Below are 57,671 nucleotides of genomic sequence, written 5' to 3' on the forward strand. Positions count from 1 at the left end.
GGCGTGAACGTGTTTCCGACTCAGATCGAGGAAAAATTACTGGCGATCCCCGCCCTGTCCGTCCACTACCAGCTCGTGCTGACACGCGACGGCCGGATGGACAATATGGAAATCCAGGTCGAGGCGCTGCCAGACGCCAGCCATCCGGCACGCGAGGCCGCGACTGCGGAACTGACAAAATCCGTCAAGGACACGATCGGAATTTCGGCTGCAGTCACCGTGCTTGATCCCGGAACCATCGAGCGTTCGGTCGGCAAAGCCAAGCGCGTCATCGACCGACGACCAAAGGAATAACCTTCGATATGGCCCGTACCCGCGCCAGCGATTATGACGAAAAGCGTCAGGCGATCCTCAATCGCTCCGCCGAACTTTTTTCCGAATACGGCTACGACCGTGCGTCGATGAGCAGGATCGCCGCGGCCTGCGGCGTCTCGAAAGCAAACCTGTATCATTACTACAAGGACAAGGAAGGCCTGCTGTTCGACGTCATCCGTTTCCATCTCAGGGAATTGCTCGATGTCGTCGAGGAAGCCAATCAGGTGAAGCTTCCGCCGGAAGAGAAATTGCGCGAACTCGTCGGCGCGCTCCTCGAATCCTATCGCGATGCGGATTCGCAGCACAATGTGCAGATCAGCAGCATGAGGTTTCTGCCGCCAAAGCGTCAGGCCGAGTTGAAGGGCATGGAACGCCAGATCGTCGAGACGTTCTCGAACGCAGTTGTTGGCGTTGCCCCGCATCTCAAAGATACGCGGATGCTCAAGCCAGTCACGATGTCCCTGTTCGGTATGGTCAACTGGCATTACCTCTGGTTCAAGAGCACCGGATCCGTCACTCGCGCGGACTACGCTGATCTCGTCACAAGACTTGTCGTCGACGGAACGCGCAACGTCCTTGCGCAAACTCCAAAGATATCGAAGCGCGCCACAGCAGTCGTGTAACAGTGCCTCAAGGCACGCAACCCAAAAGTGACGTCATGAAACTGGACAGCTTCGTTAGCGGGCAATGGATATCTCCGGGCCGAGATTCGATCGAGGTCCGCAGCGCCGTTACCGGCGATGTCGTCGCGCACGCCACCAGCGGCGGAATCGACATGCGCGAGACATTGGCCCATGCGCGCAATGTCGGCGGCAAGAATCTACGCCGCATGACCTTCCACCAGCGCGCGGACATGCTGAAGAAGCTCGCTCAATATCTCACCGAACGAAAAGACCAGCTCTACAAGCTGTCATTCCAGACCGGCGCGACGCGAACCGACAACCTGATCGATGTCGACGGTGGAATCGGAACGCTGTTCGTGTATGCCAGCAAAGGCAGACGCGAACTGCCGAATTCGGCCTTCATGCTGGACGGTACAGTTGAATCGCTGGCAAAGGGCGGCACCTTCGCCGGACAGCACATTTTGACGTCGCTGCAGGGGGTCGCCCTACACATCAATGCGTTCAATTTTCCCTGCTGGGGCATGCTGGAAAAACTTGCGCCCGCGCTGCTCGCGGGCGTTCCGGTCGTCACCAAGCCCGCGACTGTCACATCTTATGTCGCGCACGCCCTGGCGCGCATGATCGCGGAATCAAACATTCTGCCGGAGGGAGCATTCCAGTTTATTGTTGGCACGACGGACGACCTGTTCGATCATCTCACGTGCCAGGATGTCGTTTCGTTCACGGGCTCGGCCGCCACTTCCGAGATGCTGCAACGTCATCCTGTCATCGCCAGGGAGGCTGTCCGGTTTGTCGCCGAGCGCGATTCGCTCAATGCCGCCATCCTGGCGCCCGATGCGAAGCCGGGAACGCCGGAATTCGATTTGTTCATCAAGGAGGTCGCCAAGGAAATGACGGTGAAGGCGGGCCAGAAATGCACGGCGATTCGCCGCGCACTCGCGCCTTCAGCGCACGTCGACACCTTCATAGCGGCATTGCGCGAACGCCTGGCGAAAGTTCAGGTCGGCAATCCCGAACTTGAAACCGTGCGCATGGGGCCGGTCGTCGGCCTCAAGCAGCGGCGCGACGTTCTCTCCAACGTCGAAAAGCTGAAGACGGAAGCGCAGATTGTCGTGGGCGATCCGGATAATTTCCAGATCGAGGGTGCGGATAGAGCGCGCGGCGCTTTCCTGCCGCCGTTGCTGCTGCATTGCGCCGATCCGAAGAACGCGAAGGGCGTGCACGAAATCGAGGCCTTCGGGCCGGTCTGCACGGTGATGGGATACGATGGTTTGGACCAGGCCATCACGCTAGCCAATCGCGGCGGCGGCAGTCTTGTCGCGTCGGTCTACACGCACGATCCGCGCACCGCGTCTGAAATGGTTTTTGGCATCGGCACATTCCACGGACGCCTTGTTTTTATCGATCGGGACTGCGGCAAGGAGCAGACCGGACACGGCTCGCCAATGCCCCAAATGACACACGGCGGCCCCGGCCGCGCCGGTGGCGGCGAGGAACTCGGCGGCGTGAGAAGTCTCGGTCACTACATGCAGCGCACGGCACTGCAGGGGTCACCCGCGATGCTCGCCGGCATCACGGGAAGCTGGACCAGGGGCGCGCCTGTCATCGAGAAGGACCGACACCCATTTCGTTACCATTTCGAAGACCTCGGCATCGGTCAGACGTTCCTTTCCAAACCGCGCACGGTCACACTCGAGGACATCGAACATTTCGCGCACTTCACCGGCGATACGTTCTACGCGCATATGGATGAAGAAGCGACGAAAGGTCACCCGTTCTTTCCGGGCCGCGTCGCACACGGCTATCTGCTGCTATCATTCGCCGCCGGCCTCTTCGTCGATCCCGACCCCGGTCCGGTGCTGGCCAACTACGGGCTCGACAATCTGAGATTTGTGAAGCCGATCCAGCCGGGCGAAGCAATCAAGGTGCGGCTGACCGCCAAAGAGAAGTCACCGCGCAACAAGCAGTACGGCGAAGTACGCTGGGATGTCGAGATCACGACCGACAAGGGCGAAACCGCGGCAACCTATGAGCTGCTCACCATGAACGCTGTCCGGCCCTCGGCGTAAGTACTTAAAGGAAACGATGATGATCTTGGTCACGATAATGTATCCCGCCGACGCGCAAACCACTTTCGATATCGACTATTATCTGAACAAACATATCCCGCTGGTGAAGGAGCGCTGAAGTGCGCATGGCTTGAAAAGCGCGCAGGTTCTGCGTGGCACATCGAAAGCCGACGGAAGCGCGCCAGACTACCAGATGATGGCGCTCCTGACCTTCGGTTCAATCGAGGATTTCAAAGGCGCCGGAAAAGCGCATGGTCGCGAAATCTTCGCCGATATCGCCAACTTCACCAATGCGAAGGCCAGCGTTCAGATCAACGACATTGTCGCCTGACCGGTCGTTTCTGATTTCTTTCCGGGTTGATCATGCACGGCCGCCTGCGGATGCGCGGGCGAAGCCGGTCATATCTGGTCGTAATCAACGACGAGGCGATCCGAGATCGGATGCGCCTGGCATGTCAAGACGAATCCTGCCTTCAACTCCCACGGCTCAAGTGAATAGTTGACGTCCATCTCGGTCACGCCCTCGACGACCTTGGCACGACAAGTGCTGCACATGCCGCCCTTGCAGGCGTAAGGCAAATCCATGCCGGCACGTAACGCAGCGTCAAGAATCGCCTCGCCTTCCGCAATCGGCACGTCCTTGCGCTTTCCATCGACAATCAGAGACGCGATCGCCTTGGGCGGCGCGCTCGGCGCGATGACCGCTTTCGGACGCGGTTTGCCACCAAGTCCGGAAACAAAACGCTCGACGTGAACGCGCTCCGCGGGAATGCCAAGCTCAGCGCAGGTCGCTGCGATTTCCTCGCTCATCGCCACCGGACCGCAGATGAATACGTGATCGATGGCCTCCGCAGGCACCATTGACCGCAACAGCACCGCGGCCTTTTCGCGATCCAGCCTGCCGTGAAGGATCGGCAGATCCTGCTCTTCTTGCGACAGGACGTGGAGCACCGAGAATCGCCCCATGAAGCGATCCTTCAGCTCCTCCAGCGCCTGGCGGAACAAGACACCCGACGTCGCGCGGTTTCCGTAGAACAGAAAGAAACGGCTCTTCGGTTCACGTGCCAGGATACCGCGAATGATCGACATGATCGGCGTGATACCCGAGCCGGCCGCGAATCCGACGTGAATGCGTGCTTCGTCCGGCGCATGCGCGACACCGAAGCGGCCGGTCGGCGTCATCACATCCAGTGTGTCACCGGATTTGATCTCATCGAGCGCCCAACTCGAAAATGCACCGCCGTCGACCTTCTTCACGGCGATGCGCAATTCGCGGTCGTCCGGACTGGAACAGATGGAGTAGGATCGGCGTACTTCTTCGCCTTCGATCGTCGTGCGAAGCGTCAAATATTGCCCGGGTGCAAACGCATAATCGTCCGCCAACTCGTCAGGAATCGCAAACGTCAGCGAAATCGCGTCCGACGTCTCGCGGTGCAAATCATCGACGGCCAGCCGGTGAAATTTCGGTGTGTGCGACATCATACGCCCTAATGGCATTTGAAGTAATCGAACGGCTCACGGCATGCCGTGCAGCGCCACAGCGCCTTGCAGGAGGTCGAGCCGAATTCCGAGATCACCTCGGTCGCAACCGATCCGCATCGCGGGCACGCCACCTGCTGTTCGCCAAACAAAGCGCGGCGGCCACCGCCCGAAATCGGCGGCGCGATGCCATAATCCTTCAGTTTTTGCCGTCCTTCATCACTCATCCAGTCCGTCGTCCAGGCCGGCGACAACACAGTTCTGATCCTGAAATTGCGAATGCCTTCGCGCTCCAGCGCCAATTCGATTTCCAGCGCGATCATGTTCATCGCCGGGCAGCCCGAATAAGTCGGCGTAATCGCAACCTCGACCCGCCCGTCGCTCACGGTCACATCCCGCAGCACACCGAGATCGGCGATGGTCAACACTGGGATTTCGGGATCGACAACTTGCGCAGCCGCGTCCCACGCCGCGCGGCGCAGATCGCAGGGACTGGCAAGCGCCGTTACCATGTCGCGCCCGGAAAGCTTCGCTGCAGCGATTGCAACTCGCTCAACAGATGTCCGAGATGTTCGCTGTGATGGCCGGACCGCCCGCCCTTCTGCATCCACGTGGTCGCCGGGCCTTTCAGCGTGGCGGTATGCAGTACGCTCGACACCGTTTTCATCCATCCCGCCCGCAGGCTTTCCGGGTCGACCGCCACGCCGTCAGCGATCAATGCCTTGTCGCTTTCGTCACTATGAAACAGCTCGCCCGTGAACGGCCAGAGATCGTCGATTGCCGCTTGCGCTCGGTGATGGCTCTCTTCGGTGCCATCGCCGAGACGGATCACCCATTCCGACGAATGCCGCAGATGATACGCGCTTTCTTTCTCGGATTTTGAGGCAATAGACGCGATCGTCTTGTCCTTGGATGCCGTCATCGCGCACCAATAGAGATCGGCGAACGCCGAGTAGAGAAATTGCCGAACAATGGTCCGCGCGAAATCGCCGTTCGGCTGCTCGACCAGCAGCAGATTGCGATACTGCCGCACGTCACGCAGGTAGGCGAATTTATCCTCGTCGTTATCTGCGCCCTCAACCTTCGCGGCATACGTATAAAGCTCTCGCGCCTGGCCGATCAGATCGAGCCCGATATTCGCGAGCGCCATATCTTCTTCCATCATCGGCGCGTGGCCGCACCATTCCGAAAGCCGATGGCCGAGGATCAACGCGTCGTCCGCGCGGCGCAGCGCGTAAAGCACCAACGGACTTTCTTTGACGGAAATCGATGCGGCGCTCATGGCTTCACCAATCACATATGCCCGACTTCGTCCGGAACGTCGTAGAACGTCGGATGACGATAGATCTTCGACATCGCCGGCTCAAACATCATGCCCTTTTCAGCCGGATCGGATGCAACGATGGAATCCGACGGAACCACCCAGATCGACAGCCCCTCGCCTCGACGTGTGTAGATGTCGCGCGCGGCCTGCAGCGCCAGTGTCGCATCGGTCGCGTGCAACGAACCGACATGCTTGTGCGCCAGACCGTTGCGGCTGCGGATAAACACTTCCCAAAGCTGAATATTTTGAGTGCTCATCGGGTCTCCTTTATGTCCAGCTATTCGGCAGCCTGCGCCGCAGCGGCACGGCGCGACCGCTGCTTCTGCGCGTAAGCGACCGCCGCGTCGCGCACCCACGCGCCATCGTCATGAGCCTTGCGGCGCGCCGCCATGCGGTCGCGATTGCAGGGACCGTTCCCGGACAGAACGTCCTTGAATTCCTGCCAGTCGATGGCGCCGTAGTCCCAATGCTGCGTCTGCTCGTTCCACTTCAGATCAGCGTCGGGAATTTTCAGGCCGAGATATTGCGCCTGCGGAACGGTCGCATCAATAAACTTCTGGCGAAGCTCATCGTTGGAGAAGCGCTTGATTTTCCATCGCGTCGACTGATCGCCATGCGAACTCTGCTGGTCGGGAGGACCGAACATCATCAGACAAGGCCACCACCAGCGATCCAGCGCATTCTGCGCCATCGCCTTTTGCTCCACGGAGCCGCGCGAGAGCGTCACCATGATCTCGTAGCCCTGACGTTGATGGAATGACTCTTCCTTGCAGACGCGGATCATCGCGCGCGCGTAAGGCCCGTACGAGCAGCGGCACAACGGAATCTGATTCATGATGGCCGCGCCGTCGACCAGCCATCCGATTGCGCCAATGTCCGCCCAGGTCAGAGTCGGATAGTTGAAGATCGAGGAATATTTCGCCTTGCCACTGAGCATTTGATCGACGAGTTCTTCGCGCGACGAGCCGAGCGTCTCTGCCGCAGCGTAGAGATAAAGCCCGTGACCACATTCATCCTGGACCTTGGCCAATAAAGCTGCCTTGCGGCGCAGCGTCGGCGCGCGGGTCAGCCAGTTGCCTTCGGGAAGCATGCCGACGATTTCGGAGTGCGCATGTTGCGAAATCTGGCGTGTCAGGGTCTTGCGATACGCGGCTGGCATCCAGTCGTTGGCTTCGATTTTCTCCTCGGCGGCGACACGTTTTTCGAAGGCAGCGACCTTCGCGGCGTCCTCGACGACACGATCTTCAGCCTGGGATGCATTAAGCGCTTGCGTATACATCGGAATATTTCCCTGCTGCGCTATGGGGCCGACAAGTCAGCCCGCCTCCTCGAACCGCCGCGCCCGTGTTGTCCGGGCTTTCCGACCGCCCAAATATATATCAAAATATCCAATCTGCAAGATTTTTTTGTAACATATTAACCCCTGAACCGGCGCTGCAGTTCCGGCCCCGGTTCGGGGAGTTTCCCGGTTGCGCTTTCGCCATGCTGGTCGAGCCATTTTTCAGACATAGGCAGGAGCCCCCGATAGATCCGTGCGCAAAGATCACGGGCATCATTGGCCGGCCAGTTCGTCGGCAGTAACGGCTCCGGCAATAATGGGTCGCGCAAAAGCACCCGCCGATAATGATGAATCATCAGGATTCGCGCGAGAATCGCATCCGCGGGCTGGATTTCTTCGGTCTGCTCTACCCAGTTTTCCAGTGGAGCAAATGTCTTGAGAAACTCCTGATAAAACGCCGCCGTTCGCTCCAATGGCCAGCTTGCCGTCACGAGACGATGCGCCATATCGCGCGTTGCCGACACATCGACACGGATCGCGCCTTCCGGAACCGGCGGCGCCTTGATGCCCGATGGCGCGATCCATGTGCCGGGAATCGGGCTGCCCCATCCAGCCTCGGACAACGCCGCGCGAGACAGCTCACGATCCGCGCCGTTGGCGATCAACAGCAACCCGAACGTCCCTTCCCAAGCCGCGGGCCGCGGATTGTAGACGTGCTCGACTGCGGCCTCGAAACGTTCGCGGCCACTTTTCGCAAGGCGGTAGAAGCTCTTTCGTCCGACCTTGTCGCGATCAAGCCAACCATCTGCCGCAAGCCGCGAAACAGAGGTGCGCACGACGCCACCGTCAATCCCTATCATGTCGAGAAATTGCAGCAGCGTGCCAAGCCAGATCGTACCTCCCCGCGGTACGATGGCGTCGCCGTAAAACGTAATGATCAACGAACCCGTCCGCGACGGCTCTCTTTTAAAAAGCCTGAGGAGCGCTGGAAGCGGACTGGATTTCTTCATTTCTGGCGGAATTCCTCGCGATCCTTTCAGGAATACTGTCGCTGCGGCACGACCGCAACACTGAAAAATTGTATTGAGCAAGGTCGCGCGTTTTTCTTGAGCTGGCGCCTTTCTGCTCCTCACTGCGCATCTCGGCTTGATCGGCTAGTTTCTGACGAAAATCGGACGCGGCGAAGTTGCCATCGATGCCTGGTGCCTGACTGGAAACAAATGCCTGACGCTGTCGATGCTGTCAGGATGGAACGGCCTTGCAAAGTAAAAGCCCTGCACCTGCCTGATCGTCGTCGAGGCTCGCAGATAGGCCAACTCCTCGAAGGTCTCAACGCCCTCCGCGACGATGTTCATATTCAGAGAGCGCCCGAGGGAGTTGATGGCCCGCAAGATGCTCTGATTTCGCGGACGCTCGTGGATGCGTGAAATAAGCGAACGATCGACCTTGATTTCATCCGCCATCATATCGGCCAACACGCTAAGCGACGAGTAACCCGTTCCAAAGTCATCGATTGAGACCTGCACGCCAAGCTCATGCAGCAGCGGAATGATCTGCGCCTGGAAGCCGCCCTTCTTGATAAAGGACTCTTCCGTCATCTCCACGATGATACGATGGGCAATGCCGCTGTTCCTCAGGGCGCGCGAGAACGACGTCATGAAGTTCATATCGTTGGCAAGTTTTGCTGCCACGTTAGTGCTGACTTTCGTGCTCGACCCGAACACGGCGTCGAGCCGAACAATCGATTCGATGACCGTTGCAAGAACGAAGTGCGTGACCTCATTGATCAACCCGAGTTCAACCGCCTGCCGGATGAACTCTTCGGTCGGATGATTGTGGTCTCTGTCGCTCCGCCATCGCACCAGCGCTTCAAAGCCCACGACCTGTTGACTGCCGATCTCGACCTTGGGCTGGAATTCGCAGTACAACTTTCGATCCCGAATGGCGCTGCGGATTTGTTCCGGCACGCCGTTCAGCAATTCCACGTCTTGCCAGGTGACGAAGCGATCTCGCCCGGTTGCCTTGGCCGTGTACAAGGCGCTGTCGGCTCGCTTGACCAGATCGGCGACCGCACATTGGGCGTCGAGTGATGCAATGCCGATGCTGACCGTAACGGCCTCGCCGTTCGGCAGCCACCGCGTATCGGACACGGCCTGCCGGAGACGCTCGGCGAGGCTCTGTACGGCTTGCTCATCGAACCCGTCGATGGCGATGCAGAATTCCTCGCCACCATAACGTCCGATCAAGCCGCACCCGCCGCATACACGTTTGATGACGGCGGCGAGACCGACCAGCACCTTGTCGCCTGCGGCGTGACCGAAACGATCGTTGACGGTCTTGAAATGATCCGCGTCCAGCATCAGGAGAGACATGGGTTTCCGGATGCTGCGCGCGTTCGCGACCATTAGCTCCGAACGCAACCGGATCTTCAAAGGCGGAGCGATCGAGTTCGACGGGGCCATCATCGACTGCATCATTCGAAACGTGTCTGCGACGGGCGCTGCCCTCGACGTCGAGAGCCCGGTTGGCATTCCTGAGCAGTTTACGCTCTTCGTAAATGCCGACCAGACACAAAGGCGTTGCCGGATCGTATGGCGCAAGGACAAGCGCATCGGCGTCAGATTTTACTGCCGGCACAACGGGCACATGATCGACTAACGTCGGTCCAACACCCGGCCGGGGTTGAACGCGCGCTACTTCCTGGAAAAGCCTCGTTGCGAAGGGAATTGCGTCAGCGCATTTATTCCGAGACGCTCGGCTCGATATAGTCCTGGTGCAATGTGATTGGCGTTTTACGCCCATCGAACAAGACACGAAAGCTGCGGTTCAGCCGGCCGCTACCAACAACCGTACCTTCCTTGTCGGCAAAATGCCGATTTCGCGATCTACCCAGTTTGCTCATTTTAATTCGGGCGCCGATGAAAATGCGCGAAGCTTGGCGACCATCATTTCGAAGGGCGTCCACGGCAATGCCGGGCACCGCAATTGATGGCTCGTCCCAGCCCTTCCTTAAGCGTCCTTCCATAGGCGGGGCCTCGCTTCCATTCGATGATCGAATTTGCCTTATTCAACGCCGATTCGCTAATGGCCTCAAGAATGGAGGATGAAATTACTGGCGTGCAGACTTGCGACGGCAACGTTCTTCAAGAGCACGCTGTCCGTGGCGTCGATGGTGACAAGCGTATCGTTTCCGACCTGCGTCTCGGTCGGCGGCGCGGATGTCGAAGTGCCAGAAAATTGACGAAGATCGAGGGTGTCAAGCGAGGCATTGAAATCCGTAATCGTGTGCTGAACCGCCGTGGGCCCGCCCGTCGGCTTGAACACGAATTGATCTATTCCGCCGCCTCCCGTCAAAACGTCCGAACCGCCGCCGGAGAAGATGACGTCGTTTCCGGTCGTCCCCTTCAGATTGTTGTTCGAGTTTTCGTTGAAGACGAAATTGACCGTCTCGGTCGCCCCGAAATTGTCGACGGCCGTCAACGTCACCATGTCCTGGCTCGGCGGCGTGGCACCAGGATTGTAAGTAATGCCGCTTGCCAGGACGGCATTGACCGCCGACAACGAACCCGAGGTCGACGCCGGCGAAATGCTGGATCCCTCGGCAGCCTCAGCGGTTGTCGCCGTGAGGGTGATCGAAGTAACACCGGGATCCGAATCCGAGATCTGCAGTCCCGAGACCGTCGTGGTCCCACCGTTGTTGGTGGTCGATAAATTGTTGGTCAGGATGAAGGGCGCCTGGTGGTTCCAGGTAATATCGGTGCCACCGCTGCCGTCGGGACCAACAGTAAATTCGCTGGGATTGTAGTTGCCGGTCAACGCAAACGAACCGGTTCCGTAGTTGACCTGGAGGCCGCCGGAATTGGTGACGGTTACGCCTGACGAAATTCCGACGAGATCGATTGTGTCGCCCGGGGCAAAGCCGGTAACGGTCCCCGTGAAAGGCGAATGCACGACATCGTCAAGCACGAGCGTTCCCGTAGTCGACATACCCGTGGCAAATTGAACATGTGCGTCTGAGGCGCCCGCGAATTCCATCGTCCCGCTGACAATCATCACGGCGCCGCCGCCCGTGACCGGCCCCGCTATTGTCAGATTTCCCGTCTCGACTTGGATCGTCCCGACGTTTGTCGTCCCGGAAAGTCCGGTAATCGACGAGGTACCATTGCTCTCGATCAGACCCGTGTTGGTCAGCGTACTGGTACCGGTAAACGTGTTGGTCCCGTCGATCGACCATTCGGCTCCGGTCTCGTTGGTGAATGTCGCGTCGTAGGCTACGACGTCACCGATCAAGTGCCCGCCATTATTAATCGCAGCCGTACCGACCCCGGTAGTCGACGCCTCAATCGCGCCAACACCGCCCGTAATCACATCGCCCGACGACGTGCTGATGGATATGTCGCCCGCACCGGTGCTGAGCGCGAAAATTCCGTAATCCGTCGTCCCGGTGATCGTTACTCCGGAAACGACGTTGACCGCGACATCCCCCGTGCCGCCACTGTCTTGAGTTGCACGTATGCCGTCGGTCTCGCCGATCACAGTGGTGTTGGCGGCATCGTTGACGGTGACGTCGCCTTGTCCAAAGTTGAAGGCATTGATTCCGGGGCCGCCGGCTGCATCGACATTGGCGGAGTTGTTGATGATGACAGTGCCATTGACGTTCAGATTGGCTGTCGCGCTTGTCCCTCCGAAGAAGCCGGCTACGATTCCGGAAGGAGCTGATCCGCTATTGGTCAAGATGGTTCCGGCGTTGATGGAACCGGCGGCTGTCACCATGACCGTCGCATCAGCCGAGACCGAAATTGCGGTCGCTTCGTTGACGGCGTCTATGCCGGCGCTGCCGGAATTGATCGTATCCCCGGCCGTCGTTACAGCGATGTTACCGGTGCCGAAGGCGAAAGCCCCAATGCCGTATGCTGCCTGATTATTCGGCTGAGCTGTCGTCGCGCTCTGCGTTGCAGTGATACTCGACCCTGATGCAACCTGAACGGTAACGTTTCCGTTGCCATAGTTGAACGCTTTTATTCCGTCCCCCGCAGCAGCCGAGATGCCGGCCCCTCCCGCCAAGTCGACCAACACGTTCCCGGCCACATTGGGATTGAACGTGCTGGAATTGGTGCTTGGGTTGAAGCCGGCCTCGATTCCGGCAGGGGCGAACCCGCCATTGTCTTCATTGACGCCTGAATCGATCGTACCCTGCGCGACGACCGTGATTGAACTGGTGATATTTTCGGGGTTGGCCGTTGAATTCGCCTGATTGATGGCCTGGATACCCGAACTCCCGGAATGGATGGTCGTCCCGGACGCCACGGTAACGTTGATGTTTCCCGCCTCAAAAGCGGAGGCGCCAATTCCATATTGGGCGTTACCTTCCCCGGTGGTACCGGCAGCCGTCGCCGTGACGTTGCCACCCACACCGGTCCCGCCGACACCGTCCGTTACCGAGATATTGCCAACACCGTCGTTGAAGGCAAAAATTCCATATCCGCCGCCGGCCGTGATGTTGGCGCCGTTGTTGATGGTGACATTGCCGAATACGGCTGTCGTCGGCCCCGATCCTCCGTTAAAGCCGGCTTTGATACCTCCCGGTTCATTGCCTGCACTCGGCGGCGTGGCGCCGGAGTTGATGGTGCCGTCGGTAGAAACCGAAATCGAGCTGTTGGCCGACTGCGCGATGGACGATGCATGGTCCTGGGCGTTGATGCCGGAGCTGCCGGAATTCAAGACGTTTCCGGGCGACGTATTGACGATGACATTGCCCCCGGAAGAAACAGCCGAGATCGCGATTCCCGGATTTGTCGTCGTCCCTGCGCCTGTTCCTGTGATCGTTGCTACGCCATTTGTATCGATGCTGATCGGTCCAGTGCCGGTGGTGCTGGCGTTGATCCCGTTGACCGCACCCGACACACTGCCGCTGTCGACGATGATGGTAGCACCGGTGCCGGAAACGATGCTCGTGTTGATTCCGTTCCCGCCGGCGGACGTGATCGAGCCTGCGTTGACGAGCGCGATGTTGGCGTTGGCCGCGGACGTGGTCGTCAGATTGACGCCATTGGCCGTGCCCGAAAGCCCCGAAATCGAGGAGCCCTGGGTGATCTCCACGGTGAGGAAGTGGCCGGCCGTAGGGTCGCTTGACGACGCCGCGAAACCAGGACCACCCGATCCGGAGATCGTCGCGTTCGAAAGGACATAGAATTGTTGCGATGACAGCACCGGCTCGGTGAGCGGGCCGGACGAGCCGCTGATGGTTGGCGCACCGCTCGGGACAAGCTGAATTTCGTTCGAGGAAAGCAAGCTGAATTGTGCGCCGGCAGCGAAATTGGAAAGCTGAATATTCTCTGAAGTACTGTTTGACAGAGTAATTTGGAGGAAAGTTTCAGTAACGCCACTGACAACTTGCGTGATGACGCTAGCACTTTGAATCGACACGCCATTCGGAAGCGAAAGCTGGATAGTATCGCCGATCTGCATGTTGGCGATCAGGCCAGCAAACGCAGAGGGATCGTCGAGCATCAGAAGTCCATTGCCGTCGAAAAACGAAACAGCTTGTCCCGCCGCAAAAGCGTTCGTCAGTTCCAGGGTTGAAAAATCGCCGATGGTGAAGGTACCGCTGGCCCCGTTGAAACCCGAGACAGCTCCCCCGATATAGGTGTACGAGTCCGCAGACAGATTCACCGCGCCCGAGTTGTTGAATGCAAGCGTTCCGGATGCTCCAAAGACGCTTGTTCCGCTCGCGTTGATGGTACCGGCATTGTTGACGGCATTGGTGCCGCCCCCGAAGAAGTTCCCTCCGTTGACGTTCCAGATACCGCCGCTGTTATTGTTGAAGGTCCCATTCGCCAGGCCGATATTGCCCTTGATCGTGCCGGAATTATTGATGGTCAGGCTGCCATTATAATCCGCCACCGCCAGATTCTGTTCGCTGGTGGAGAATTGATCGGCGGTGACCGTGCCGGAATTCGCGAATGACGCGGCCTTCGTACTTTCGTTGTTGATCTGGATAACCGGCCTGGAGACTGAACCGAGCCCGTCGACCGAGCCTGTGTTTGTGACTGTGATCAGACCGTTGGTGCCGGCACCTGCTGCCGTGCCCGTTCCGGCGGAAATCCCGACGCCGGTCGCAACCGTGATCGCTCCGTGATTGGTGACCGCAGCATTGCCGCCGCCTTGCGCAAAAGCTGACACGCCCTGCGCCGTCGCGGTGATGATCGAGGAAGCTTCGAGCGTGGCCGTTACATTTCCGGTGCCCCAATTGTAGAGCCCAACGCCCGCGCCCAGGGCCGTATGAATCGTCGCACTGCTGTCGACGCTGACGTTGCCTTGCACATTCGAGGCGAACGTTCCCGAGTTGCCGCCGTTGTAACCGGCCCAGATTCCGCCCGGTTCTCCGCCCGTCGTAGCCAATCCCGAGTTGATCGTTCCGAGAGCAGTGATGCCAATCGTGCTCGTCGCTGCGGCCGAGATGTTGATGGCGTTGTTGTTGGCTTGAATGCCTGTCGAGCCCGAGTTGATGGTGTCGCTTGTCGCGGCGGTCGAGATCGAGATATCGCCGACGCCGAAGACGCTCGCCAGAATTCCGAATCGATCCGGCGTCGTGACCGTCGTGCCTGCAAGATCGGCGACGGTGATATTGCCGTTGCCGTAGTTATAGGTGCGGATTCCGTCACCGGCGGCCGCATTGATATTTGCGGAATTATTGACGAACACATTGCCAAAAACAGCAGGATTCGGTGAACCGCCGTTCGCGGTGGTGCCGTTATAGCCTGCGATAATTCCTGCCGGTGGAAAGTACGAACTGGTCAGGGTCGTGCCTGAATTGATGGTGCCGGCGGCTGTGACCGTAATCGAACTCGTGGTGAGGCCACCGACCTGCGGGACCGACGTCGCGTCGTTGAAGGCGCTGATGCCGGCACTGCCTGACGTGATGATATCGCCTGATGCGGTCGTGACGGAGACGCTTCCCGTGCCAAAAGACGCCGCGGAAATTCCAATCAGCTGGCTGCCGGTGATGGAGATGCCCGAAGCCGTCATGACCGTGACGTTGCCATTTCCGTCGGTAAAGGCGCGGATGCCGTTGTTACCGCCGCTGATATTTCCGGTCTGAGCGACGATTATGTTGCTGCTATTCGCGGGGTTCAGGATCTCGGCGAGAATTCCGCTGTTGCCGGTGCCAGTGCCGGTGACGTTGCCGGAGCCATTGATCGATATGCTTCCGGAGGCCGAGCTATTCTCTTCCGCGAATATGCCTTGGCCGGATTGGCCAATTATGGGTCCCGATCCCGTCACCGTGATGTTGCCGGTACCGTTCTGAACGACCGAGATGCCGATCTTCCCGCCGGTGACGGCGCCGGCCGGCGTGATCGAGACGTTGCCGCCGGAGGCGGTCACGTCGATGGCATCGGCCAATGTCGAGGTGACGCTTCCATTGCCGGTGATCGTAACCGCGGCGCCGCTGGACACAGCAGAAACGGCGGCAGACTGGGTGCTCGAGACCGTGGAATCGAGCTGGAGCGTGCCGCTGGTCCCGCCGAAACTGACATTGGTGCCGCCGCTCACTGCGGCAAGTTCGATCGTCGCATTCTGAATGATCAACGAACTGCCGGCCAGATTGGTCAGCGTGCCCATAAGCTGCAGGGTACCCTGCTGCACATTGATCGATCCGCTGTTGTTGAAGGCGACATTGACGACGGTCTTGCCGTTGCCGGTCTTCTGCCAGGTACCGAGGTTGGTGACCGTCCCCGCCGTCCCGCTGGTGCTCTGGATCACGAGCGCATTGCCGCCGCCGGTGATCGTTGCATCCGTGAACGTCGCCCCGACATCGAGGGTCAGCGACGAGCCATTGTTCAGGTTGATGATGTCGTTGAAGTTGTTGCCTGCTCCCGTCGTCGAGCTCGTGCCCTGAAGGTCCAGCGTTCGTGCACTCAACGTCAGCGTCGTGCCGCCGGCAAAGGTCGCGCCGGACTGCGCCTTGGTCTCCGACCCGGCCCCGCTGCCGGTCTCGGTGCTGTTGCCGGAGAAGCTCGTCGCACCCGTCACCGTCAACAGCCCGCTGCCCGTCAGCGTGCCGCCCGATTCCGTCAGGCTCGTCGCTGTCGTGCCGGCCGTGGAGAGATTGAGCGTTCCGGAACTGATCGTGGTCGCCCCAAGCCCGGTGATCGTCCCCAGCAAGTTCGCCGTGCCGCCGTTGACCGTGGTCGAGGATGCATTGTAGGTGCCGTTGACGGTCGTCGTCCCGCCGCCGAAGATCACGCCCGACGTAATGCTCGATGCACTGTCCAGCGTCCGCGTTCCGCCGCCGAACTCAATGGACCCGGCACCCTGGTAGCTCGCATTGGTGTCGGTACCGCCACCGGTGAGGTTCAGCACGCCGTTGTTGACCAGCACCGTGCCATTGGTCGTGCTGAACGCGACGCTGATGGTATCGTTGCCGCTCGAGTTGCCGGTCTTCTGCCAGGTGCCGAGGTTGGTGACCGTCCCCGCCGTCCCGCTGGTGCTCTGGATCACGAGCGCATTGCCGCCGCCGGTGATCGTTGCATCCGTGAACGTCGCCCCGACATCGAGGGTCAGCGACGAGCCATTGTTCAGGTTGATGATGTCGTTGAAGTTGTTGCCTGCTCCCGTCGTCGAGCTCGTGCCCTGAAGGTCCAGCGTTCGTGCACTCAACGTCAGCGTCGTGCCGCCGGCAAAGGTCGCGCCGGACTGCGCCTTGGTCTCCGACCCGGCCCCGCTGCCGGTCTCGGTGCTGTTGCCGGAGAAGCTCGTCGCACCCGTCACCGTCAACAGCCCGCTGCCCGTCAGCGTGCCGCCCGATTCCGTCAGGCTCGTCGCTGTCGTGCCGGCCGTGGAGAGATTGAGCGTTCCGGAACTGATCGTGGTCGCCCCAAGCCCGGTGATCGTCCCCAGCAGGTTCGCGGTGCCATTCTGGACGTTTGTCGACGACGCATTATAGGTGCCGTTGATCGTCGTGGTGGTGCCCGTGCCGCCGAAGATCACGCCCGACGTAATGCTCGATGCACTGTCCAGCGTCCGCGTTCCGCCGCCGAACTGAACCTGCCCCGAGCCCTGGTAGCTCGCATTGGTGTCGGTGCCCCCACCGGTAAGATTCAACACTCCATTCTGGACCAGCACCGTGCCATTGGTCGTGCTGAACGCGACGCTGATGGTATCGTTGCCGCTCGAGTTGCCGGTCTTCTGCCAGGTGCCGAGGTTGGTGACCGTCCCCGCCGTCCCGCTGGTGCTCTGGATCACGAGCGCATTGCCGCCGCCGGTGATCGTTGCATCCGTGAACGTCGCCCCGACATCGACGGTCAGTGACGAACCATTGTTCAGGTTGATGATGTCGTTGAAATTGTTGCCTGCTCCGGTCGTCGAGCTCGTGCCCTGAAGGTCCAGCGTTCGTGCACTCAACGTCAGCGTCGTGCCGCCGGCAAAGGTCGCGCCGGACTGCGCCTTGGTCTCCGACCCGGCCCCGCTGCCGGTCTCGGTGCTGTTGCCGGAGAAGCTCGTCGCACCTGTCACCGTCAACAGCCCGCTGCCCGATAGGGTTCCGCCCGACTGGTTAAGACTCCCGACGGTCATCTGCGCGTTCGAGGTAAACGTACCTCCGCTTAGGGCAATCGACCCCTGAAGATTCGAGACAGTCGAGGCGCTGCTGACGGTGAACGTTCCGTTGCTGACACTGAGCGTAGACCCAGCGACGCTATAGAGGCCATCGATCGTCGAAGTGCTGCTATTGAAGAGCACATTATCGGCGACGCCGATCAGGACGTCGTCAGTGGATATCGGAAGGGCCAGCGTGCTCCAGTTCCCAGCAGTACCCCAGTTCTGGCCGGTCTGACCGATCCACTGAACCGTAAAGTTGGGCAGCGTGAACTGCACGGTGTTGCTGGTACCGACATTGCCCGCCGCGTCGGTTACCTTGGCAACCAACGAATTGGTTCCCGAGACCAGCGGGACGCTTATGCTCCACGAACCGTCGCCAAGAACTGTTGTCGTCGCGACCGCGGTCGTGCCGCCATTGTCGAAAATCTTGACCGTGGCGCCCGCATCCAGAACATCGACTTGACCGGAGATCGTTTGGCTGGTCTGGCTGGTCGTGCCTCCGGTTGTCGTAATTGATACCGTCGGGGCCGTGGTGTCGATCTGCAACGTACCGGTCGGATTGACGTTGCTGGCGCCGGTCAGAACCGCGGCGTTCCCGGCGGCATCCTTGATCGTCCCACCGTTCAGAAGCAACGCATTGGTTGCCGCGGTCGCAAGGTCGGCCGCATCCTGCCCGCTGCCGGTCGCGCCCACCGTGTAGTTGAACACCAGCGAAGTCGACCCGCTGCCGCTCACATAGGTCGCGATCGCGCCGTTGCTCAGTTTCAGCGTCGGCGAACCGCCAGTCGTGTTCACCGTCACCACTTCGCTGAAGTTGACCGTGAAGGCCACCACCGTTCCCGGGCCATCGTCGCCTGACGGCGCCGTCACCGAGGCCACCGTCGGCGCCGTGGTGTCGATCTGCAGCGTCCCGGTCGGGTTGACGTTGCTGGCACCCGTCAGGACCGCGACGTTGCCGGCGACATCCTTGATCGTGGCGCCATTCAAAAGCAAAGCGTTGGTTGCCGCGGTCGCGAGGTCGGTGGCATCCTGCCCGCTGCCGGTCGCGCCCACCGTGTAGTTGAACACCAGCGAAGTCGACCCGCTGCCGCTCACATAGGTCGCGGTCGCGCCGTTGCTCAGCGTCAGCGTCGGCGAACCGCCTGTCGTGTTCACCGTCACCGCTTCGGTGAAGTTGACCGTGAAGGCCACCACCGTTCCCGGGCCATCGTCGCCTGACGGCGCCGTCACCGAGGCCACCGTCGGCGCCGTGGTGTCGATCTGCAGCGTCCCGGTCGGGTTGACGTTGCTGGCACCCGTCAGGACCGCGACGTTGCCGGCGACATCCTTGATCGTGGCGCCATTCAAAAGCAAAGCGTTGGTTGCCGCGGTCGCGAGGTCGGTGGCATCCTGCCCGCTGCCGGTCGCGCCCACCGTGTAGTTGAACACCAGCCCGGTCGACCCGCTGCCGCTCACATAGGTCGCGGTCGCGCCATTGCTCAGCGTCAGCGTCGGCGAACCGCCTGTCGTGTTCACCGTCACCGCTTCGGTGAAGTTGACCGTGAAGGCCACCACCGTTCCCGGGCCATCGTCACCCGATGGTGCTGTTACCGAGGCCACCGTCGGCGCCGTGGTGTCGATCTGCAGCGTCCCGGTCGGGTTGACGTTGCTGGCACCGGTCAGGACCGCGACGTTGCCGGCGACATCCTTGATCGTGGCGCCATTCAAAAGCAAAGCGTTGGTTGCCGCGGTCGCGAGGTCGGTGGCATCCTGCCCGCTGCCGGTCGCGCCCACCGTGTAGTTGAACACCAGCCCGGTCGACCCGCTGCCGCTCACATAGGTCGCGGTCGCGCCATTGCTCAGCGTCAGCGTCGGCGAACCGCCTGTCGTGTTCACCGTCACCGCTTCGGTGAAGTTGACCGTGAAGGCCACCACCGTTCCCGGGCCATCGTCACCCGATGGTGCTGTCACCGACGCCACCGTCGGCGCCGTGGTGTCGATCTGCAGCGTCCCGGTCGGGTTGACGTTGCTGGCACCCGTCAGGACCGCGACGTTGCCGGCGGTGTCCTTGATCGTCGCACCGTTCAGAAGCAGCGCATTGGTCGCAGTCGCAAGATCGGTGGCATCCTGCCCGCTGCCGGTCGCGCCCACCGTGTAGTTGAACACCAGCCCGGTCGACCCGCTGCCGCTCACATAGGTCGCGGTCGCGCCATTGCTCAGCGTCAGCGTCGGCGAACCGCCTGTCGTGTTCACCGTCACCGCTTCGCTGAAGTTGACCGTGAAGGCCACCACCGTTCCCGGGCCGTCGTCGCCCGATGGCGCCGTCACCGAGGCCACCGTCGGCGCCGTGGTATCGATCTGCACACCGGTATCGAGCGTGACACCACCGGTTACAAGCCCGTTGCCCGCAGTGTCCTTGATCGACCCCGTATAGCCGGTCACCGTGAGATCATTGGTGTCGTGGCCCGACGCAACCGTGTAGACAAACGTCAGCGACGTTGTTCCCGACCCGCTGCTATAAACTGCGGTTGCGCCGTTATTCAGCGTGAGCGCAGCCCCACTCGCGACCGTCAACGCCTCGCTCGCCGTCAACGTGAATGTCACTGACTGGCCAACGTCGAGATCGGTGCCATTCGAGGTCGCGTCTGTCAGCGACGTCACTGTCGGCGCTGTGGTACTGAGGTCGAAGGTCACCGTATTGCTGGTGCCGGTATTGCCCGCTCCATCGGTGACCTTGGCGACGAGCAAATTGGGGCCCGTCGCCAGCGTGACATCGGTGTTCCAGTTTCCACCGGCCAGGACGGTCGTCGTCGCGACAGGCGTCAGCCCGCCATTGTCGTAGATATTGACGGTCGCGCCAACGTCGCCGATATCGGCACTGCCCGAGATCAGCTGGACATTCTGGTTTGTCGTTCCGCCTGATGTGTTGATCGAGACGGTCGGTGCAGTGGTGTCGATCTGAACATGGGTGTCCAGCGTCACCCCGCTTTTAACCAGCGCGTTGCCGGCGCCATCGGTGATCGAGCCGCTGTAGCCCGTCACCGTCAGGTCGCTGGTGTCCTGGCCGGCGACGACCGTGTAGACAAACTGGCCGGTCGAACTGTTGTAAAGCGCTGAGGCTCCGTTGCTCAGCGTCAGCGCTGCGCCATTGGCGATCGTCAGCGTCTCGCTGACGCTCAACGTGAACGTCACCGATTGTCCGGCATTCAGGTCGCTGCCGTTCGTCGTCGTATCCGTCAGCGACGTCACCGTCGGTGCAATCGTGTCGATCTGGACATGGGTGTCCAGTGTGACCCCGCTCTTGACCAGCGCGTTGCCGGCCGCATCGGTGATCGAGCCGGTGTAACCCGTCACCGTCAGGTCGCTGGTGTTGGTATCCCCGGACAGAACCGTGTAGACGAACTTCGCGGTCGTGCTGTTGTAGACCGCCGAAGCGCCGTTGCTCAGCGTCAGCGCCGCGCCATTGGCGATCGTCAGCGTCTCGCTGCCGGTCAAGGTGAACGTCACCGACTGGCCGGCATTGAGGTCGCTGCCGTTTGTCGTCGCATCCGCCAGCGACACCACCGTCGGCGCAACCGTGTCGATCTGGACATGCGTGTCCAGTGTGACCCCGCTCTTGACCAGCGCGTTGCCGGCGCCATCGGCAATCGAGCCGGTGTAACCCGTCACCGTCAGGTCGCTGGTGTTGATATCCCCGGACTGAACCGTGTAGACGAACTTCGCAGTCGTGCTGTTATAGACCGCCGAAGCGCCGTTGCTCAGCGTCAGCGCCGCGCCATTGGCAATCGCCAGCGCCTCACTGTCGGTCAGCGTGAAAGTCACTGACTGGCCGGCGTCGAGATCACTACCATTCGTGGTCGTATCCGTCAGCGACGCTACCGTCGGCGCAACCGTGTCGATCTGGACATGGGTGTCGAGCGTCACCCCGCTCTTGACCAGCGCATTGCCGGCGCCATCGCTGATCGAGCCGCTGTAGCCCGTCACCGTCAGGTCACCGGTGTCCTGGCCGGCGATCACCGTGTAGACGAACTTCCCCGTCGCGCTGTTGTAGATGGCTGAAGCGCCGTTACTCAACGTCAGCGCCGCGCCATTGGCAATCGTCAGCGGCTCGCTGCTAGTCAGCGTGAACGTCACCGACTGACCGGCATTGAGGTCGCTGCCATTCGTCGTCGTATCCGTGAGCGACGCAACCGTCGGCGCAACCGTGTCGATCTGGACATGCGTGTCGAGCGTCACCCCGCTCTTGACCAGCGCGTTGCCGGCAGCATCGGTGATCGAGCCGGTATAGCCCGTCACCGTCAGATCGCTGGTGTTGGTATCGCCGGACTGAACCGTGTAGACGAACTTCCCCGTGGCGCTGTTAAAGACCGCCGAAGCGCCGTTACTCAACGTCAGCGCCGCGCCATTGGCAATTGTCAGCGTCTCGCTTGCGGCAAGCGTGAACGTTACCGACTGTCCGGCATTGAGGTCGCTGCCGTTCGTCGTCGTATTCGTCAGCGACACCACCGTCGGTGCAACCGTGTCTATCTGGATATGGGTATCCAGCGTCACTCCGCTCGGCACCAGGGCGTTGCCGGTGCTATCGGTGATCGAGCCGGTATAACCCGTCACCGTCAGGTCGCCGGTGTTGGTATCCCCGGTCTTAATCGTGTAGACGAACTTCCCCGTGGCGCTGTTATAGACCGCCGAAGCGCCGTTGCTCAGCGTCAGCGCCGCGCCATTGGCAATCGTCAGCGTCTCGCTTGCGGCAAGCGTGAACGTCACCGACTGTCCGGCATTGAGGTCGCTGCCATTCGTCGTCGTGTCCGTCAGCGACGTCACCGTCGGGAGCGTCTCCGCCACCGTCACGTTCTGGCTGAAGTTTGCCGGATTGCCGTGGCTGTCGGTCACCTGTGCGGCAATGGTTGCGGTGCCGTTGGCCAGCGCGATCGCATCGGCGGCCGGGATGGTGGCACTCCAGGCGGAGCCGTTCACGGTCGCCGTATAGGTCTTGGTTACCCCGTTGTCGGTAACCGTCACGTTGAAGGTCGAGTTGGAAGCAATCCCGCTGACCGAACCGCCCAGCGTGACGCCGGCCGCCGCATTCGCAGCGTTGATGATGTTGTTGCCGTCGATCGGGTTGATCGTCAGCACCGGGCCAGTCTCGGCCACCGTTACGTTCTGACTGAAACTTGCCGGATTGCCGAAGCCGTCGGTCACCTGCGCGGCGATGGTCGCGGTCCCGTTGGCGAGCGTTGTCGCGTCACCCGCCGGGATCGTCGCGCTCCAACCGGTGCCGGTGCCGTCGACAGTCGCCAGATAGGTCTTGGTTACGCCGTTGTCGGTGACCGTCACATTGAAGGTGGAGTTGGCGGCAAGCCCGCTGACCGAACCACCCAGCGTGACGCCGGCCGCCGCATTCGCAGCGTTGATCACATTGGTGCCGTCGACCGGATTGATCGCCACCGTCGGGAGGGTCTCGGCCACCGTCACGTTCAGGCTTGCCGAAGCCTGGTTGCCGTCGGCATCGGTAACCAGCGCCGAGACGGTCGCGGTGCCATTGGCGAGCGCCGTCGCATCGCTCGACGGAATCGTCGCACTCCATCCCGTTGCAGCGCCGTTGACGGTCGCAACATAGGTCTTGGTCACGCCGTTGTCGGTAACCGTGACGTTGAAGGTACTGCCCGCGACGAGCCCAGTGACAGAGCCCTTCAGGGTCACGCCGGCCGCCGCCTCGACGGCATTGATGACGCCGTTGCCGCCAACCGGCGCAATCGACACGGTCGGACCGGTCTCGGCCACCGTGACGGCCTGGCTGGCGTAAGCCTGGCTGCCGTCGGCACCGGTAACCTGGGCCGCGACGGTCGCAGCACCGTTGGCGAGCACGATCGCATCCGCCGCCGGGATCGTGGCGCTCCAACCGGTGCCGGCGCCGTTGACGGTCGCGACATAACTCTTGACGACGCCGTTATTGGTGACGGTGACGTCGAAAGTACTACCCGCGGTAAGCCCGCTGATCGAACCGGTCACCGCCACGCCGACCGCGGCGTCTGCGGAGCCGATCTGGTCGTTGCCATCGATCGGATCGATCGTGACCGTGACAACCAATGGCTCCGAGGTGATCGGGGGCGTGGTCGTGGTCTGCGACGTGGTGGTCGTCGTGCTGGCTTCGGTAGTTTGCAAACTGACCGTCTGCACTTGCGCCGCGTCAGTCGTGGCCGTCTGGCTTTTGCTACCGCTCGGATCGGTAAAGACGGTCGTTGACGGAGGGGCGCTCGGCAGCACGGGAGGGCTACCGACGGCGGCCGTTTTGGTCGAGGCCGTATTCGTGTTGTTGTTCGGAGCCGTGTTTTCGGTGTGCTGCGGCAGGTTCGGATATTGCAGCTTCCCGGTGTCGTAGGTGGTCTGTAGCTGTTGAACTGAACTGAATTCCTGGGCGACCTGGGTCGGGGTCTTGCTGACCTCTTGGGTGGTGACCTGGAAGTTGGCGCCTGGTGTTACCGCAAGCGATGGGCCATTGCTCGAGACTGTGCCAATCCGATCTCCGGCGTTGTTGAAGACCTCGACGACGTGGACCACACCGTCCTGCTGATCAGCAACGGAAACGTTAACGTGCCCGTCGGTCGAGTCGAGTCCCGCGAGAAGCACCGTCCCGCGGACGCCAATCGTTGCAACTGGCGTCGTAACTTTCATATCGCCGGTAGGAGCGACCTGGCCCGCTATTAGGCTAAGGCTGCCCTGGATGAGGCTAAAAAGCGCCTGGTTGGCAGTGCCCGCCGGATCATAGTCCAGCTCATTCACCACGAAGCGGGTCGTTGCGGCCAGATTGAACGCCGATCCGTCGTCCAGCACCATGCCGAGCGTCGAGTTACTGCCGGTCTGGATGACGTCGTTCCGATATATCGTGTCTCCGGTGTTGACGACGATCGCGACGCCGTTGCGAACGATGCTGGCGCTGCCCGTCATCACGACGACGTGCCCTACAACCTTGTCGCTCGGTGCCGACGTGCCCGCCTGCGCGTATTTGGTGTAACCGGTTATCGCATCGATAAAGCGAGGGTCCAGCGGGGCTCCCTCGGGAGAGACGAGCGTCGGGCGTTTCTCGTGCGCGAAGTAATCGTGCAAGACATAGCGATGGATCTGATCGGAGATAACCAGGTCCCTGCCGGACCGTGCATAATCGCCCGAGAAAAGCAGGTGAGCGTCCGGGACAATGACTGTCTCGGCGGGTCCCGATGGGACAACCGCGTTAAAATCGAACTTGGCTGGCTCAGCGGCGGCTAAACCACCCAATTCGGGGCTGACGAGCTTGTTCAATTGCCCACCCCAGAAAACGCTTAAAAAACAGTTGTAAAAAACAATAAAACATTCGAGTGGTTGCCGCGGGGAAAGTCAATATGGCGGCGGGCCGGATGCGTATTTTTACGTAGTTAATGCCGGCAGCGCGGCGACCGCCGATCCGGGCCTTCGGCGTCGGCCAGCCTTCGATCCTGGGCTCCTCTGGCCCTGAAGAGGCTGCCGGCAACCTGCATAGAAATCTTTTGAAACAAATGGCCTGGCGCGTGGATTTGGGCGGCGCCTGGCTGAACGTGCACGCGCGTCATCAAGGCACAACGTCACTCTGGGTCATTTGCGGAGCCTAGCGATCGAGATCAAAATCCCGATCGGCTACCCGGCCGCTTGAAACCATTTTCCTAAACCCGCGAAACGATCCTGAAACGGAAAGGGGTCTAGCCTGCTCATCACGACCAACGATGGGGTTCGGTCATGTGGGCGTTTTTTGAAGACCTTTATCGCGAATATTGCCTGGCTCGTTTGCAGGAAATGCGGAAGTACGAGCTATCGCACTGAGCATCGCCATGGCACGTAACGAAATCATCGGCTGGGTAGCGGGGCTGCTCTTTGGCTTTGCTTTGACCGCCGGTGGCATCATCGCTCTTATAGAGAACACAGTACTGTCGCCTTGGTGAGAGCGGCGCGGCCGTCAGGTCACTGCTCAAATGTCATATATGCAAGGTTTGGGACATCCTGGCATTTGCGAACGTCCCGAGCCGATGGCGAATGTGGCGTGGCGGAGGGAAAGAAACTAGAAAAAACCTTGCTCGAGTTTGCTCCCAGACGCTCTCCCTAGCGAAAGAGAATCCCTGCTTTAGTCCATCATTTTGGGGGTTCTCTGTCCGAACCGATCGCGTTTCTCTAGCCCACCTCCGACCGCCTTCAATCTCCAAATCTCGGCTGTTTGGCCGTTAAGCTCGCTAACCCCCGATTTGCGCCGTTCACGTGACCGCTGGCCATTGCCGTCCGTGGTTCAGGTCCGATCAAGCACCCATTCGAAGACAGTCGGCCAAGGATACAATCAATCGTTGAGTGTGACCTATTTCACAAGCCGGCGATCCCCCGTCCACTAGTCTTCTTGGGAATGTAGGCAGCCGGGAGGATGCAATGACGGTCATCGATACGAACAGTAATTGCAGCGACAAGGTCGAGGTTTTGAGGGCCAAAGGTGTCACGGCCGTCGGGCGATATTACCGGGTCGTCCACCCTGAATGGGCTCTTACAAAAACCGAGGCTCAAAAGCTCAGTAGTGCAGGAATAAAACTGTTCACAGTGTACGAAGATACGGGTCACAATCTGACTCTGACTGCGGCGCAAGGAAAGTCCGACGGACAAAATGCGCTAGATCAAGCAATGGCAATCGGCCAGCCAACAGGGACGCCCATCTATTTTGCCCTCGAGGGTCTCCCCAACGGTTACGTGGAATCCGATCTGGCAGCCATCAGAAAGTACTTCAACGGTGTACAGCAGGCGATCGGATCGAAATACGCTCTTGGCGTTTACAGCAACGGCCTAGTTTGCGAAACGCTGCTTGACGAGGGCATTTGCTCGTATACCTGGCTTTCCGCCTCCAAAGCCTTTGCGGGCACGCGGGATTTCTACCGAAGCGGTCGCTGGAACCTTTCGCAGATGACACCGCTCGATCAAGACTGGGACAAGCTGAGTGTCGACATCAACGAAGTTAAGACGGATTTCGGAGCGTTTGCCGTAACGGGCGCAGTTGCTGCAGCCGGTGTTTTGGCTCCAACCGTCGCAGATATGGCAGCGGCGGCGGCCTCTTCGGGCAACTTTTATAATGACGTCATTATGGCGGATCCACGCTTCAACAGTCCGAAACGCATAGCCGACCCGGAGCTTCTCGAGCCAACGACTAGGGACCTGGTGCAAGCCGTCATAGCGGATGCCGCAACAAATGGTCTCAAGCTGATGATCTTCGAGACTTACCGCAGCCAAGCCCGCCAAGTTGCACTTTTCAATCAAGGCGCCACCAAGCTAAAACAGGTCGGCGTCCATCACTTCGGCCTGGCGTGCGACATCGTAAAGGACATCAATGGTCAACCTTCCTGGAAGGGCGATTTCTCGATGCTCGGAGCTCTCGCAAAGCACCATAAGCTGATTTGGGGAGGTGACTGGGGCACGCCCGGTAGCGTCCATACGTTTGTCGATACTGATCACGTGCAGCGAGTAACGCTCGGCCGCCAGGCGCGTCTTTTTGACGGCGATTGGTACCCCGACGCAAATTACGATCCCTATGCGGATCTAAACTAGCCCCACAAAATGGGTTAACGCCGTCTACGTATCGCGCCGCCTGCGGCCGCGAGGGGGCATCGAGACGGGGGAAACGCAATCGGACGGAAAATCCCGGCTCTACTTCTTCGCAGAGTGATAGTTATAGTGTGAAACGGTTCACATCGCTAACGGGCCGGTTGGGGTAACAATCGCCAATATTGCAACGGTGCAACTCAAGGCAGGATGACCCTTCGGTCCGTTTGCTAGTTTGGGTATTCCGCGATCTACGTATTAAGCGCACCGACCATGGTGCCCTGGTAACATCATGCAGCGAGGTTTCGGGAGGTGTCGATGGACACAAACGTTCCAAAACCGTTGATGCAATGCGGGTCGCGAGATCGCTACGCGCAATTCACCCGTTGGCTCGGGCATTACATCCAGTCCCGACGTCTCGCCTTTCATATGCGTCTCTATCGGATCTCGTGTTTCTTTCTCTGTCATCTTGGTTACCTGAAATTCGGCTTCGGTCTCCTGCGTCGTATCCGGCCGGTTTTCATCTTCAAGAAGGTCCTTGTCGTCACTAGGGCAAGCGAAGTGCGCGAGGTTCTTCAACGCTTCGACGACTTCACGCTCGGCGACTTCATCGAACCGGGGATGCCATGGGGAACGTTCCTCATGACGGTCGACTGGCGCCAGCAGCACGCACAGGAGCGCCAGCTGCTCCAGAGCGTGGTTGATCCGACCGACATCGACAAGATCAGGGCAATCGTCGACAACCGCTGCCGCCAGCAGCTCAGCGCCGCGAATGGACGCATCGACGTGGTCTCCCAACTGATCGAGCCCGTCGTCGTCGACATTGCCAATGAATATTTTGGCGTTCCTCGGCTCGGCGGATGCGCACAGAAAATGGCGCACGCCATGCGCGACCTCGCCGGCATCATCATGGTCAATCCGCCCGTTGGTTCGGAGCCATGGTCCCGCTCGCGCGAGAGCATGGCGAACGTCACCGAGCTTTTGCTGAAGGAAATCTCACAGAAGCAGAAGCCGTCGAATCCCGTCGCTCCCCCACCGAATTCACCTGCCGGAGACCTACTAACGAGGCTGGTCCAGCGGCTCCGCGATCCTGGCCGGCCGAACTGGTTCGATGAGGACTGGATACGCCGCTATCTCACCGGCCTTCTTGCGACAGGAGGAGCGACGATCGTGCGGGCAGGCGCCGGAGCCATCGACCAGATCCTCGCGCATCCGGACGATCTAGAGAAGGCGAGATCGGTAGCGCTTGAGCTCGATCAGGCAGTAAGCAGCGGTGCACAAAACGTGGACGCGCTTCGTTGCACACTGCGTCATTACGTCTACGAGGCGTTGCGCTTCCGGCCGATGTTGCCGCTTTTGATCCGTGATACACCGCGCGAGACGGTGATCGCGTATGGCACAAAGGATGCGCGGATCGTCCGGCCGGGAACGAGGGTACTTGCGCCGCCACTGGCAGCCATGTTCGATCCCGAGGTGTTCCTCGACCCAGAACGCTTTGACGTATCGCGACCGTTCGAACGCTACCTCCATTTCGGATTCGGGCCGCGGCACTGTTTTGGACAATACATCGCCGAAACCGCACTGCTCGAGATTTTCAGGTCGTTGCTTGTCTTTCCCAATCTTTCCCGGGCCGCCGGCACGAAGGGAGATCTCGCATTTGACGGACCGGTGGCGGCCGGCCTCGTCGTTACGTTTTAGCGTTGATCATTTTAACCCGCGGAAATTCGAGCGGATAAAGGCCGATGCCGGATTACATCACAATCATAACGCCGATAGAGACGTCGTATATCGAACCCTGTCGTCAATATCTCCGCGAAAATGCGGAGCCGGAAGTCGGCATGCGCTGCCGCCCGCGGTTTCGATTTGACCTTATTCCGAACCTCCACTTCGCCAGCTTCGTCGTTCTGGAAGCCGCAGCCGATTTTGGTCCCAGTCTCGTATTCGAAGCGACATTCGACGGAACAAAAGCAGACTTCCTTTCCGATCTCCTGCGCGTCGCTGGCATTGGTATGCACGAGCTTTATCAGCATTGCGCCGGCTATCCGGTCTCCGGCCTCACGAGTCCCGAACTCGCAAAAGAATACTTTGTTGGCCACGATGCGGGGGCTCACATCTATTTTTCCGGCAGTCCCGGCCGCACCGTTGCGCAAATCAAGGACGAGAACCGGATACATCTAGGGATCACCCGCTATTTTTCTCGATTGCAGGATGGTGGCGTCTCCGCGCCGCGGCTGAACGGACTTTTTGGCGACCTGCGTGGCTTCATCGCCCGGCGTGTGAGCAGGCGATGGGCTGAACAACAGGCCCCCGTGCCCTGGGAGGTCAGATTTCGGACAACTATCGCCACCGCTGCGGGTGTTGCAGCCCTGATTTTGGCTTGCCTGATCGGTGCCCTGGCGGTCGCCGCATGCGGCTGGCGGCTTCAGTCGCTATCGAGCGCTATCCCGGCCTTGTTCGATGACGCCGGCCGATTTGGCAGCAGCATTGTCAGTCGTCTCGCGGGTTCTGCGTCCGAAATCCCGGCGATGCTGTTTCCAGTGATCGGACTGACCGCGATCTGGTTATTGCTTCGCTGCGGGGAGCTTTTCCTCATCAGCTGGAGCCGGCACCCGCGTGATCAGTTCTTTTTCAGGCGCGTTCCGCTCCACGTTGCGGTGATCTTGACATACGGCGCATTCATCTTTCTCACCGGAGCTGTCTTGCAGGCTCTTATTGAAGAAGTGGGAAAGTCGGCCGGCGCCGTCGGGTACTCCGTGCTTGTGCATCTCTTTGTTCTGTTCGTTTTGGTCGTCGTGCTGGCCGGTCTGCAATACCTCGCAACATCCCTAAAGATATCGGTCGAACTGAAGAAGCTGACCGGTCCGCAAGAGAATTGGCGGCGTCTGTGGCTCGATCTTGTCAGGGTTGCAATGGCGATAACCGTCGCTGGCTGCATCCTTGTCGCCAGCCGCTACATGCCTTCAGTGTTTGACGAGGAGTCTGCCAAGAGCCTGCTCTCCGGCGCCCTCGCCATCGCCGCCTGCGGATTGATCGGCGTCTTTGCGCTGTATGCCATCGGCCTCCTGTTCTTGTCTATCCTGCGGGTGCGCGAATTGCTGGATGGCCGGAAATTCGCCGACCCCGTGGCGCTCGAAGCAAGGGCATCCATCAACGCGAAAAAGTACGCGCGGGAAGAGGGCGGCAACAATCGGTTTCAAAACCACCTGACAAGCCTGACACGTGTCAAGCCCGGCTTCGTACACGGCGTGGCGTTGCGCGCCACCTTGTTCGTCATCAACCTGTTGTCCCGATTCTGGTTCAACGTCGGCACACTTGGCGAGATCCCGACGATCCTTTCGGCTCGCTGGGTTCTCATCGACGGTGGCCGGCGGTTGTTGTTCCTCGACAATTACGGGGGGGCCTGGGACAGCTACCTGAACGAGTTCATCGACTTGACGGCGGTCAAGGGACTGAACGCCATCTGGACGAATACCTTTGTCGAAGTCGAAGGCAAAAAAGGTCAATGCTACGGCTTCCCTCAAACATCGTTTTATTTCTGGAAGGGGGCCCAGGCGGAGCAGCCGTTCAAGGCCTATGTGCGGGAAAGCCAGGTAGAGACGGTCGCTTGGTACAGCGCCTATCCGTTGCTAAGCGTTGTGAATATCAATACGAGCACCGCTGCCCGACAGTCCTTGTCAGAGCCGCTGACCGCCGCCGAAATCGACGCGGTCGTGCAGAACCTTTGAGAGTGGAGGCCGCGATGGAAAAGATCGAATGGGAGGATGTTCAGCGCATCGTCCTTAGCGGATTCAAGCATCTGCCCTATTCGGCCTATGTGCTATGCCGCTTCCGCCCGGAAGAACGCGCGCAAAAGAAGAAATGGCTTGCGGACCTCGCGAAAAGACTGACACCGGTTCTCCCGGACCCAGAACGCAAGACGCACTGCGCCATCAATCTGGCATTGACGGCCTCCGGCCTGCAACATCTCGGGATCGGTGAACCTGCACTCAATTCCTTCTCGATGGAGTTTCTCGAAGGAATGGCCCCTCCTCATGCTCCGGGCGCTCCAATCCCACGGCGAACAAATATCCTCGGAGACCTCGAAGCTAGCTCGCCTGAGTTCTGGGATTGGGGCGGCTGGGATGAGAAAGCGAACCACGTAGACGTCCTCCTGCTGTTGTTCGTGGCTGACGAGACATCGCTTGACCAGTTGATCGAGAGTGAAATGGACGCCATACATGGCGTTGCTGATGGCGACCCCATCGTTCTCAAGGGGCACCTCTTTCCGGATACGAAAGAGCATTTCGGCTATGTCGACGGCCTGTCACAGCCAAAAATCGAAGGACGCCCCAAAAAGAAGAACAAGGCGCCCGAGAAAGGAACGTCCGGGATAAGGCCGGGCTCCGAGGTCAAGCCGGGCGAGTTCCTGCTTGGATATTTGAACGAGCGTCGGGCTCGCATCACCACCCGCCACGGCCGGGATATCAGGCGAAACGGCACCTACCTTGTGTTTCGACAACTCGAGCAGGATGTGCCGGCGTTCAACGCGTTTCTATCGGATGTGGCTAAAAACCTCGGCGAGACCGAAGACTGGGTTGCCGCACGTCTGCTCGGCCGATGGAGAGACGGCGTTCCGCTCGTTCCGGAGAGAGCTGTTGCTAATGTGGGATGTTCCAAGAACGACTTCCTCTACTATTACGAAGACCGTGCCGGTTTGACGTGCCCGATTGGCGCGCACATCCGGCGTGCGAATCCGCGTGATTCCCTCATACCGGATCCGGTGACGGCGCTGCATCTTTCAAAGATGCACCGGATCATCCGGCGCGGCCGGCCCTATGGCCAGAGATGGAAGCCCAATGATCAGGAACGCCTGGGCGAAAAAGCTGAGAGAGGCATGCTGTTCATTGCCTTGAATGCTGACATCGCCGGGCAGTTCGAACTGATTCAGCATTCGTGGCTCAACAACCCCCGCTTCAACGGTCTCTACGCCGGGACAGATCTGATTAGCCACTTTTCGGGGGGCGAAAGCATCACGATACAAAGCCGGCCGGCGAATCTTCACATTCCTCGTCCGGCACCGTTTGTTAGGGTGCGCGGCGGGGCCTACTTTTTCCTTCCGGGAATTCGAGCGCTGCACGATATCGCCGCCTCCTAATTTGAAGCGACACTTACGCGATTTCAAAGGGCGGGGCGGGCGCGATCAAATGACCAAGGCTTTGGTGCATTGGTCCATCAATGGACGCATCCCGCATGTTGTTGCAAGCTCGAGAGCACGCCCGAAATAAACCCGAGCTTCGGACACGTCGCCTTCCGCCAACGAGGTATCGCCCAGGAGTTTCAGCGCGTAAGCCTGTTGTGGCGGTTCACCGCGCTCTTCCGCAAGCGTCAAGGCGCGCATTCCCGCAGTGCGGGCTTGCATGCGATCGTTCGCAGCCAAAAATGCCCGCCCCTGCGTGACAAATAGCCATCCCCAACCGAACGCATTTTCGGCAAGCGGTACGTCCAAGCGCTCTGGCTTGGAAAGAATCTCGGCAGCGGCCTGGATATCGCCCTCCGCAAGATATGCCTCCCCCATCCGCGCCGCGAGTATCGGATACATTTGCACGATCCCGAGATCTAGACAGGTTTGCCAGCAATCTCGCGCGAGCGACAGCGCTTCGGCATGCCGGCCCTGCGCTAATCTTAACCGAGCAAGGACATGTGAAATATTCGCACGCGAATAAAAATGACCCGCCGCTTCGGCGCGTTGGCTCGCCTCAACGGCCATGAGTTCGGCTCGCTCAATCTCGCCGATTTCAATCAGGGAATCGGCCAGAAAGGTGCGGAGCACTACGCTTGGATAGGCGGCCCATCCCGCGCGCTTGATATCAAGTTCGGGGGTTTCAAAGGCAAAGCACTTTTCGTGGATTACAATCGACTCCTTGTAAGCTCCGGTTTCGTGGAGAACTATCCCGATATTGTGCAGCGACGCAAAAGTAAGGGCCGGGTCCGCTATCTGCTGCGCAATTCTGCTCGCGGCGATGGCGGCCTCCATCGCACTTTCATGTTCTCCGATTCTCCAGAGGGCGACCGCAAGCTGACAGTTCACAGCAGCATTGCGCAACGGATCCCTGGAGGTATCGGCGAGGCTGCGCGCTTCGCGCAGCACATCGGCGATCAAGCGATGTTTGCCCAGCGGCTCCAGCGCAATTACAGCTACTAGTCGGAGGTCGATTTCAGCCTTTGTCTTGGCCGCCGAAGCCGGCCAATGCGATAAGGTTTCCAATCCCCGTTGGTAAATCCCGATCGCGTCCTGGTTGGCTCCTCGCTTTACGGCGCGTCGACAGCTCCGCAGTTGATAGGGGGCCGCCTTTTCCCAAAGTTCCGCCATGAATGCGTGATCGGCGAGCCGATCTATGTGCTCAGCGAGACGGTCGGCAAAGCGGGATTCGATCGTTGCAACCGCCTTAGCATGAAGCGACCGACGTGTCCCCAATAGCATCGTTCCGTAGGCGACTTCTCGGATTAGATCGTGCTTGAAGGAATATTCGGATCCGACACGCTTCACCTTCCGGAGCAGGTCGGCCTTCTCCAGCGTCTTGAGGTCTCTGGCTATCTTGCCTGGAGCTACCTCGAGGATTCCTGAGAGCAGCGCGATCGAGACGTCCGCGCCGATCACAGCGGAGGTTTGCAACAGGGCCTTCGGCACGCCATCCAATCGATCAATACGCGCAGCCAAAACAGTGTGAATAGTTTGAGGGATCTCCATCCGCTCAGCAGGTTTGCTTAAGCCGTAATACCCCGGCTCTCCCCTAAAGCTGCCTGCCTCCGCGAGAGACTGAACCAGCTCTTCAAGAAATAATGGATTTCCCTGGGCCTTTGCGACAATACGCTGTCTTATCGACTGAAGAGTGACATCTCGCCCCATGAGCCGGTCGAGCATCTCTTGTGAGGCCATGCCATCGAGCGCCGACAGCTCAAGACGAAGGAGGCCAGGATCTGCCAATCCGTCTTCCGACCGTTGCGTCATGATCATCAAGATCCGCATGCCACGCAAACGACTCAGAAAATTGTGAAGAATGATTTTTGTCTCGGCGTCTATCCAATGGACGTCCTCGACTATGATCACCATAGGTGTGCGCCGTTCTTGAAAAAGGATCAGGGAAATAATCGCTTCAATGATCGCACGACGCTTTTCAGAAGGTTCTAGTTTTTTCCATTCCTGATCCTGATCTTCGACGCTGATATCTAAAACTGAAGAAATAGCCGGAAGATACTCCGACAAGGTCGGTTCCAGCGAAACGATCTGCTCTCTCACTCGCTTAGCTACCAAAGCAGGCGCATCATCGATGCCGATTCCGAACATATTGCGGATAAGACCACTGATTGGGTAATAACTAGACAGGGTCTGCTGAGGGACGCATGCGGCTTCCAGGACCATCCACTCGCTCGGAAGCTCACCGACAAAGTCGTGAATTAGTCGCGACTTCCCTAATCCCGCAGCTCCAACCACCGTCAGCGCTTGCCCATTTCCGCTTGCAGCTCTTTGGAGCGCACCCCTGAGCGTATCCAGCTCCGGCTGCCGACCTACAAGTCTGCTGAGGCCCCGCGACGACCGAGCCTGCCAGCGAGTGGTCGAACGCAGCTCATCCAATTCGAAAACCTCTACTGGCTCCTCCACGCCTTTCAGAGCAACTGCGCCTCGCGACTGCGCCACTATGAAACCCTCAGCAAGCTTGTGCGCCGCTGCCGTCATCATGATCGCATCCGAGGCCGCGAACTCTTCCATGCGAGCAGCCAGATGAACGGTTTTCCCAACCGCATCGTAGTTCATCACAAGATTGCTGCCGATCGAATGGATGACCACATCGCCGGAATTCATTCCGATGCGCAAGGAGATGTCGCTAGACCTCCTGCGATTGAGTTCGTCGATACCAGCCCGCATAGCAATCGCGGCGCGGCAAGCCTGCACGGCGTGATCCTCGGTGGCTATGGGAGCTCCGAAAAGAGCCATGATGCCGTCGCCACGGGCTTGGTTCACGAAACCATGATGCTTATGAGTCGCGTCCATGAGAACCTGAAGCACCGGCCCAAGGACTTCGAGCGCCTCTTCTGGATCAAGTTTGTCGATTAGAGCTGTCGACCCGCGAACGTCGGCAAACAAAACCGTGACATGCTTGCGCTCACCGGACATGGCGCCGCCGGAATGCAATATCCGCTCGGCCAATTCGGGCGGCACCTTTGATTGCAGAAATGTTAGCGCATTCTGATCCGTCGCGCTCGAGAGGGTTCTGGATCGTCCACAGCCACCGCAAAAGTTAGCAGCCGGCTGGATTGCGAACCCGCAATGGCTACACCGACGTCCAAATTCACTAGGTAGCTCGCGCTGCTTCATGACCACGGCAGCCGCCCCTTTTTCGGACCCGCCCCACTGTTAGCCAATTCTATGCCGACGGCAAGGCGGGCGTCCGACCCGCAACGTCGTTAATTGCCGCCGAATTGACCGGTAAACGGCCTCTCACCAGACATTTTCGAGCTGTCGTTTTCGAATTTCAGGATGCTATCGAGCAGATTAAATTGGTAGTTAACCTCGGAATGGATCGCTTCGCCACGCGGGTAAACACTGCGACGCGGGCGATATTCTTAACCGTCCTTCCGGCAGTTGATTCAAGGCCGTGCCATTTGGAGATGAGCGGTAAAGGGAACTGCGGCTTGGAACGCCCTGAAGCAGAGGCAGGGCCTTGGTGCATTGGGGGGCAAATGACAATCGCATTTAGTCCAAAGACCGTTTTCGCTGACCATCCGATGGGTAACGCACTTTTCGACTTCAGGAAGCGCCGCGGCCATTGAGAATAGCACGTTCGACGGCGGCTAATTGGGATGAAGGGGACATGACCGAGCTGCCGAACGCCTTCAATTAAAACCGTCGATGTAGGCGCGCGCCAAGGCCATGTCGCCAGCCTCCGCGGCGAAGATGCCAATCGCGTTGACTTCACGAGGCACTCCGCAGTCCGGGTGTTTACGCATGTCCATCATCATCGAGGCGACCGCCTCGCCTATCCGGCCCTCCCGAAGAAGCGTGAGCGCGTTCTCTTTGCACCGCTGAACGTATTGCTCTCGTGTCATTGCCGATAAGGCAAAGACGCGAGCTAGGCCCGTGTCTAAGCTTGCCATTGCCGCCCCCTAGCTAGGCGTGATTCGAACTCTAATGAAATTAGTTTTGGGAAAGTGTGAGCTATTTCACCTTTGGTGGGGTCCTTCTCGCGACTGTCGGAGAAAAGAGCTGCCCTCCATGAAACGAATATCGGCTTTGGGGCTCATTTGCGGACATTGGCGGCTTGATCAGCCGCGTCAGGGTTCGAAGACCGACGTCGCGACTGGCGGTATTGCGCCTCGTGCCGGCTCACCACAGCGAGTGTTCGCGCATCCCTTGTTATGGAAAAATTCAGCCAGCGGCCGAGCGCAGGCGCTGAGTTGCTACCCCCTTGCCGAATTTCGCGACGTTTTTGGTTTGCCGCGACAAGCGACCCAAGCCGTGCCCGGAAAAATAATGGGCCGTTTTCGAATGAGCTATAGCGCTGCGGTTTTCCCCCGGCGCAAGCGATTCAGACAACGAAGCTTTTCATCAACGCCGATTGACGAAAGCCAGCGTGACCAGCCCGTAAGCTCCAAAAATCTGCGAGCGACGGAAAAAAATCCCTGAATGAGGCCGGTCCGAGAGACGGGAGTGCCTGAGGATCGACGTACCCCCCATTGGTGACCTTCCTCGTCGCGCTTTCCTGTTCTTGTCGAAATTCGGCTAAGATCAACGTCGGTTGCGGCAAATCGGACAAGCAGGACCAGTCAGGGTAGGCTTGCGCTCGTCCGCGATGCAGCGGGCGGCAGCGACGAAGTTATTGAACTATCGCTCGGACTGAAGCCCAGGTCTTCCACAAGCGAGGAAGATACCGAGGGAATCTGCTCGCCATTAGAGACGCGAGAAACAGCAGTGCGGGTCTTGTTGAAGACCCCTTCAGCGCTCACCTCCCTATCAAGCTCGTTAAGCAGCTCAGTAACAAGCACGCTGTGCTCGTTTGTCGAGTCATCGCCGACCTTGCCGGGCGTATTAGACGAGAGAATGAGTGCGTTAATTGGCGCATTGATTGGTGCAAGCCCGTGGGAGTAAGAGCGGAAACGTCGCTCGTAGGGATTGCGTCTTGAGGCGTCGAGCACAACCAGTTTGGCGCGAGCACCCCGCTCCTTCATTACGTCGAGCACGGCTTCGATCGAGATTCCCTCATGTCGGACGTCGCTTTCCTTCCAGATCATTGCGTCGATTGGGATCATGTAGCTCTCGCGGCCGGACTGCACACCGTAGCCGCCGAAAAACAGCATTACGACCGAGCCGGGCTTGATCCGGGATTTTAGCCGTTCGATCGCGTTAGCCATATCTGCCTTGGTAGCGTCCTCGACCATATCGACATCGAACCCGTGCCGGCTCATTGCATCCGCTAGACCGCTTGCGTCGTTGATGGGTTGGTGCAGTGGTTCGGCGGCATCTGGGTAATGCCCATTGCCGATTATGAGTGCGAGCTGGGTGGCGCCGGCGCTCTCCTCGGCAAACACAACCCTTGGCGCATCCGATGTGTGAATATCCAAGGTAGCGCGCGCACCGATCGCCAGCAGTGCCATACTGATAATGCAATACGTCACGCCGACCAATTGACGAGTGATGTAGAGTTGCCCCACATTCATTTCGCTCTCCACTTCATATCTGTCGCATCTCGAGCGAAAAGCATTTCGTGAATTAAAGCCGAACGCTCGATTTTGAGAATCGCCATCCTTCAAACGCGCTGCCGCTATAACTAGACGCGGCAATCACGATCAGTTGGATCGCAACATATCTCCCACCTGCCCTTCGACAAGCGTGCACGAAAATCCTTGAGCTCGGATTAGGCGAAGTGGTTTCTAGCGCCTTGTGGTGATTGGTAAACAAAAGGATGCGAGCGCCTAAAAAGGGTTAGCATCCGACAACCAAGCGCCCTCGCGAGGTCCGTCGACGCATTCCCCTGGCGAAGCCGTCCCCCCGCGCAACGAGGTAGCCGCACGTGAAAGGCCAACGAACGCTCCGGCTTAAAAACCGATCATGAGAGAAAAATCTCTGAATGAGATTGGGGCCGGTCTGCTGGTTAATATTAGCCAAGGAATGACCTACCCACACACCGACCTCAAGCCGAATGCCTGTGAGGGCGCGCTGCCAGCGCCGCGCGACGGTTCCCGAATTAACTCGTACCGCACGCATAAAGCTTAACTAACAAGCTTAACTCAACAGTCCTGTTGCTCCAGATGCGAAAGCATGAGGATTCATCGGCAAAGATTTCTCTTAATTATTGCCGACGAGGAGCAACAGTTATGGTGCGATCGCTAGACAAAGACCACTTGAATGAAATCGAGCGCGCAATCGCGGCAGAAGTGCGGAGCAGACCGCCTGTGAATGAGCCAAACTAAGGTGCCGCGCCGACCGTAAGCGCGCCAGCTATGGCGATGCCCGACTATGTCGAGCACAGCGCGGGTGCAACGGAGATTGGCAAGCTGTCTGCGGAGGCTGTTGTCCGCGAATACGAAATCGCCGCAAAAGAGATCGAGGTAATGGGAACGGAATTGATGGATCTCGTCAAGCAATGCGAGACCGTAACCCGCAACGCGCTCGGCGTGACCGAAGAGTTAAAGGAAACCGCAGGCCGTTACCGCGAGGAAGCGAAGCGTGTTTTTCAGCAGATTGAAAATTGTTCCCAGGTTACGGCAGAAGTCCGCAATATCTGCAACGATCTGAGGGAAAAGATCGCCGCACGAAACTCAGCAACCAAGACCGGGCAAGCATGAAATTAGCAAACGGCCGAAAGACGAGGCCAATTTAAGGGCGTTCATTCGCGATCGATTGGATATGCGGCCGACATCTATTACGAGAGGCGCTTTTTTTATTTGATTTCGACCTTTTGCGCGTGAACCAGAATACCAGACAAGGAGCATTCCCCGCGTTCGCTGGTCCTACCGCCGGACTTGGCGCGTCAGGTGATGTGGTCCTATACTCTCTATCGTCCGCCTTACAAGATTGCGTTAAGGTCTTCGCTGGCGGTCGACCTGCCAGGTGTTTGACACTATCTGCGGATGACATTGGACGGAGAAAAACGCCAATGAGCTCCACACCGACAAAGGATAGCTTGATCTCTCGCGCCGATGAACAAATCGCGCGTGCCTACGACCAAATCGCGCGCGCCGATGAAGAGCTTGCGCGTTTGTCTGAACGGATTTCAAAAATTGGGCACGATGCCGTACCCGAACCTTCGGTTGGATCCGCCGCGCAACCACCGCGTCGGAGGCTTGCGCGACGTGGCCTTGTCGGCCTGCTGTCGGCGGTATGTATCGTGGGCATCGTCGCCTTCGTTTTGCAATCGTCTCATGGCGGCGCGATGCTGATTGGCGCCCAATGGGCGCCGCAGCTCATTTCCACGCCATCCTTGCCATCGAAAACCCCGCCGTTTCCTGCACAACCCAATCCATCCGCCGTTCAAGTGACCGTGGCGGAGGCAGCGCCGCCGCAAGCAGCACCGTTGTCCCACACTGGGCCGCAGGACGCTGCTACGGCTGCCTCGGCGGCTTCAGACCTGACACAGTTGCTGCAAAAGGTGACGGGCGATATCGCAAATCTGGAGCAAGCGATGGAACAGCTCAAGGCAAAGCAAGACCAAATAGCCAGCGACAATGCAAAAGCCATTGAGCAGCTCAAGACGAAACAGGAAGACATGGCGCGCCTGCTCGCCAAGGTTTCCGAGCAAAGCGCGTCGCCCAAGACGTCTCCGCCCTCGGCGGGACCGACCCAGTCGCCGCAAACGAGAATGCTCCCGGCGCCACCGCCGCGCCGGCAGCACCCGCCGCGGTGGCAGTACTACTACGACGACGAATAACCGCGATAGGTGTAGCGATCCTTGAAGTCTACCTCCATCCGGTCATCGATCTTAAGGTCCGCTAGCTGCGGTCCGCTCGTGTCCGCGTCGGGCCGTAGGCGGACGTCCATGCTCTCTATGATGATAGTCCCTCTCCCACCCACCCCCTTCCCGAATTTCGCTACACTTTTCGTACGGGCTACGGAGCTCATGGAAAATAAATACTCGGCTGCCGATAGCGGTCTTGCGCTTGCCGTGGACCGCACATTTTCTTGTTGCGCTCTCTTCTCAACCCGCCGATCAGAAGTGCCGGCTGAGCTTAACTAGACCAGTCTGGTCATTGTAGCCAGGTCCAAACCGTCCAGTGTATTCGAGGCGGAGATCCAGACCCGGTATTCGTCCCACGCTGAAAACGTCGATCCCAGCCGCGACTTTCCACAACGTTTGCGGAAGCGTGCTTGATGTCGTGAACGGCACAACGCCGGCCGGTGCCCCCTCGAACGTCGAGTTGACGCTCCAGGTATTGTTAGAGAATACGGTAGCGCCGCCCTGAATATAGGGCCGCACCGCGGGTCCATCCGCCGGCAACCAGGTCCGTCCGATTTCGATCGTCGGAGTCGCCGCAAACGTCACCTTATTGGCGGCAGCGACATTAAGGTTAAGCGCTCCGGCGCCGCTTTCGCTGAACCCGGGCACCGCGGTATAGATCATATCGAGATCGAGCGACGGCTTGACGTACGCGCCGGCGGTCTCGGTGACATAAACGGCGCGGAAGCGCGAATCTAGACGCCACACGCTCGGCGAACTGTTAGCCGCGGTCACGCCGCCCAAATTGATGTAGCGCGTAGTGGTTAGCGCGTCGTATCCAACATCGAGGGCCGTCGCAAACAGCCAAGGCCCGATTTGATGCTTCAAAGCGGCGCCGAAGTCGTAGCGGTCCGCAAGCGTGGTGGCGAGACTGCCGCTCGTGGTTCGGCCCGCTTCGTAACCGACTGCGAATTCGCCAAACCAGTTAGGCGCAATCTCGATTTGCCTCCCGGTCTGAAGACGTGCCGCCTGATCGTGAAACCCTGACGAAGTGGATGAAGCGATCTGGCTCGAGAAGCTGCCGGTCAGCTTTGCCCAATCGCAGGGAATTTCAGTCAGCGGCGCATAGGGACCGGCGGGGAGATGACAGCTCATCATGCTGTCGACGAAGCCGATCCCGGTGAAAGTTGAAATCGCAGTCTGCGCGAGATATGGCGCCGGATGCAGGCGATCCAATGCTTGGGCGTAAGCCTGAGGATCTATTAGATTTGCAAGCGCGGCGAACACGGGGCCGATACTGGGGGTGGCAGCGGCGTTCCAGATGTTCTGCAGCTGGTTTGCGACCGACATTTCATTCGGCGTGAGCGAAGTGATCAATGCAGGTGCCGCGAATTGCGCCTGCAGCGCGACGAGCTGGAGCGAGTTGCCGACGAACTGAACGCCGTAGGTCACAGTCGGCGAATTGATCGCCGTCACGTCGTTCACACCGACGAAGCCGGTCGCAGTGACGATGGTCGCAGGCGTGTTGGGCAGCAGCGACAGAACATTGGGTGCAATAAGGCCGCGAACGTTAGCGAGCCCATTCACAGCCAGCAGATCCGATGTTCCGCCGAAGCGGACGTCGACCGCATAAGTACCGGTCGCCGTCTGAGCGAAGGTGCCGGTCAGGTTCGTCGTAATGACATTTTTGAAGCCGCCGATGTCAAGCCGGCCCGCATTGACCAGCGCCCCCGAACCGAGGTTCAGCGTCTGTCCGGTGATAAACGTCCCGCCCGAGAGATTGTTGATCTGGCTTTGGCCACTGCCAAGATCAACATTGCCGACCAAGCCACCTGAATTGTTGATCGTAGTGTTACCGATTGCGCGCGCGACGCCGTTCTGGTCTACGCCATCGGTCGCTTGAATGGCAAATCCGGACTGTGCCGACACCATCGCGCCGAGCGAAATGTTGATGGCGTTGGTGGCACCGCCGTCGATGTAAATCCCGGCCGCGTTGCCGGTGCCGCCGCTGATCATGCCGGCATGCAGATTGATGATGATGTTTCCACCGGTGGTCCCGCTGACACTCTGTCCGCCAACGCTCTGCGCGAAAATCGCATGCGAATCGACGCCGTTGGCGATCACGTTTCCCGTCTGATCGATGGTGATGGCGCCGCCGGTACCGTTGCCGCCATTCGAACCGGCGTAGGCGATGGTGCCGCCGCTAGCGTCGCCGCTGCCGCCGATGCCGCCACCGCCGCCGATGCTCTGCGCCAGGATGCCATAGGCGGCGATACCGTAGGTCTGGATCGGGCCGGTGCTCGAGATCGTGATCCCCTCACCATTGCCTGCCGCCCCAGCCGCTCCGCCAACACCTACACCAACAGTCAGTGCTCGGCTGCCAAGATGAGGGTTGGAGCCGGCCGCATCTCCGCCAATACCGCCACCGCCGCCGATGCTTTGCGCGAGTATGCCGTGGGCGCCGTTGCCGTAGGTCGTGATGCCTCCCGAATCCGTAATCTGGACGACGCCGCCGCTGCCGCCGGCGCCGCCGGTGCCGCCTACCACCACGGCGCCGAGATTGATCCCATCGCCGGTACCGCCGATGCCGCCGCTACCACCGATACTCTGGGCCAAAATACCGAACGAGCGATCACCAATCGTCGTGATGGTACCGGTTTGGCTCAGCCTAATGTTGCCGCCGTCGCTTGAACTTCCCGTCGCGCCGCCGATCGCGATCGCGACGCCCTTGGGGTTGAGGCCGACATGGCCGTCTCCGATCAGCGCGAGGCCACCGCCACCCCCGACACTCTGTGCGAAGATAGCGGTTGCATCGTCGCCCCAGGTGGAAATCGTGCCGGTGTTGCTGATGTAGAGATCGCCGCCCTTGCCGGCCGCACCGCCGTTGCCTGCGACGCCGACACCGACGGCAATCCCGCCCGAACTCTGTCCTCCGCCACCACCCGCCGATCCGCCGCCACCGCCAACGCTTTGGGCGAAGATGCCCTGTGAAGCATAGCCATAGGTCACGATGTCGCCGTCGTTGGTGACATAGATGTCTCCTCCAGCCCCGCCTATGCCGCCGCTGCCACCGACGGCAACAGCGACAGCGACCTTCAAGCCTTCTTTCGAACCGTTCGCTAGCTGTTCGAGCTTCGACCTATCGGTCGAATTCGGGACATCCGGATCGGCAGGAGGCGTGCTTGGGTTTGGATTGAAGATGTTGCCCGGCGTGAAATTATTGATGTTGCCAACCGTGTCGGAGGAGGCAACGCCAGCGCCACCCATGCCGCCGCCGCCACCGACGCTTTGCGCGACGATCGCCGGCGCTTCGTCGCCCGTCGTAAAGATCTTGCCGACGTTGTTCACCGCTACAGTGCCGCCCTTGCCGCCACCGCTGCCATTGCCCCCCATGCTGACGGTCAGCGACAGCGTGTTCGCGCCGCCGTCGTTGACAGCTGTCGACGTGGCCGACGCATCACCGCCGTTGCCACCGCCGCCGCCGACGCTCTGTGCAAAAATGCCGGCAGATCCGGCGCCGCCGGTTAGGATGTATCCTGTGTTGTAAACATTGACCGCACCCCCGTCTCCAGCAGAGCCGCCGGTGCCCCCAAACGAAAGATCCATCGACATCGTCGCCGGACCAGTCTTGCCTGTGTTGGAGGGTACAAAAAGCGTTGTCGCCGTGCGGGAGGCGCTGCTGCCGCCGCTGCCACCGCCCCCGCCAATGCTGAAGGCGGTGATACCGTTTGAATTCACACCTGTCGTGACGATTGCGCCGGTTTGATCAACGGTAACGGTGCCGCCGCCACCAGCCGAACCGCCGGCGCCGCCGACCGAAATGCCGACGTTGAGAACGCCGGCCCCATATCCATAACCAGCACCGCCGCTGCCGCCACCACCGCCGACGCTCTGCGCAAAAATGGCTGGCGCGAGGTCGCCCGTGCTGCTGATCGTACCAAAATTATCGACCTCGACATTGCCGCCGGCTCCCGATGAGCCACCCTTGCCGCCAACCGCATATTGCACAACGCAAGCGCAACCGAGTGTGCTGTCGCCGCCATTGCCTCCCCCGCCGCCGAGGCTTTGCGCGAAGATCGCGCTCGAGCGAAAACCGGATACATCGATCGCACCGTAGTTCTGAACCAGAACCTGCATGCCGCTGCCGGCAACGCCACCGCTACCACCGATCCCGACACTAGCAAGCGCGGCGAACGAGCTTGCGGAGCCGCCGTCACCACCACCGCCGCCGACGCTCTGAGCAAAGATGCCATTGCTCCCGAGGCCCGTCGTGGTGATCGACCCGTAATTGTAGACATTGACGTTGCCGCCATTGCCGCCAGTGCTACCGGCGCCACCGACCGAGACGAGGCCGCTCGAACCGCCGCCGTTGCCACCACCGCCACCGAGGCTCTCGGCATAAATGCCGTATGCTCCGATGCCGGACGTCTGGATGGCACCACTGGCCTCATTGGTGACGGTTACGGTGTTGCCGTCACCGCTGGAGTTGCCCGATCCACCGAGCGCGACCAGCCCGCCGTCATGGCTGCCGGCTCCGCCGCCACCACCGATGCTGGCAGCGGTGATGCCGTGTGCGACAAGCCCGCTCGTCATAATGGATCCGTAGTTGCTGACGTTGACAATGCCGCCATCGCTCGCCGCACCGCCGGTACCGCCCACCGAGACGACACCGCTGCCGTTGGCCGCCGTGCCGCCACCGCCGCCGGTGCTTTCAGCCTGAATACCGAAAGAACCCAATCCGCTCGTAGTGATCGAACCATTCGCCGTGACGGTGACGAGCGCCGAAAGGCCTCCGGCACCGCCGCCACCGGGATCGGCGTAGGTCGCGCCCGCATTGCCACCATTGCCGCCGGCCGCACCTAGGCTTCTCGCGTAGATGCCGCTCGCTAGCAGTCCGGACGTCGTGATGGTGCTGTTCGCGGCCGTGGTGACGGTCACCTCACCGCCAGCGCCACCTGCTCCACCCCGGCCGCCATTGGTCACGAACGCACCGGTGGCGCTGCCGCCGGTGCCGCCCACTCCGCCTTCACTCAATGCATAAACGCCATAGGACAGATCGCCACCGGTCGCGATCTTGCCGTTAGCATTCACGATCACCGCCATGCCCGAGCCACCGGCGCCACCCGGGCCGCCGCTGCCGCCAGCTCCCCCGGCGCTGTCGCCATTGCCACCAGTCCCGCCGATACTTTGAGCGCTCACCCCGGCGGCCGCATTGCCCGCCGAACTCGCTGTCCCATTGGCGTTGACGGTAACCGCTCCGCCATTGCCGCCCGCGCCACCATTGCCGCCAGCGGCAACGGCTGCGCCTGCACTATTGCCGTTGCCACCATCGCCACCAGAGCTCAAGGCGTACAGCGCTGCCGCACTCGAACCGCCGGTCGTAACCGTGCCATTCGACGTCAAAGTGATCGTGCCGCCGGCCCCGGCGTCGGCGCTGTTTCCCGCATTGGAGTTGAACACCGATATCGCCGCGCCGCCGTTGCCACTGTTGCCGCCTTGGCTCAAGGCCGCGATGCCGTAAGCGCCGCTGCCGCTCGTCGTCACATTGGCTGACGTATCGATGGTGACGGTGCCGCCATTTCCACCCGCGCCACCATTGCGCGCGTCAGCGTTACTGGTGCCGAATGCGTTGGCGCCGTTGCCGCCGTTGCCGCCATTGCTCTGGCCGTAAATGCCGACAGCGTTCGCACCTGACGTTATCACGGTCCCCGATCCCGTGATCTTGACGGTGCCGCCCGTCCCACCGTTGCCGCCGTTGCCACTAGTGCCGTCGGAATTCCCGTTGTCGCTGGCGTCGCCACCTGTCCCACCGTTGCCACCCTGGCTCAGCGCAAGGATGCCCACAGGCGGGATCGTTGCGAAAAGGCTCACGGTGCCGTTTCCGGTGGTGGTGAGCGAAAGGCCTGACGTCGTGATGGTCACGTCACCGCCCGCGCCGCCGTCGCCGCCGGGGCGCCCGACTGATATGAGACCGGTCGCGTCGCCGCCGGTGCCGCCTGCACCACCGACACTATTGGCGGAAACGCCGCCGCCGTTGGTTTTGATTGTACCGGACGCCGTCACCGTTACGGCACCGCCGGCGCCACCGGTTCCGCCATCGCCTCCGCCTGTATTGGTAGCACCTTCCTCACCGGCGCCGCCGCCGACGCCACCGACGCCTCCGAGGCTCTGCAAATAAATGCCGTAGCTGCCGACGCCCTGGGTGATAATGGTGCCGCCAGTGTTGACTCTGATCGCACTGCCGACGCCGCCAGCACCGGCATTGCCGCCGCTCTGGTTGCCGGCGCCGTTCTCGTTCTCGCCGTTACTCCCCGCGCCACCGGTTCCAAGCGCCATGATTCCGTTCGATAGCGTGAACGGAAACGGGAAGGCCGGTAGCGTGCTCGATCCTGATGTCGTGATCGCGCCGCTATTGGTGATCGTGATCGAGCCGGCATTGGCGCCGATCGAACTGCTGTTTCCGGTCGTGCCGCCGATCGAGGACGCAAAGATAGCCGAACTGCCGGCAAGCAGCGTCGTGATCGAACCGGAGTTGCCGACGTTGATATTGCCGGACATCGCACCGGGCGCGCCGTTGTCCTGACTTTGCAGATAGCCGTTGCCGCCGATCGAAGACGCGAAGATGCCGTAAGCACTGGTCCCGTTGGTCGATATGGCACCTGAATTCGTCACCATGACCGCGCCGCCGAGACCGCCGCCGCCGGTGGCCGCATTCAATCCTGCACTGCCGCCGCTGCTCTGGGCGGAGATGCCGATCGCATTCGCCCCGGATGTCGTGATTGAGCCCGCGTTGCTGACGGTGACCGCTCCGCCCGCCCCGCCGCCGCCATTGTTGACGAACGGAACATAGTCAGCGCCATTGCCGCCAGTGCTGGTCACCGCGATGCCGGACGCGTTGCTCGTCGTGATGCCCACGCTGGTATCGGTCGTGGTGGATAAGGGCGATCCGGGCAGTCCACTGGGTGTCGTAATCTGAATGCCGGGGAAGCCCTGCGCCTGGAAACTGATGCCGGCAGTGCCCGCCGCCGGCATGATTGGCAAGGTCAGCGACTGGACGAATAGGCTGTTGACCACGCCACCGAAATTGAGCGCTATCCCAGCAGACTGATCGCCGGAGCAGGTCGCGGAGTTGCCGGCCGTTGCGCAGAGATCGTTTGCCCTGGCGCTTCCGGCAAGAACAGCGAAGTAGACCGCAACCATCGCAAGCGCAATTGAGCCGGCGCGCGAGGCCCACTGCACCCCGATCGGTCGCCAACCCAATTCGCAGATGAACGCCCGACGGCCACCTACGATACTTCTTACATCTACGCTCAATCGCCGCCTCAAGTCGCCGACCAGAAGCCATCACAAGGCGAACCACCGCAGTGCGTAGCGTACACAAAAGTCAGCGCAATGTTTTTCGCCGAGGACGAGTGTAGGCGCTAGGTCCTAGGACGGTCTTAGGACCATTAAAAAGCCAAACGTGTTGCCATGAAGATACTACTTTTGCGCGTGCAGCGTCGGTACCGAAGGGAACGTTCGTAGAACGTCGGATGATCAGAGCCGCCCTGGCACTTCAGCCGTCAATTTTGCGATCGACGCGCGCAATCTGTTGTCGGATACGGGCTTGTGCATCAGAAAGCAGTCGCTGATCACCGCGTCACGAATCCGGTCGGGCGTCGTGTCGCCAGTGATCAGAATGGCCGGAATATCGCTGTTGAACTCGGAGCGGAGGCGCTCGATAGCAAGAATGCCATCTTCGCCATTTCGCAAACGGTAATCCGAAATAATCAGGCTCGGCGTAGTGATAAAGGCGGTCGCATATTCCAACATCTCGGCGCAGGAACTCGCGGTAACGACCGAATGCCCCCATCCCGTCAGCAAAGCCTTCATTCCTTCCTGGATTTCAACCTCATCGTCGATAACCAGGATGAAACGTGATGCCTGAGCAACCGCAGGCAGTCCTTGGGAAGGCTCAATAGCCACCGACCTTTCCGCGGCTACTGGGATGGACAACTTGAACACCGATCCCCGAGCGACCCGCGATTGCATCTGCATCGGAATATCCAGTATTCGTGTCAAGCGTCGTACGATTGCAAGACCAAGTCCTAATCCCTGCGCTCGGTCCCGCTCTGAATTTCCGATCTGATAAAATTCTTGAAAAATCAAATCCTGCTGATCAGCCGGGATGCCACGTCCGGAATCCCACACCTGAACGCTCAACCGAGCGCCACGCCTGCAACCAACCACCACGCGCCCTGCGTCCGTATAGCGAACGGCGTTGGAGACCAGGTTACGCAAGACACGTTCAAGCAATACCGGATCGGTTCGAACAAAGAGACTGCAATGGACGAGCCGCAATTCGATACCCTTGCGATCGATTTCAGGAATCTCGTCACGGCAGATTCGTTCGAGCATCGGATGAATTGCGAAAGCTTGTGGCCCGCTTTCGATGACACCGGCATCGAGGCGCGAAATGTCGAGGATTGCACTAAACAAGCTATCGAGCGTGCCTATCGAATTTTGAATCTGCCTTACTAGTCGACCGCTGACTTCATCGAGAGGTCGATCGCGCAAGGCGCCGACAAACATACCCAGCGCGTGAACCGGCTGACGTAGATCGTGGCTTGCCGATGCCAAGAATCTCGATTTAGCGACATTGGCAGCCTCGGCAAATTCCTTTTGAACCAACAGGTCGTTGGCAAGGTCGAGGTTGGCAAATTGCAGTTCGAGCGAGTCGATCAACAATTTGCTAAACGAATTTGCGAGAACAGCGACAACGACCACCCAGATCACGTCAAGGATGGCGTAAGTCCAGTGCAAGGCATCTCCCTGCAACGCGGACCAAACGCAACCCGGCGCCATGATGGTGAACAAATTGCAGTAATAGGACGGCAAGTAGGTACCAAACGCCGTGATCGCTCCAGCTGCAAGCGCGGCGCACGTCATAAGAACCATAAACTGATATTCTGGACGACCAGGATCCATTAAGAACAGCCCGCCTAATCCCCAGCACGAGCCGCCAATGAGCGCAGTCACGATCGCGAAATTGGCCCAACGGCGCCAGTCTTTGGCCGGTGGCTCCGCCTTCTTATAGGACCGGATCAAAGCTAATCGTCCGACAGTGCTTGAAGCCAACAGCAGCACGAAAATGGCAGCCACACCGAAAGAGATAGCCTTTTCGTAAACCAGCAGCCCTGAGAGAATCGGCGCTACGATCATGCCACCCGCCGTGCCCGGCGTAGAATTACGATAGAATCCTGCGACCTGCTCTGCGCGCAATTGATCGAGTCGCTGAGGGGACATCTTCGCCTTCTGCACTGCAGATCTCTCGCCTGTCGCGGCTTACTCGGGTGGGTTAGATCAGAGGTGAAGCCATAAATCCGGATCTATGAGGGGGCTCTTAGTCGGCGAGCCCAGGCCGATTTTCCAGCATTTGAGGATCAACGACTTGCGGTTCGGTAAGATTATCGGAAATAATGCTAGCATGAAGCTGCTCATTATCGACGATCATGCGCTGGTGAGGGAGGGACTTGTCGCCTTGCTTCAGCAATTCGAGCAAGCCGTTGACGTGTTGCAGGCATCGGAAGCGGTAGAAGGATTGCGATTAGCCGAAGCCCACCCTGACCTCGACGCGGTCTTTCTCGATCTCAATATGCCAGATCAGGGCGGCATGGAAGTGATCCCCGTTTTTGCCAAACGCCGGCCCCACTTGCCGGTGATCGTATTGTCTTCGTCAGAGGATCCGAACGATGTGTCTCTCGCCCTGAAGTCGGGAGCATTCGGATATTTGCCAAAATCAGCTAGCCCGCGAAATGTCCTGTCTGCCCTACGGTTGGTGTTGGCAGGCGAAATCTATGTACCGCCGTTGATACTCAACTATACGCCTACCCTGGCTGAGGAGGCCCCTCGTCCGGCACCTGCCGCTGTTGGACGTATGACCGAACGGCAAACCGAGGTGCTGCGAGAGCTGTGCCGTGGGCTCACCAACAAAGAGATAAGCCACGTGCTCAACCTCTCCGAAAAGACGACCAAATCGTACATCACCGCCATCTTTAGGGCGCTCGGTGTAGTGAATCGAACGCAAGCCGCAGCCGCGGCGAGACAAGCTCGGATCGTGACAGATTGAAACGTGATTGGGCACCTATGCGTACCAAGTAAATACTTCCGCTCGGGTCATTAGCGGGCGCCGTAGATTTGCGATTTGACCTCTGCTCAACTCGTAAGAGCGGATATCGATACGGCACCTTGGTCTGGCGAGGCGGTGGCCGTTCGCAAAATCAGCGTTATGACATAAATCGGCCGCTGACCGATCTCCTGGTGTCGCTTTGCCGATGCAAATCTCACCAAGCCGGCCAAATTCTTATTCCAAAGGCCGAACCTGAAAACGCTGCGTTGGCAGCCACGGAACCCTGTCGTGTCGGTTCGAAGCTGGCTTTTGCCAGTCCTTATGAAACCCCCGATCGCCCGCACGAGTGGTATCTGCGGATGCGCGGGCTAGACCCTGCAAACGACCCTAGGCGGCGAGCCTTTTCGCTTCGGGCGTTCGCATCGGTTCCAGCAGGTAAAAGGCGGACCGGAAACCGAATTGCATATAGAGCAGGCTAAGGAGAAGAAGCGCAGGAGACTTAAGCGGCATCCGCCGTACCTCCACCAGCTTCAGGCCTCGCTCTGCCCCGAGTCTTTCGATCAGCCCCCGAAACCACATCGGATATTGAATGAGGAGCCGGCCGTTATCCGCGAGGTGTTCACCGACATGTGCGAAAAGAGTGGGCAGGTAACGCACCGAAGTTGCAAACTGTTTTTCCTTGTCCTCGAAATCCGCCTCGAGATAGGGCGGGTTAGCCAGAATCAGATCGAACTTGCCGTCAACGCTGGAAAACATGTCGCTTTGCTTAACCACGACATTGTTCACGCCGTTGAGGCGGCAATTCTCTTCCGTATTCTTGACGGCTGACGGGTTGATATCGACAGCGAGCAGTTCGTGCGCCTTCGGCGCGCAGAACACCGCTCCGACACCGCTCCCGCAACCCAGGTCCAGTACCCTGTCGCCCTCGCGGCAGTAATCGGCACAAGCGTATTCATTTTCCAGCGGCTTATAAACGTCAGGAAATACGACGAGTCGCTTTCCCCGGACGACGATCGACGGAAAAATCATATTTAGTAATTTGACGTATCCATACCAGAAGGTCATGAATGCGTGCTTGGCAAACGACCAAATCTTCATAACCGGAACTCCATTGCTCGTGCCCAGCGATTTGAAACACAAGTGGGTTAAGAACCTTTCTCGAAGGCGTTCGCCCCTGGTGTAATCGGACCGAGCGAGCAGGGCGAGTGCATTGGCCTTCATACGAAATCCGGGCACGCTTCAAAATGGTCCGCTACTCCTGATTAACCCAAGAGCAACTTTGATGAATGCGGCTGGTGAAAAGTCTTACGCGGCCGTTCGTCTGGCAGGCTGCGCTTCGTTGCCAAGGCTTTCGAGCTCCTGCTCAGCTTCCGTCTTGGCCGTCTTCAGGATTCGAACCGCATCGCTGATATTCTGCTCGCTGTGGTCTGCCATGACCTGCATGCGAATACGTGCGGCGCCCTTCGGGACCGCGGGAAACTCGACCAGGTTGGCGACCAGGCCAAGACCGGGCAGGCGACGCGATACGAGTCGGGCAAGTCCTTCCGACCCCATTTTGACGCAAACGATTGCCGATGGATCGCCATAAAATTCCAGGCCCGCCTCGGTCAGTTCGCGGCGGAGCGACAGGACGTTGGCGAGCAGTTCAAGCCGCAGCATGCGCCCTTCGAGCGAATCGACAATGTCGAACGCCTTCAGGATGGTCGCCGCCTGTGCGGGCGACAGCGCGTTGGAGAAGGTTGCCGGCGCGCTGTAAAAACGCAGATATTCCTTTACCGCGCGGCTCCTGCTCGCGACGAATCCGCCATTCGAGGCGAACGTCTTCGAGAAGCTTCCCATCACCACGTCGATCTTGCCCAACATGTCCTGCATGCCGATATGGCCGCGGCCTTCCTTGCCGAGGCAGCCGAGATCATGCGCGACGTCGACGACCAGCGTCGCCCGGTATTCGCGGCAGAGTTCCTGAAGCTCGAGAAGCTTGGGCGTGTCCGAGTCCATCGAGAACAGGCCTTCGGTGATCACCAGAATGCCGTTATCCTTGTCCTTGGCGCGGATCTTGGCCAGGATGTCGCGGCAATAGTCGTTGTCGAGGTGCCGGAACAGATGGATGTTGTTGGTGGCGGCGTTTGCGCCTTCCTGAAGGCAGGAATGCGAAAGCATGTCCATGACGACGTGATCGGCCGACCGCACCAGGCCTTTCACAACGCCAAAGCCAGCGCCCCATCCGGTCGGATACAGAACGACGTGCTCCATGTTGAGAAATTCCGCGATCTTGCGCTCGAGCGAAACCGAATGCGAGGTGTTGCCGACGAGCGCGGGCGAGCCCGCGCTGTGAACGCCGCAGCGCTCGATGGTTTCGATCGCGGTAGCCTTGATCTCGGGATGTGAAGCCAGACTGAGATAGTCCTGCGATGCGAAGTTGACGCCTTGCATCCTGTTGCCGCTGTCGTCCTGCGCCGCGCAGATCGTCTTCGGCCCGTCTTCGGTCGCGCGCGAGAACGGCCAAAGGCCATTTTGCCGGCGTAGGTCCTGCCAGCGGTAAAAACCTTCGGTCCGGCCCAGCAGGTCAGCGCCGCCCGGCACGCGAAAATCACGCATGCTGCCCGTCAAGGCAGCCGCAGGCACTTGCGCATAGGTGTCGGTAGTCATCGTCAACCCCGTTCGGCCAATTAGTCTCTTATTTTGCCGATACCGCACGATGCGTCGCCGACGTTAACGTCTGATGGTGCCTGAGACCGATCCGGTTGTTTTTTCGGACTTTTTGATGACGTTATAAATTTTTGGTTGTCAGGCGACAGAGTCATCCGCTGCGCAGTCTTGCGCGCCAGTAGTTCCACTTAGCGGATTATTAACCATAAAGCTGCATTTCCGAGGTCATAAAGCTCAGGCGCTGCAAGCCATTTGCTGGGTCGTGCAGCTGATGAATTCACAATGGGTCCCGCATGCTCCGGTCAAGCGCGATCGTGTCCCTCGCTGCAGCTGTCGGCACCGTGTTGGGGTCATGCGCATCTCTTGCGGCAGACCTGCCGCGGGCCTACACCAAAGCGCCGCCGGTTGATCAGGCACCGCCGAGCTGGAGCGGATGTTATCTCGGCGGCAACGTCGGCGCGGGCTGGGACAAAACCCACAGCGACGGAACTGGCTTTGCCAGTGAGGTGTTCGTGCCTCCGTTCGACTACGGCAGCAGCAGCGGCTCGGCCGTCATCGGCGGTGGCCAGATCGGCTGCGATTACCAGTTCGCATCGAACTGGATCATCGGCATCCAGGTTAAGGCGGATTTCGGAAAGATCACGTCGAGCAACGCCGTTGCCCCGTTTCCCGGCATCACCGCTTCCTACCAGCTGAAGAACACCGAAGAAGTCACCGCGCGCCTTGGTTACGCGGTCGCGCCCGCCGTTCTCGCTTACGTCAAGGGCGGCGTCGCGTGGGCCAACGCCGGCGCTTCGGCGCTTGCCCTCCCGGTGCTGGCGGAAAACGCCAGCTTCACCCGCACCGGCTACACGGTCGGCGGCGGCCTCGAATGGAAGTTTGCTCCCGGCTGGTCGGTCTTCGGCGAGTACAACTATCTGGATTTCGGGACCAAGAGCACCAATCTCTACGCGACCGGCCTGATCCCGGCCTTCGGCACAGCCGGCGCGCTGGCGGATACCATTTCGTTGCGGCTTCGCAGCCAGGAGGCGCTCGTCGGCGTCAATTACAGGTTCGATTGAGCGAACCCGGTCGTCACCAAGTACTGACGGGCGATACGCTAGAAGATTTGAAAGAAAAATCGGCGCCGGAAACGGCGCCCTTTCTGTTTATGCAACCGCCGCGCTGGTCTGATTATCCGCAGGCAACAGCGCCCGCATCTTGCCGAGCAGGCGCTGCAGGTCCACCGGCTTGGTGTCGAAGCCGGAGCAGCCGACTTCCACACTCCTGGCGCGGTCGCTGGCGAGCGCATGAGCGGTCAGCGCGATGATCGGAATCGCTGATGTCGCCGGATTGGCCTTGATCAACTGGGTTGCCTCCCAGCCGTCCATTTCGCCGAGCGCGACATCCATCAGAATCAGGTCGGGAGATTCGCTCGCCGCCATGGCGACGCCGGAGACGCCATCAACGGCGCAGCACACCGAAAATCCGTGACGCTGCAAGCGCCGGGTCAGCATGTCCCGGTTCATTTCATTATCTTCGACAAGCAGAATCTTATGCATGATGGACTTCCGCAGCAGACTGAAGCGGCTGTTCAGAACTCTCCGGCACAAGAGTAGCGGCCGCATCGGCATCGGTCCGTCTCCGGCCCGCGACCAACGGCATCCGGATCGTGAAGCGGCTGCCCTTTCCGAGCGTGCTTTCGACCGAAATCTCTCCACCCATCAGTTTGCAGAGTTTTTGGCTGAGTGCCAGACCCAGTCCGGTTCCGCCGTATTTGCTGGTGCTGGAATCGTCCGCCACGGTGAATTTTTCGAAAAGATGCGTGATCTGATCCGGCGAAATTCCGATGCCGGTGTCGATGACGTCAACCACGAGCTGGTCGCCGCTTTCGTACAGGATACGATCGGCAATGAACTCGATCTTGCCGTTTTGCGTGAATTTGGCGGCGTTATCCAGCAACTGGCTCGCCATGTTCTTGAATCGGCCGGCGTCGCAAAGCGCCATGCCCAGACGAGGCGAGATCGAGGCGTTGAACGCGTTGCCGTTGCCGATGGCGGCGGCCCTAGCGTTTTCCACGACTTGCTCAAGCAATTCGCGGATATCGACCTCCTCGAGGTCGAGCTCCATTTTTCCGGCTTCGATCTTCGACAAATCGAGGATCTCGTTGACGAGTTTCAGGAGGTGCTGGCCGGCCACGTGAATCTTGAAAAGATCCGCAACGCTGGCGTTATCGCCTTCGATCTCGGCGTCTTCGAGCAGGATCTGGCTGTAGCCGATGACGGCGTTGAGGGGGGTGCGCAATTCGTGGCTCATCTTGGCCAGAAACTCGGCCTTAGCCGCACCGGCGCGCTCGGCTTCTTCGGTGGCGGCACGCAACGCGGTTGCGGTCGCCATGTGCTGGCGCATCTCGCCTTCGAGCTCGCCTTGCGAGGCTTGAACCTGCGCGTAATAGAGCGCCATCATCGCCACGTAGATAGCCGCGGCCGTCGTCGATACCAGGCCAAGGCCCTGCATGGCGGCGACCGGGAGGCTGTTATTGACGTGGAAACCAAGAAAATAGAAGACGCCGAAGATCGCAACATTGACGGCAAGCATCGCCTGGAAGATCAGGCGCAACCTGACCGACGAGCCAAGATAGAAGAACGCGAGCAAGGGAATGACGAGCACCCAGGCGAGCGTCGGCGAGGTAACGCCGCCGTAGAAATAGCAGCTCCACAGGATGCAGAAGATCAGGTTCTCGATCGAGATCAGTGCCAGCGGGTTGTAAGGGACGCCCGCGCGCAGCACGAAGGGAAACGCCCAGAATGCGATGATCGATGTCGCCAGAACCGCGACGTCATACCCGGGCTCCGGATCCAGCAGATAGATCGTGATCGGAACCACGCTTCCGATGAACGGGCCGAGAATGTGGCTGACCAGAAATACGTGCGCCCGGTTTCGCGTATCGCGATCGGCTGCGATCTTGGCTGGAATGAAATAATTAACCAGACGATCGAGCGCAGCAATTGCCGTTGCAAGTTTGGCTTTCATGACCTGGCGCCGCCTTCTGCAATTGATTTTGCCAATTTGCTTTCCGTGCGCACGGATTCCTGTGCTGCACGAGGGCGCGCATAATCGCCCTCAACTAACATTTTCAGGCCTGGCTTAAAACGGCGTTAATGCATGAAAAGGCAAAGCTAAACCCATTTTTAAAACCGCTCACGCTAAGTTCAATCCGACAGAAGTCAGCGAGGCGAAGAAGAATGCTCATCTGGAGCCGGCTTGTCAGGTTAATGGACTGGTTCATTCCGGCTGCCGCCAAGCTGGAGCGCTCCGAGTATGGTCTCGCGCAGAACTACGTCTTTACGCATCTGTTCGGGCCCCTGCTCTCGCAGTCGATCAGCATCTTTCTTTATCTGAGCGATCCACATCCCGGATTTGCGTGCTGGACGATCATCATCGGCATCTGGCTGTTCTGGACGTTGCCGTTCGTCTACAAGTACACGGGCAATTTGCAGCTGTCGGCCCTGATCTCGGTCGAGCTACTCGCTTTCGCCTCGCTGTTCGGGGCCTACTTTTACGGCGGCGTCAGTTCGCCGTTCCTGCCGTGGCTGCTGGTCAGCCTGTTGCTTGGATTTTTCTATCTCTCGGAGCGGCCGATCCTGGTTGTCGGGTTGTTCACGTTCAACATTACGGGCTTTGTGATCGCATATCTCGCCTATGGCTTTCCGGACCTGCTTTCCCATGAGCAGCTTTCGATGGTCGGCTGGATATCGATCCTCTCGGCGACGATCTATATGTCCTGGATGGCGATCTACTACGCCAACATGATTTCGATGCGGTCCGACCTTGAACGGGAGGCGGAGCGGCATCGCGAGACGGCGGTTCGCCTGCGCGAGGCCAAGGACATGGCGGACCGGGCCAACCGCGCGAAATCGATCTTTCTCGCCAAGATGAGCCACGAGCTTCGCACGCCGCTCAACGCGGTGATTGGCTTTTCCGAAATCCTGCTCGATGACGTCGAACTCGACGGCAAGAACAGCCGGAAGAAGGCCGACCTCGAACGCATCAACTCTGCCGGTAAGCATCTGTTATCGCTGGTGACCGACGTTCTCGACCTTTCGAAAATCGAATCCAACCATATCGAACTGAAGATCGAGAAGTTCGATCTCGATGAAATGGTGCGGGAGGTGGTTGCCACGGTCGAGCCAATGGTGACCGAGCACCAGAACAGACTGGTGGTCAAATGCCCGCCGGATCTCGGCGTCGTCTCGACAGACCAAACCAAGTTGCGGCAGGCGGCCCTCAATCTTTTGAGCAACGCCGCAAAATTTACCCGTGACGGAACGGTCACGCTCACGGTCCAGCGCCGCAAGAGTCTGGTTGGCGACTGGATCGAGATCCAGGTTCAGGATACCGGCATCGGCATCGCCGAGTCCGACATCGGACGGCTGTTTCAGAATTTCGGTCAGGCCAACCGCTCGACCTCCAGCAAATACGGTGGCACGGGCCTGGGGCTCGCGCTCAGTCAGAAGCTGTGTGCGCTGATGGGTGGCGGCATTTCCGTTAAGAGCGAAGTCGGCCAGGGCTCGAGCTTCACGATTCGCGTGCTCGCCTGCATGACCAAACAAAAAGATACGGAAGACAACGCCGGCGTCGTTTTAAATTTCGCACATTCACCAGCAGCATAAAAAATGTCCAATTCCCATACTAATCTCCGCGAGGCTTTTTCGCCTCCCGATCAAGTGGCCGATGCAGCGGACGGCCAGCCTGCGGCGCAGCCGCGCTTGTTGATCGTCGAC

Annotated in this window: 33 protein-coding genes and 1 pseudogene (2 of these 34 cut by a window edge); 16 read left to right on the forward strand and 18 right to left on the reverse strand. The window is 59.6% G+C overall.

Features of this window, described 5'->3' with window-relative positions:
- The 4 genes and pseudogenes from paaK to BUA38_RS11745 all read left to right on the forward strand — a co-directional run.
- A protein-coding gene (gene paaK, locus BUA38_RS11730; RefSeq protein ID WP_072826050.1) for a phenylacetate--CoA ligase PaaK crosses the window boundary here: on the forward strand, window positions 1-294 show its 3' portion. Its footprint begins 1,038 nt before the window's first position; the window shows 294 of its 1,332 coding nt (coding positions 1,039-1,332); its start codon lies off the left edge, out of view; it ends in the stop codon at window positions 292-294.
- Window positions 295-302: 8 nt separating this feature from the next.
- A complete protein-coding gene (locus tag BUA38_RS11735; protein ID WP_072818069.1) occupies window positions 303-938 on the forward strand; it encodes a TetR/AcrR family transcriptional regulator in 636 nt (211 codons plus the stop codon).
- Between the two features lie 35 nt (window positions 939-973).
- Window positions 974-3,007 carry a phenylacetic acid degradation bifunctional protein PaaZ gene (gene paaZ, locus BUA38_RS11740; protein WP_072826051.1) on the forward strand — a complete coding sequence of 678 codons (2,034 nt, stop codon included), beginning with the start codon at window positions 974-976 and terminating at the stop codon, window positions 3,005-3,007.
- Between the two features lie 19 nt (window positions 3,008-3,026).
- Window positions 3,027-3,338: pseudogene (locus BUA38_RS11745) on the forward strand (EthD family reductase).
- A 68-nt stretch (window positions 3,339-3,406) separates the two neighbouring features.
- Here BUA38_RS11745 and paaE read toward each other — a convergent pair.
- From paaE to BUA38_RS11780, 7 genes are all read right to left on the reverse strand, one after another.
- Window positions 3,407-4,486 carry a 1,2-phenylacetyl-CoA epoxidase subunit PaaE gene (paaE, locus tag BUA38_RS11750; protein WP_072826052.1) on the reverse strand — a complete coding sequence of 360 codons (1,080 nt, stop codon included), beginning with the start codon at window positions 4,484-4,486 and terminating at the stop codon, window positions 3,407-3,409.
- A gap of 8 nt (window positions 4,487-4,494) precedes the next feature.
- A complete protein-coding gene (paaD, locus tag BUA38_RS11755) occupies window positions 4,495-4,998 on the reverse strand; it encodes a 1,2-phenylacetyl-CoA epoxidase subunit PaaD (RefSeq protein WP_072818070.1) in 504 nt (167 codons plus the stop codon).
- Window positions 4,992-5,768, reverse strand: coding sequence for a 1,2-phenylacetyl-CoA epoxidase subunit PaaC (gene paaC, locus BUA38_RS11760; protein WP_072818071.1), 777 nt, complete (start codon window positions 5,766-5,768; stop codon window positions 4,992-4,994). The genes paaD and paaC overlap by 7 nt, the downstream gene beginning before the upstream one ends.
- A gap of 11 nt (window positions 5,769-5,779) precedes the next feature.
- Window positions 5,780-6,067: a 1,2-phenylacetyl-CoA epoxidase subunit PaaB gene (paaB, locus tag BUA38_RS11765; protein ID WP_072818072.1), complete on the reverse strand. Its 288-nt coding sequence runs from the start codon at window positions 6,065-6,067 to the stop codon at window positions 5,780-5,782.
- Window positions 6,068-6,087: 20 nt separating this feature from the next.
- Window positions 6,088-7,089 (reverse strand): 1,2-phenylacetyl-CoA epoxidase subunit PaaA, encoded by a 1,002-nt coding sequence (gene paaA, locus BUA38_RS11770; RefSeq protein ID WP_072818073.1) that lies wholly within the window; start codon window positions 7,087-7,089, stop codon window positions 6,088-6,090.
- Window positions 7,090-7,226: 137 nt separating this feature from the next.
- Complete coding sequence (paaX, locus tag BUA38_RS11775) at window positions 7,227-8,099, reverse strand: phenylacetic acid degradation operon negative regulatory protein PaaX (protein ID WP_072818074.1); 873 nt, start codon at window positions 8,097-8,099, stop codon at window positions 7,227-7,229.
- A gap of 144 nt (window positions 8,100-8,243) precedes the next feature.
- Window positions 8,244-9,566, reverse strand: coding sequence for an EAL domain-containing protein (locus BUA38_RS11780; protein ID WP_083587553.1), 1,323 nt, complete (start codon window positions 9,564-9,566; stop codon window positions 8,244-8,246).
- Between BUA38_RS11780 and BUA38_RS11785 the strand changes: the two genes are divergently transcribed.
- Window positions 9,472-9,747 (forward strand): PilZ domain-containing protein, encoded by a 276-nt coding sequence (locus tag BUA38_RS11785; RefSeq protein ID WP_072826053.1) that lies wholly within the window; start codon window positions 9,472-9,474, stop codon window positions 9,745-9,747. The genes BUA38_RS11780 and BUA38_RS11785 overlap by 95 nt on opposite strands.
- Window positions 9,748-9,829: 82 nt before the next feature.
- Here BUA38_RS11785 and BUA38_RS36655 read toward each other — a convergent pair whose 3' ends face one another.
- Both BUA38_RS36655 and BUA38_RS11795 read right to left on the reverse strand, forming a co-directional pair.
- Complete coding sequence (locus BUA38_RS36655) at window positions 9,830-10,114, reverse strand: hypothetical protein (RefSeq protein ID WP_156898496.1); 285 nt, start codon at window positions 10,112-10,114, stop codon at window positions 9,830-9,832.
- A gap of 65 nt (window positions 10,115-10,179) precedes the next feature.
- Window positions 10,180-24,963 carry a hypothetical protein gene (locus BUA38_RS11795; RefSeq protein ID WP_072818077.1) on the reverse strand — a complete coding sequence of 4,928 codons (14,784 nt, stop codon included), beginning with the start codon at window positions 24,961-24,963 and terminating at the stop codon, window positions 10,180-10,182.
- A gap of 1,125 nt (window positions 24,964-26,088) precedes the next feature.
- On the opposite strand from BUA38_RS11795, the gene BUA38_RS11805 reads away from it, so the two are divergent.
- The 4 genes from BUA38_RS11805 (at window position 26,089) to BUA38_RS11820 (ending at window position 32,377) form a co-directional block, all read left to right on the forward strand.
- Window positions 26,089-27,249: a glycoside hydrolase domain-containing protein gene (locus tag BUA38_RS11805; RefSeq protein ID WP_072818079.1), complete on the forward strand. Its 1,161-nt coding sequence runs from the start codon at window positions 26,089-26,091 to the stop codon at window positions 27,247-27,249.
- A 312-nt stretch (window positions 27,250-27,561) separates the two neighbouring features.
- Window positions 27,562-28,941 (forward strand): cytochrome P450, encoded by a 1,380-nt coding sequence (locus BUA38_RS11810; RefSeq protein ID WP_072818080.1) that lies wholly within the window; start codon window positions 27,562-27,564, stop codon window positions 28,939-28,941.
- Between the two features lie 44 nt (window positions 28,942-28,985).
- Window positions 28,986-30,968, forward strand: coding sequence for a hypothetical protein (locus BUA38_RS11815; protein WP_072818081.1), 1,983 nt, complete (start codon window positions 28,986-28,988; stop codon window positions 30,966-30,968).
- Window positions 30,969-30,982: 14 nt separating this feature from the next.
- Window positions 30,983-32,377 carry a Dyp-type peroxidase gene (locus BUA38_RS11820; protein WP_072826054.1) on the forward strand — a complete coding sequence of 465 codons (1,395 nt, stop codon included), beginning with the start codon at window positions 30,983-30,985 and terminating at the stop codon, window positions 32,375-32,377.
- A gap of 45 nt (window positions 32,378-32,422) precedes the next feature.
- Here the strand turns inward: BUA38_RS11820 and BUA38_RS11825 are convergent, their stop codons facing one another.
- Complete coding sequence (locus BUA38_RS11825; RefSeq protein WP_244553242.1) at window positions 32,423-35,395, reverse strand: ATP-binding protein; 2,973 nt, start codon at window positions 35,393-35,395, stop codon at window positions 32,423-32,425.
- Window positions 35,396-36,114: 719 nt separating this feature from the next.
- Complete coding sequence (locus BUA38_RS11830) at window positions 36,115-36,375, reverse strand: hypothetical protein (protein WP_072818083.1); 261 nt, start codon at window positions 36,373-36,375, stop codon at window positions 36,115-36,117.
- A gap of 118 nt (window positions 36,376-36,493) precedes the next feature.
- Between BUA38_RS11830 and BUA38_RS36660 the strand changes: the two genes are divergently transcribed.
- On the forward strand, window positions 36,494-36,904 hold the full coding sequence (locus BUA38_RS36660; RefSeq protein WP_156898497.1) for a hypothetical protein: 411 nt from the start codon (window positions 36,494-36,496) through the stop codon (window positions 36,902-36,904).
- Window positions 36,905-37,044: 140 nt separating this feature from the next.
- On the opposite strand, the gene BUA38_RS11835 is transcribed toward BUA38_RS36660, so the two are convergent.
- Window positions 37,045-37,935: a caspase family protein gene (locus BUA38_RS11835; RefSeq protein ID WP_083587977.1), complete on the reverse strand. Its 891-nt coding sequence runs from the start codon at window positions 37,933-37,935 to the stop codon at window positions 37,045-37,047.
- Between the two features lie 783 nt (window positions 37,936-38,718).
- Between BUA38_RS11835 and BUA38_RS11840 the strand changes: the two genes are divergently transcribed.
- Together BUA38_RS11840 and BUA38_RS11845 are read left to right on the forward strand one after the other, a co-directional pair.
- Window positions 38,719-39,063, forward strand: a complete 345-nt coding sequence (locus tag BUA38_RS11840) for a hypothetical protein (protein WP_156898498.1) — start codon at window positions 38,719-38,721, stop codon at window positions 39,061-39,063.
- A gap of 119 nt (window positions 39,064-39,182) precedes the next feature.
- On the forward strand, window positions 39,183-40,145 hold the full coding sequence (locus BUA38_RS11845) for a hypothetical protein (RefSeq protein WP_156898499.1): 963 nt from the start codon (window positions 39,183-39,185) through the stop codon (window positions 40,143-40,145).
- Between the two features lie 279 nt (window positions 40,146-40,424).
- Here BUA38_RS11845 and BUA38_RS37810 read toward each other — a convergent pair whose 3' ends face one another.
- Window positions 40,425-47,390: an autotransporter outer membrane beta-barrel domain-containing protein gene (locus BUA38_RS37810; RefSeq protein WP_072818088.1), complete on the reverse strand. Its 6,966-nt coding sequence runs from the start codon at window positions 47,388-47,390 to the stop codon at window positions 40,425-40,427.
- Window positions 47,391-47,687: 297 nt separating this feature from the next.
- Window positions 47,688-49,451, reverse strand: coding sequence for an ATP-binding response regulator (locus BUA38_RS11860; protein WP_083587554.1), 1,764 nt, complete (start codon window positions 49,449-49,451; stop codon window positions 47,688-47,690).
- A 166-nt stretch (window positions 49,452-49,617) separates the two neighbouring features.
- On the opposite strand from BUA38_RS11860, the gene BUA38_RS11865 reads away from it, so the two are divergent.
- Window positions 49,618-50,259, forward strand: coding sequence for a response regulator (locus BUA38_RS11865; protein ID WP_072826055.1), 642 nt, complete (start codon window positions 49,618-49,620; stop codon window positions 50,257-50,259).
- 387 nt (window positions 50,260-50,646) lie between these two features.
- Here the strand turns inward: BUA38_RS11865 and BUA38_RS11870 are convergent, their stop codons facing one another.
- Entirely contained in the window at window positions 50,647-51,480 is an 834-nt protein-coding gene (locus BUA38_RS11870) for a methyltransferase (RefSeq protein ID WP_083587555.1), read from the reverse strand.
- 84 nt (window positions 51,481-51,564) lie between these two features.
- On the reverse strand, window positions 51,565-52,908 hold the full coding sequence (locus tag BUA38_RS11875) for an aminotransferase class I/II-fold pyridoxal phosphate-dependent enzyme (RefSeq protein ID WP_072818091.1): 1,344 nt from the start codon (window positions 52,906-52,908) through the stop codon (window positions 51,565-51,567).
- A gap of 314 nt (window positions 52,909-53,222) precedes the next feature.
- Between BUA38_RS11875 and BUA38_RS11880 the strand changes: the two genes are divergently transcribed.
- Window positions 53,223-53,969 (forward strand): outer membrane protein, encoded by a 747-nt coding sequence (locus BUA38_RS11880; RefSeq protein ID WP_172806019.1) that lies wholly within the window; start codon window positions 53,223-53,225, stop codon window positions 53,967-53,969.
- Between the two features lie 87 nt (window positions 53,970-54,056).
- Here BUA38_RS11880 and BUA38_RS11885 read toward each other — a convergent pair whose 3' ends face one another.
- Window positions 54,057-54,449, reverse strand: coding sequence for a response regulator (locus tag BUA38_RS11885; RefSeq protein WP_072818093.1), 393 nt, complete (start codon window positions 54,447-54,449; stop codon window positions 54,057-54,059).
- Window positions 54,442-55,920: a sensor histidine kinase gene (locus tag BUA38_RS11890; RefSeq protein ID WP_072818094.1), complete on the reverse strand. Its 1,479-nt coding sequence runs from the start codon at window positions 55,918-55,920 to the stop codon at window positions 54,442-54,444. The genes BUA38_RS11885 and BUA38_RS11890 overlap by 8 nt, the downstream gene beginning before the upstream one ends.
- Before the next feature lie 212 nt (window positions 55,921-56,132).
- On the opposite strand from BUA38_RS11890, the gene BUA38_RS11895 reads away from it, so the two are divergent.
- Both BUA38_RS11895 and BUA38_RS11900 read left to right on the forward strand, forming a co-directional pair.
- On the forward strand, window positions 56,133-57,560 hold the full coding sequence (locus tag BUA38_RS11895) for a sensor histidine kinase (RefSeq protein ID WP_172806020.1): 1,428 nt from the start codon (window positions 56,133-56,135) through the stop codon (window positions 57,558-57,560).
- A gap of 3 nt (window positions 57,561-57,563) precedes the next feature.
- Window positions 57,564-57,671, forward strand: partial view of a putative bifunctional diguanylate cyclase/phosphodiesterase gene (locus BUA38_RS11900; protein ID WP_072818096.1) — the start only. The gene runs 1,785 nt beyond the window's last position; the window shows 108 of its 1,893 coding nt (coding positions 1-108); its start codon is at window positions 57,564-57,566; its stop codon lies off the right edge, out of view.

It is taken from the genome of Bradyrhizobium erythrophlei (genome assembly GCF_900142985.1).
GTDB lineage: Bacteria > Pseudomonadota > Alphaproteobacteria > Rhizobiales > Xanthobacteraceae > Bradyrhizobium > Bradyrhizobium erythrophlei_B.

Bases quoted from the DNA above. Each gene is read 5' to 3' on its own strand.
- BUA38_RS11735 (WP_072818069.1), top strand. From the start codon at position 303: ATGGCCCGTACCCGCGCCAGCGATTATGACGAAAAGCGTCAGGCGATC.
- paaZ (WP_072826051.1), top strand. From the start codon at position 974: ATGAAACTGGACAGCTTCGTTAGCGGGCAATGGATATCTCCGGGCCGA.
- paaE (WP_072826052.1), bottom strand. From the start codon at position 4,486: ATGTCGCACACACCGAAATTTCACCGGCTGGCCGTCGATGATTTGCAC.
- paaD (WP_072818070.1), bottom strand. From the start codon at position 4,998: ATGGTAACGGCGCTTGCCAGTCCCTGCGATCTGCGCCGCGCGGCGTGG.
- paaC (WP_072818071.1), bottom strand. From the start codon at position 5,768: ATGAGCGCCGCATCGATTTCCGTCAAAGAAAGTCCGTTGGTGCTTTAC.
- paaB (WP_072818072.1), bottom strand. From the start codon at position 6,067: ATGAGCACTCAAAATATTCAGCTTTGGGAAGTGTTTATCCGCAGCCGC.
- paaA (WP_072818073.1), bottom strand. From the start codon at position 7,089: ATGTATACGCAAGCGCTTAATGCATCCCAGGCTGAAGATCGTGTCGTC.
- paaX (WP_072818074.1), bottom strand. From the start codon at position 8,099: ATGAAGAAATCCAGTCCGCTTCCAGCGCTCCTCAGGCTTTTTAAAAGA.
- BUA38_RS11785 (WP_072826053.1), top strand. From the start codon at position 9,472: ATGCTGCGCGCGTTCGCGACCATTAGCTCCGAACGCAACCGGATCTTC.
- BUA38_RS11780 (WP_083587553.1), bottom strand. From the start codon at position 9,566: ATGATGCAGTCGATGATGGCCCCGTCGAACTCGATCGCTCCGCCTTTG.
- BUA38_RS36655 (WP_156898496.1), bottom strand. From the start codon at position 10,114: ATGGAAGGACGCTTAAGGAAGGGCTGGGACGAGCCATCAATTGCGGTG.
- BUA38_RS11805 (WP_072818079.1), top strand. From the start codon at position 26,089: ATGACGGTCATCGATACGAACAGTAATTGCAGCGACAAGGTCGAGGTT.
- BUA38_RS11810 (WP_072818080.1), top strand. From the start codon at position 27,562: ATGGACACAAACGTTCCAAAACCGTTGATGCAATGCGGGTCGCGAGAT.
- BUA38_RS11815 (WP_072818081.1), top strand. From the start codon at position 28,986: ATGCCGGATTACATCACAATCATAACGCCGATAGAGACGTCGTATATC.
- BUA38_RS11820 (WP_072826054.1), top strand. From the start codon at position 30,983: ATGGAAAAGATCGAATGGGAGGATGTTCAGCGCATCGTCCTTAGCGGA.
- BUA38_RS11825 (WP_244553242.1), bottom strand. From the start codon at position 35,395: ATGTCCGGTGAGCGCAAGCATGTCACGGTTTTGTTTGCCGACGTTCGC.
- BUA38_RS11830 (WP_072818083.1), bottom strand. From the start codon at position 36,375: ATGGCAAGCTTAGACACGGGCCTAGCTCGCGTCTTTGCCTTATCGGCA.
- BUA38_RS36660 (WP_156898497.1), top strand. From the start codon at position 36,494: ATGAAACGAATATCGGCTTTGGGGCTCATTTGCGGACATTGGCGGCTT.
- BUA38_RS11835 (WP_083587977.1), bottom strand. From the start codon at position 37,935: ATGAATGTGGGGCAACTCTACATCACTCGTCAATTGGTCGGCGTGACG.
- BUA38_RS11840 (WP_156898498.1), top strand. From the start codon at position 38,719: ATGGCGATGCCCGACTATGTCGAGCACAGCGCGGGTGCAACGGAGATT.
- BUA38_RS11865 (WP_072826055.1), top strand. From the start codon at position 49,618: ATGAAGCTGCTCATTATCGACGATCATGCGCTGGTGAGGGAGGGACTT.
- BUA38_RS11870 (WP_083587555.1), bottom strand. From the start codon at position 51,480: ATGAAGGCCAATGCACTCGCCCTGCTCGCTCGGTCCGATTACACCAGG.
- BUA38_RS11875 (WP_072818091.1), bottom strand. From the start codon at position 52,908: ATGACTACCGACACCTATGCGCAAGTGCCTGCGGCTGCCTTGACGGGC.
- BUA38_RS11885 (WP_072818093.1), bottom strand. From the start codon at position 54,449: ATGCATAAGATTCTGCTTGTCGAAGATAATGAAATGAACCGGGACATG.
- BUA38_RS11890 (WP_072818094.1), bottom strand. From the start codon at position 55,920: ATGAAAGCCAAACTTGCAACGGCAATTGCTGCGCTCGATCGTCTGGTT.
- BUA38_RS11895 (WP_172806020.1), top strand. From the start codon at position 56,133: ATGCTCATCTGGAGCCGGCTTGTCAGGTTAATGGACTGGTTCATTCCG.